The following is a 56526-nucleotide window of genomic DNA, read 5'->3' on the forward strand; positions in this document are numbered from 1 at the left end:
ACAGTCGGATACCACGAGCACATAGCGTTCCCACGCGAGCACATAACCGGCTACTTCTTCGAGCTTGCTGACTGCGCCGATGACGCGCTCGACCGGCATGGAAAGGTCGATCAGCTTGCTTTCTTGCAGGAATTGCATGGCCTTGCGTGCATCAAAATCCGGATCTGGTCTGGTTGCCATATCGCTCACCTCGCTTCACGTATCACCACCGGTCATCACCGTACTGCGCCGGATCGTCGACCGGTTCACGACGACCTGGCAATACGTGGCGGGTGCGAGCGTTATTGGCTGGAACGCTTTCTTTCTGCTTATGAAATGAAAAGCTAGGCTTGTCGCAGAGTTGCAGCAAGCCACTTGGCCGGGGGCTCGACGAGTGGCATGTGAACGGCATCAGCTGCGTGCAGCCAGCTGCATAGGAACATCGCAAATCCCGACTTCAACTGTCATTGTCTGTTGTTGTCTCCTTGGCTGAATGTCATTGAGGCGACAGCAGGCTTGGGTTGGCGCGAGGCAGTGCAGTTGCTCTCACGGCTACCTGGATTGTTTGCTGACAAGAAATGAAATAATTGGCCAAAAACAGCCTGACGAGCGGCCGTGCTCGGCACGGCGGTGTCTACGCTTTGCAATCGGGTGTGCAGCGGCATCCGGTTTCATGCCGCTCGCGGCATGGAGGGTATCAGGGTAATATTCATCCAATCATTGGATGAATTGGTGACGCATGCCGATACAGAAACCTTCCCTGGTCGAGCTGACTGTGACGGCGCTACGCGGGCGTATCGCGGCAGGCGAGTGGCCGCTGGGCGTACGCATTCCCATCGAGCCCGAACTCGCCCAACTGCTGGGCGTGAGCCGTAACACCGTGCGCGAGGCGGTACGGGTACTGGCATTTTGCGGCGTGCTGTCGGTGCGTCAGGGCGATGGCACCTACGTGGTAAGCCGGCTCGATCCGGCGCAGGCCTTGCAGGCGCTGGCGCAGGCCGGGCTCGCCGAGCAACTGGAAACCCGCGCCATGCTGGAGGTGGAAGCCGCCCGGCTCGCCGCGCTGCGCCGTAGCGACGCCGACCTGGCCGCATTGCGACTGGCATTGGTGGCGCGGGGAGAGCGGCTGCCGGGCGAGGCGCTCGATGGCTTTATCGCGCGCAACATGGCATTCCATCGTGCGGTGACGGCGGCGGCGCACAACGCATCGCTGGCGGCGCTCTATGATTTCTGCGCCGAATCGATCCGCCAGGCGCTGCGCTCGACGCTCGACGACACCAGCTTGCCCGAACCCGATCACGCTAAGCACGCCGCCATCGTCGATGCGATCGCCGCGGGCGACCCCGACGCGGCGGCCCGCGCCGCGCGTGCAGTGATCGCACCGACGCTGGCGCGGTTGGAGGTGAGCCGGTGAAGCCGCTTGCCACGCCGCTGATCGACGCCGAAATTGATGACGCTGGCGTTGCGTCGCCCCGCGGTTTCAACCCGGTCTGGCTCTTGATCGGCATGTTCATGGTCGGGCTCAACTTGCGCCCGGCGCTGTCCAGTGTCGCGCCGGTGCTAGGCAGCCTGGGGCTGCCGGCCGCGGCGGCCGGTGTGCTCACCACGCTGCCGGTGCTATGCCTGGGCCTGTTCGCACCGCTGGCGCCCCGGCTGGCGCGGCGCTGGGGCGCGGAGCGGGTCATCCTCGGCGCCTTGCTGGCGCTGGCCATGGCGCTGCTGCTGCGCGCGGCGGGCCACATCACCGCGCTTTACGCCGGCACCGTGCTGGCGGGCGCGGCCATCGGCATCGCCGGCGTGCTGTTGCCGGGCATCGTCAAGCGCGATTTCCCGCAACAGGCCGGCACCATGACCGGGCTTTATACAATGGCGCTGTGCCTGGGGGCCGCAGTGGCCGCAGGCGTGACGGAGCCGCTGCGCCTTGCCAGCGGCCACTGGCAGACCGCGCTGGCATTCTGGGCGTTGCCAGCGGTGATCGCGGCCGTGTTCTGGGCGCCGCAGCTGCGGCGCGCCGACCGCGGTGGGCACCGGCAGGCGTTTCGCGTCAGCAGCCTGTGGCGCGATCGCCTGGCGTGGCAGGTGACCGGCTATATGGGGCTGCAATCGTCACTCGCATACGCGGTGTTCGGCTGGCTGCCGACCTTGCTGATCGATCGCGGGCTGACCGCGTTGCAGGCGGGCTGGATGATGTCATTGTCGGTACTGGTGCAGCTCGTCACCGCGCTGACGGGGCCGTGGCTCGCCACCCGTGGGCGCGACCAGTGCTTGGCCATCGCCTGGATGCTGGCACTGACGCTGGCCGGTCTGCTCGGCTGCCTGTATGCGCCGCTGTCGCAGCTGTGGTGGTGGGCCGTGCTGCTGGGCCTGGGGCAGGGCGGCACGTTCAGCGTGGCGCTGACGCTCTTGGTGCTGCGCTCGCGCGATCCGCACGTGGCTGCGCAGCTCTCCGGCATGGCGCAGGGCGTCGGCTATGCACTGGCGTCGCTCGGGCCCTTGCTAGTGGGGGTCTTGCACGACGTGGCGCGCCATCCGGCCGTGCTCGGCGTGTTCTTCACGCTGGTGGTGCTGGCGGCGCTGGTCTGTGGCTGGGCGGCAGGGCGCGACCGGCTGGTCGGCGCGCGCACGATCGCGCTCGATCAGGATCGATCGGCGAGCAGCTCGTAGACTTCGTTGCACATCGGCACATGCTCGGTGAGATAGTCGAGCAGTGCGCGCACTGCCGGCACCAGGCCGCGCCGTGACGGGAACACGGCGTGGAACAGGCCGGGCGGCAACGACCAATCCGGCAGCACCGGCACCAGCCGGCCATCGCGCAGTTCGGTCTCGCACATGTATTGCGGCAGGTAGCCCGCACCGATGCCAGCAAGTACCGCGAGCTGCAGCGTGAGCAGATCGTCGGCGATGTAGCGTGGGTAATGCTGGAAGGTGAACTGGGCGCCGCCTGGCCCGAGCAATTGCAGCGTGGCCCGACCATCGACCGCCGACATCGCCACCGTGTCGAGCCAGGACAGCTCCTGCGGTCGCGTGGGTTGGCCCTGGCGCAGCAATTGGCCGGGGCTGGCGACCAGCACCGTGGGCGTGCGGCCAAACTGTTTTACCACCAGGCTGCCGCTATCGGCCAGCGTGTGGCGCACCCGCAGCGCCACGTCCACGCCTTCCTCGACCAGGTCGACCACGCGGTTGCTTACTTGCATATCTACCTTCACCTGCGGGTAGGCGGCGAGAAAACCTGGCAGCAGGTGGCCGATCACCGTTTGTGCCAGCGTCACCGGGCAGACCAGGCGGATCGTGCCGCGTGGCTCCGCCTGCACGTGCGCCACCGCCTCACCGGCACGTTCCGCCTCATCGCGGATCGCCGCGCAATGGCGATAGTAGAGCTCGCCGGTGTCGGTGAGTGACAGCTTGCGTGTGGTGCGCTGCATCAGCCGCACGCCGAGGCGCGCCTCCAGTTCGGCCACGCGCCGTGACAGCCGCGATTTGGGGATGCCGAGCGCCCGGCTTGCCGCGGCGAAGCCACCGCGATCGACCACCTCGGCGAAATACAGCATGTCGTTCAGATCCTGCATGGCACGGCTCAATTGTTCTACTGGTGGGACAATCTATCGCATTTTTGCCGGCTTATCACAGAATCGACGCAGTAGCAGAATGCACTCCAACACCACGACGCGTGGTGACGACCCGACAGGAGAAACCATCATGAAGCTGCTGCACATCGATTCTAGTGTCCTTGCTGCCAACTCCGTTTCGCGCCAGCTGACCGCGCGCATCGCCGCCGAATGGCAAGCCACCCACCCGGGCACCCAGGTCGACTACCTGGACCTGGCGACCGACACCCCGGCCCACCTCTCCGGTGAAATCCTCGGCGCGCGCTTCACGCCGGCCGATGCGCACAACGCCGTGCAGAAGGCGGAAACCGAGCTCACCGAGGCGCTGTTGGCGCAATTCCTGGCGGCGGATGTGATCGTGGTTGGTGCGCCGATGTACAACTTCTCGATCCCCAGCCAGCTCAAGGCGTGGATCGACCGCATCGCCCAGGCCGGTCGTACCTTCAAGTACACCGAGACTGGCCCGGTGGGTCTGGCCACCGGCAAGACGGTGATCGTGGCCTCCAGTCGCGGTGGTGTGTACTCGGCAAGCGAGGCGCTGCGCGCGCTCGATCACCAGGAGGCGTATCTCAAGACGGTGTTCGGCTTCCTCGGCATCACCGACGTGCGCTTCGTGCGGGCCGAGGGCGTGAACATGGGCGAGGCCAAGAAGGCCGAGGCGCTGGCGCTGGCCGAGAAGGAAATCGTCGCCCTCGCCGCCTGATTGCAGCGGGATGTCGCCAAGGCCCGGCATCGCCGGGCCTTTTTACTTGGAGCCGTACCATGAAAACCGGAGGACTGGTCTGCGTGTTCGAAGACGCAAAAAAGCCGCTGGTGTTGGGGCTGCACGAAAGGCTGGAGCCGGGTGATTTGGCCTTGCTCGATACCGAACCGGCATTGGGCGAGGGCGCGTTCTGGTTGCCGGGGTACGCTGGCGCCTTTGCCACGCGCAGCAAGTGCCAGATGCCGGTGGTGCATGCCCCAGGCCTGCGGATACGCGTGCTCGCAGGCGTTTATGCTGGTGTAATCGGCGCCTTGCCCTGGCCCCGACTTTGCCTCGACGCCTACATGGCCACCTGTGCGGCGCTGCCGCTGCAGGCCGATGAACATTGGCAGGTGCTGCACGGCGAGGTGGTCAAAGAGCAAGGCCAACTGCGTGCCTTGCGGCCCAGCCATGTGCTGGTCTGGTCCGGTATCGCGGAAAACACCAACGCTGACCGGATGCTCGACAGTATTAGTTGCTGCTAAAGTACTCACATGTCGTACTCCGCCAAATCCCTGTCCGCGCTGACCGTGCGCATAGCCGCTGCCGGCGATTTTGTCGGCATCTGGCCCATCTTCCACGCCGTGGTTTCGCGGGGCGATAGCTACGTCTACGCGCCCGATACCGACGAGGCCGAGGCGGAGCGGATCTGGATGCAGCAGCCGCTGCGCACCTACGTCGCAGAGCTGGCGGGCGTCATCGTCGGCACCTACTACCTGAAGCCCAACCAACCAGGCCTGGGCGACCATGTGGCCAACGCGGCTTACATGGTCGCCGATGCCGCACGCGGTAAGGGCGTGGCCTCTGCCATGTGCGTGCATTCGCTCGATACCGCGCGTGCGCTGGGTTTCAGGGCCATGCAGTTCAATTTCGTCGTCAGCAGCAACCTAGGGGCAATCCGGTTGTGGGAGCGCCACGGCTTTTCCGTGGTCGGCCGCTTGCCCGGCGTGTTCCGCCATCCCGAGCTGGGCATGATCCCGGCGCTGGTGATGCATCGCTTTCTCTGAGCCCGGTTGCTAGCCCAAACTGCGGTACCGAGTCGATCCCGGCACGTGGTAATAGAGGGGACTGATAAGCCGGACACGCCACCGCTGGCGATCCCTTGCCGCTGGAAGAGCAGCTCGCCACCATCGTGCAGGGCCTGTGGCAGGTCTGAATACGCAGCAAAAAGCCCCGCAGAGCGGGGCTTTATCCGGGCGCTGGCGCTTACTTCAGGCCAGCTTCCACCTGGATGGTCAGCTTCACTTCGTCGCCCACGGCCGGGACATAGGCACCCATGCCGTAGTCGCTGCGCTTGAAGCTGGCGGTGGCTTCGGCGCCACACCATTGCTTCTTGACCATCGGGTGCTGGCCACACTTGAAGTTGGCGACCGTCAGCGTCAACGGCTTGGCGACGCCCAGCAGCGTGAAGGTGCCATCGATGCTCACCAACTTGTCGCCGTCGAAATTGAGCTTGTCCGATTTGAAGTTGGCGGTCGGAAATTTGGCGACGTTGAAGAATTCCTCGCTCTTGAGGTGGTCGTCGCGCTTGGCAAGGCCGGTATCAAGGCTGGTGGTGTCGACCGTGATGTCAAGGCTGCCGGACTTCTTGGCGCTGTCGATCACGATGGTGCCGCTGGTCTTGTCGAACACGCCATGCTGCACCGAGAAGCCCAGGTGGTTGAGCGCGAAGCGCGGGTAGGTGTGGGTCGAGTCGATTTCATAGGTTTGCGGGGCGGCGACGGCTGCGGTGGCAGCGACGGCGAACAAGGATGCGATCAGCAGTTTCATGGTGGTGTTCTCCAGTGTTTATTGGCCGGGCTTGCCGGCGAGGGTGAAGCGGAACTTGACTTGCACATCATCGGCGACGGTTTCGGTGTCGGCCCAGGCACCGTCGCCGAGCTTGTACTGCAGGCGCTTGAGCGCGAAGCCGCCGTCGAGCTGCAGATCGTTGCCGACGCTCTTGGCGGTGAACGGGGCGACGATATCGCGGCTGATGCCCTTGATCGTCAGCGGGCCACGCGCCTCGAACTTGCCGCCACCCAGCGCCTTTACGCTCTTGGCGGTGAACGTGGCCTTGGGATGGGTGGCGACGTCGAACCAGGCTTTCTTCTTGGCCTCGGCATTGCCGTCCGGGCCACCGACATCGATGCTGACCAGATCGACCGTGAAGGTGGCCTGCGTCGCCTCGGGCTTGGCCGGGTCGAACGCGAGCTGAGCGGCGAAGGTCTTGAAGCTGCCGTCGACACCCACGCCCATCTGCTTGAAGGCAAAGCCGATCTGGCTCTTGGCGGGGACCAGCGTCTGCGCGGCAAAGGCCGGGGCGGCAAGGGAAAGCGCGACAAGCGCGCCAGCTAGCATGCGTTTCATGGTTACTCCTGGGTATTGTGCTTACAGGGCAGCATGCGCTTGAGCGTAGTGTCCCGATCAATGAAATGGTGTTTGAGCGCGGCGGCCACATGCAGTCCGATCAGCACCAGCATCGTATAGGCGACGATCTCGTGCGCCTGCTCCAGCACTTCGCCCAGCACTTCGCTCTTGGGTACGAAATCGGGCAGCGGCAACACGCCGAACAGCACCACCGGAAAGCCCTTGGCCGAGCTCATGGCCCAGCCCAGCAGTGGCACGGTGGCCATCAGCAGATAGAGCAGGTGGTGCGCGCCGTCGGCGGCCTTGGCCTGCCAGGCCGGCTGGCCCGGCAGCGCGCCGGGGGTGCCATGCCGGACGCGCCAGATCAGCCGCGCTGTGAACAGGATCAGTACGCTGATGCCGATCCACTTGTGATACGAGTACAGCTTGAATTTGAGCGGCGACAGCGGCAGTGAGTTGATGTACCAGATCAGGCCGAAGGCACAGAAGATCAGCAGCGCGATCAGCCAGTGCAGGCTCTTCTGTACGCCATCGTAACGTTCTGCGGCCATGTGATTTTTCCTAGGGGCTGGGCGGGTAACGCCCGGTTCGCAAGCAGTGACGCTGCATCATAGACGCAATGTTTCCGCCGAAAATCGTGAGGATGCGAGATTAATTATTCAGCTTTTCGCAACAATCGCCGAAGCCTTGCTCCATGACCGAACGCAGCTGCTTAAGGCTGGCCTCGATGGTGGATAGTTCCGTGGCGGAAAGCTGGGCGAAGGCCGGTTCAAGATAGGCGACATGCGGCGAAAATACGTCCTCGAACACCGAGCGGCCGGCGTCGGTGAGCGTAACGGTGAGGCTGCGTCGGTCGCCCGGCGTGGTCTCGCGGCGAATGAGGCCACGCTCGACCAGGCGATCGAGCACGCCGGTCAACGTGCCCTTGGTGATCAGCGTGCGCTCGCCCAGTTCGCGGCAGCTCATGCCGCAGGTGTTGCCCAGCGTGGCGATCACGTCGAACTGGCCCGGCGTGAGGCCGACCTGGCGGATATGGTGGCCCGACAGGCGTTCAAACGCCTGGTAGCAACAGGCCAACTCGCGCAGTACCGGCAGGAACGGGGCTTGCGACACGATAACCTCCTGATTATCCTAGTTAGAACTGTTTATGTAACGTAATCAACGTCAGGCCGCAAGCGGGTTTGCCTGTACAATCGCCGCCGACCAGTTAGCTAGCCGCACATCGCGGCGTGGATCAGGGAGTGAACGTATGTCCGATGTCGACAAGCTGATAGGCGGCTTCCGCCGCTTCCAGAACAAGTATTTCGCCGGCGAAGGCCAGCTCTTCGAAACGCTGAAGCGCGGTCAGAACCCCAGTACCCTGTTTATTGCCTGCTCCGACTCACGAGTCGATCCCGCACTTGTCACCGACTGCGATCCAGGCGATATCTTCGTAGTGCGCAATGTCGCCAATCTGGTGCCGCCGTACGAAGTCGATGGCACCTATCACGGTGTGTCCTCGGCGATCGAATACGCCGTGTGCGTGCTCAAGGTGAAGCAGATCATGGTGCTGGGGCACTACGGCTGCGGCGGCATCCGCGCGCTGGTCGAAGGCTACGAGCCGCAGACCGATGCCGATTTCGTCGGCCGCTGGATGCGCATCGCCGAGCGCGCGCGCTACCAGGTGCTGGCGCCGGGTGATAACCCTTCCGTGCGGCTGCGCCGCTGCGAGATGGCCGCCATCGTCGTTTCGCTCGACAACCTGTTGAGCTTCCCGTTTATCGCTGAGCGCGTCGCCAATGGCGAACTCGAACTCGCCGGCTGGTATTTCGATCTGGAGCAGGGCGCGCTCTATCAGTACAACCGGGACGCCGGTGCCTTCGACGTGCTGGTCGGCTCGCTCTCGACTTAAGTGCGCCACGCCCCAACGACAACAGGCCCCACGGGGCCTGTTGTCGTATCCATCACTCAGTGGTGCGCCGCGTGCCACTGGGCAATGGCGGCCTTGAGATCCTGGTACTGCTCGCATTCGCCGCATAGCTTGGCGAGCTGGGCGAGATCGGCCTCGGCCGCTTCAGGCTGGTTCGCCATCAGCCAGGCTTCACCACGATACTCATAGGCACCCAGGTGCTTGGGGTCGAGCGCCAAGGCCTTGTCGTAGGCGGCAAGCGCCTCGGTCACCTGTCCCTGCTTGCGGTGGACATAACCGGTCCAGTTCCAGGCATCGGCGCTATTCGGATCATCGGCACGCGCGCTGTCGAGCTTGCTCTTGGCAGCTTGCCAGTCCTGTCGTTCGATATCGCGCTCAGCCTCTTGCAGCGCGGTGGGCGAGCCAGGTTTTGCTACAGCTTCACCCTTGCCGCCACCGGAACCGCCACCTCCGCCACCACCGGCGGCGAACAGCAACGCGGACACGCTCATGGCGAGCAGGGCAAGTAGGGGTTTCACAGTCGTTTGCATGATGGCGACACTCCGCGAGGGGGACTCCCTGTTCCTAGCACAACCGAGGCGCAGTGGCACTGCGCGGGGCGCCGATCAGATGCCAAAGAGTTCGTGCAGCTTGAGGGCTACGCCGGCTTCGGCATTGCTGGCGATGCGCGGCAGATGGGGCAGGGCTTCGACCAGGCGCGGATTGGCATTGCCCATGATGAAGGGGTGGCCGGCAGTCTGCAGCATTTCCTTGTCGTTCAGATTGTCACCGAAGGCCGCGCAGTGTTCGGCATCGATGCCAAGCTCGCCCAGCACCACGGTCAACGCGTGCCCTTTGGAGACGGTGGGTGCCATCACTTCCAGGCAGTCCAGCGCCGAGAAGGTCACGTACAGCTCGTCGGCAAAGCGCTCGCGGATTCTGGTTTCCAGCTCGAGCAGGTGGGCGTGCTCGCCGATGTAGAGGATCTTGCCCACGTCCTCGCCGTCGTAGTTCGGCACGTCGGCCACGCGATAGAAGAAGCCGGAATCCTGGTGGTACTTCATCAGGTCCTCGTTCGGTGCGGCAATCAGCCACTCGTTGCTCAGGTAGAGGCTGAGCGACGTGCCGGCGGAGAACTCGGGCTGGGTCAGCTCGCGCACGAGTTCGGGCTCGATGTTTTCGGCGTGGATCTGCACGTCGTCCGGATCGTGCACGCGCGCGCCGTTGGAGGTGATCAGGTAGGCGCGGATGCCGAGCACGCTGCGGATGGCCTTCACGTCGCAATAGTGACGGCCGGTGGCGATGGCGAACTTCACGCCCATGGCTTCCAGCTTTTGCAGCGTGGCGGCCGTATCCGGGTTCACGGTGTGGTCGGGGGCGAGCAGGGTGCCGTCGAGGTCGGTGGCGATCAGCTGGAGCATGGCGATTCCGCAAGTCTATGAGCGAATACCGATTTTATCGGAGCTGACGCCATCCGCCGATGGGGAATTATGCCTACGCGGTATCAATATTCAGCCTTATGCCCCGGCGTTGGCCGGCGCGGCGCCTGGCCGGTATTACGCACAGCCGCACCCGATCATTTCAGCGCGCCGGGCCACGCTCGTTGCAGGGCTTGCTCGCCGGGCCGATCGCGGCGTCGAAGACGGCCTGGCCGCGTGCCGGCGGCGCCTTGCGCGTGGCCCGTCGATTGAACTTCCGACTAGTGGCTTAGCTGGTCGGCTGCAAATTGCACCGGGTAGTGCCGATCCGGCTAGAACTCGCCGCGTTCGGCCAGCCAGGCCGCCTCGCGCTCGGTGGTGGCGCGGCCCAGCACCGCGTTGCGGTGGGCAAAGTGGCCAAAGCGCCGGATCACCTCGCGATGGCTTAAGGCGTAGTCGTGGAAGGGGGCGAGTGCCATATCGCTGCGCCAGGGCGCAGTCAGCGCCACCATGCGATCCTGGTCGGCCAGGGTTTCCGCGTGTTCGAACGGCAGATAGAGGAACACTTGCTGCAGCGGCGGCAGACCCCGCTGCCAGCCCAGCTCCAGCGCATGCAGTGCGTGGCCGCGGGCTGCTGCATCACCCGCGAAGGCACGCGCCGAGCCGCGAAACAGGTTGCGCGGGAACTGGTCGAGCACGATGACGAGCGCCAGCGTGCCATCCGCATCGCAAGCCCAATGATCGAGTGCCCCGGCAAGCGCCGTTTCGACCGTGGCGAGAAAGCGGTCGCGGATTGCCATATCGAATTCGTCGTCACGCTGGAACCATTGCTGCCGCAACGCTGGTGTCTCGCCGGGCGGCCCGAACCAGAAGGCCAGCACGTCCTGCGGCTGTACGGCGTTGATGTTGCGACCGCTTTTGACACGGCCTTCGGGGCTGCTGCGACGGATCAGTGAGGTCATGGTTGGTCTGACCACTATGGTTGCATGCGAGCGGTGCTATTTCCGCTGTGCCGTTGCGGGCGTGGAGGACTGCCTTGAGATGGCATCACGTTCGATGCATCGAATACGGGGCTTCGGCGTCGCATGAGTAACAATGCTGCGCCGCCCAGGCTGGCCACGGAGAGCCCCCCAAAACCACAGACAGCGATCAGCCAAAGTCGGGCATGCAGGGCGGTGAGGTAAGCCTCTCCCCCTTCAAGCCGTTTCAAGTTGCGCTGCAAGCGCCGTTGCTGCGTCGACGTGAGGCGAGAGGCATCGATGAATTCGCGCTCCAATACCTCGATGGATGCGGATGCCGTGCTTTCGAGGAATGACTTCTGCCACGCTGTGGCGACACACAGTATGGCTGCAGCAAACCCAAGCCACAGCAGAACCAGAATCACGCTGCGAAACGGATGAACCAGACGAAGTGACGGGGGAGGCAACGTAGGATGAGCCAGTTTATTGACGGTGCCTGTTTCACGGCCGGAAGAGGACTCCCGAAGGTTGTCCGCCCTTTTCAGGTCAGCCACGCGAGTCGGGTAGCTTGCTTTGATAACCTGCCCGCAGAACAGGATGTGCCAGTCCGGATCGAATTCATTGCGCGGATAGATTTGCAAGCCCGTATCCGAGTAGGCGATCGAGACGGGGAGTAGGCCAGTGGTGGGTCTGGCCAATAGCTGAATTTCGTGTCCGGGCGAAAGATAAACCTCCTCGCACGCGCATTCGAGAAACATACGAATGTCATGGTCGCTATCGTTGCGGAACGAGCCGATCACGACGAGTTCTACAGTTTTCATCATTGCGCCTAGCGCTCCGAATATGGCACCACTTCCACCTCGGCGCCCCGTTGCGGCGCCATCGGCAGGTTGAGTGCGACGAGGTGGGCCGAGAGCCGGGCGAGTTCGGTGTTGCGCGGCTGGCGGCGGACCATCTCGGCCAGCGTGGCCTGCAGGCCCAGGCCGTCGCGGGCGGCGAGCTGCACGTCGAGCAGGTAAAGCTCCGGGGCGACATCGTCGCGGGCGAACTGCTTGCGCCATTGCAGGTATTGCTGCTGCGCGCGCTTGAGTCTGGCGCTGATCACGCGGCTGGGCAGATCGTCGCCCAGTGTGGCTACCTTGGCGAGGTTGTCCGGCGCACGCTCCAGCGCCTGGCGCAGCGCGGCGGGCAGGGCGGTACGCTCGCGGGCGTCGGCGCCATCGCTGCGGCGCGGTCCGCTGGCGGCGAGTTGTAGCGTGGCGGGTCCGGTCCAGAGCCCGCTGCGTGCCCGGGCCGTATCGGCGATGCGCAACGTCGCCCCGGCAGCAAGCTGTATCGCTTCGGCGCCGTCGAGCGTCCGCAGTGCCGTCACGGAGGTGTTGCCCTGGCGCACATCGCCTTCGACGGCGGTGACGATCAGCGCGGCGTGGGCGAGCGGGGCAAGGCAGAGCAGGGGCAGCAGGCGCAGACGCATGGCGGTCTCGGTCGGGTGGAATCGGCAGTGTACGGGACACGCGGGTGCATGTTCCATCGCCGCCTCGCTTACAATCGCGGCCTGGCGAGGATAGACAGATGACGATGCAGACTACCGACGTGGTGGTGATCGGGGCCGGGGCCGCCGGCATGATGTGCGCGGCCACGGCGGGCGCGCGCGGTCGGCTTGTGACGCTGATCGACCACAGCGAGAAGCTGGCGGAGAAGATCCGTATTTCCGGCGGCGGGCGCTGCAACTTCACCAATCTCGATGCGCGGCCGGAATGCTATCTGTCGCAGAACCCGCACTACTGCAAGTCGGCGCTGGCGCAATACACGCAGCATGACTTCATCAAGCTGGTGCAAAAGCACGGCCTGGGCTTCCATGAAAAAACGCTGGGCCAGTTGTTCTGTGACGACGGCTCGCAGGCCATCATCGATATGCTGAAAGCCGAGGTCGACGCTGCTGGTGTCGTCTGGCGCATGGGCACCGGCGTGTTCGGCATCGAGCGCAGCGCATCCGGTTTCGTGGTGCGTACCGCTGCGGAAACCTGGCAGTGCGAGGCCCTGGTGATCGCGAGTGGCGGGCTGTCAATTCCGCAGATCGGTGCCACCGCCTTCGGCTACGAGGTGGCCAAGCAGTTCGGCCTTGCCATCGTGCCGACCACGCCGGCATTGGTGCCGCTCACCTTCCAACCGCACGACCTGTGGGAGGAGCTCGCCGGCGTTGCCATCGAGGATGCCGTGGTGTCCTGCGGCAAGACCCGCTTTCGCGAGGCCATCCTGCTCACGCACCGCGGCGTGTCAGGGCCCGCCATCCTGCAGATTTCGTCGTACTGGCTGCCGGGCCAGCCGATCAGCGTCGATTTCATGCCGGAGGTGGACGCTGCCGAGTTTCTGGCTACCGCCAGTCGTGATGCGCTGCTCTCCACCGTGCTCGCCGAGGTGCTGCCACGCCGGTTGGCGCAGGCGATTGCCGCCGAGTTCGGCGAGGTAAAGCCGCTCAAGCAATATGGCGCCAAGCAACTGGCGCAACTGACGGAGCGGCTCAAGCGCTGGCAGGTGATCCCGTCCGGCACCGTGGGCTACAAAAAAGCCGAAGTGACGCGCGGTGGCGTCGATACGCGGGGCCTTGATTCCAGGACCATGATGGCCAAGTCGGTGCAAGGCCTTTTCTTCATTGGCGAGGTGGTCGACGTGACGGGTTGGCTGGGCGGCTACAACTTCCAGTGGGCGTGGTCATCCGGCTTTGTCGCCGGCGGCCATGCCTAGCCGTATCGCAGCGACTTTTGACTCGTAATAACCCGCAAGGTTCGACGCGTCGTTTCTGTATTTGATGCGCATCAGGGGCAGGGTGACCGTTCGTGAAATTAGTGTTGAAAACCACGTGTCACGGGCGTAGGTTGATATTGTCTTCGGGGCCACGAGTCGGCCTGATGGCGATGAATCGGAAGATCGTTCTTTAGCATCCACCTTGGCAAAAGGCGTGGCCGCAATGGTGCGGGCACGATGTAGGACAGGTCCGCACGCGGCATGCAGCGTGCACATGAGCCCGTACCCGGGCGCAGGCCAAGCACTCGATTTGATCCGGACTCGAAGACCCGCGGGGCGCCAGATGGCGCCCCGTTTCTTTTGGGGCGCGCCATTGCGGCGGGCCAACACCGTGCTTGTCCAAAACAGTGGGGCGCCGTAGTGCCCCATCGTCTGTTGCCTAGCCTCAGTTGAGGCCCAGCACGTCCTGCATACTGAAGTGGCCGGATGTACGGCCGGCGAGGAAACGCGCCGCGCGCAGGCTGCCCTGCGCGTAGATCGTGCGGTTGCTTGCCTTGTGCGTGACTTCGATGCGCTCGCCGGGGCCTGCGAACACGGCGGTGTGATCGCCGATCACGTCGCCGCCGCGCAACGCGGCAAAGCCGATGCGGCCATCCTCGCGCTCGCCGGTGATGCCCTCGCGCGACCAGGTGGCGATGTTTTTCAGCTCCTGATCCCAGGCGCGGGCCACGGCTTCGCCCATGGCGATGGCGGTGCCCGATGGCGCGTCGACCTTGTGTTTGTGGTGCATCTCGACGATTTCGACGTCGTAACCCTGGTTCAGCACCTTGGCGGCCACCTCCAGGAGCTTGAACACCAGGTTCACGCCCACGCTCATGTTGTAGGCCGAGACGATGGCGATGTCGCCGCTGGCGGCCTTGATTGCTTCGCGTCCCGCTTCGTCGAAGCCGGTGGTGCCGATGATCATGTTCACGCCATGCTCGCGGCAGAGCGCGAGGTGCGCCAGCGTGCCCTCGGGACGGGTGAAGTCGATCAGCACATCGGCGCCCTTGAGCGCGGCCAGGTCGGCGCTGATGACCACGCCGCTTTGCTTGCCGAGAAAGGCGGAGGCGTCCGTGCCGATGCTGTCACCGCCTGCCCGATCGAGCGCGGCGTGGAGTTCGCAGTCGGGCGCGGCGAGCGTCGCCTCGATCAGCATGCGGCCCATGCGCCCGGAGGCGCCGGCAATCGCGATCTTGATCGCCATGCTCAGAATTCCTTGTCGAGCAGCGGTTTGACCTCGACGTCCTTGCCGGTGCCCGCGGCACCCGGGTTGAGTTCCGAGCTGATGGTGTCGTCCTTCTTCTGCTCGGGCGCGAGCTTGATCGCGCGCTGGTCTGTGAGTGCAGGCAGTGTGTCACCTTCCCAGCGGGCCAGGCTGTCACCGTCAAAGAAGATGGCGAGGGTCTTCTTCTGCTTCAGCTTGCCACCCTTGGCGTCGCTGTAGACATAGTCCCAGCGGTCGGCATGGAAGGGATCGGTCAACAGTGGCGTGCCGAGCAGGAAGCGGACCTGGCTGCGGGTCATGCCAACCTTGAGCTGAGCGGCCTTGTCGGCCGTGATCTCGTTGCCTTGCGGTATGTCGAGCTTGTAATGGGGGACGGCGTTCAGGGCGCCGCAGCCCGCGAGCAGCGCTACAAGCGCCAGCGAGAGCAGAGTCGGTTTGATGGTGTGCATGCCTGGGTTCACGAGGAAAGCGGGGGCTCTGCGCGCAGCGCCCGACGATGGTTACGGGCCGCGCGGCGGTTTGGTCGTACGGATCAAAGGCTATATCATACCGAGGTTGAACACTTGCCGCAGCCGAGGAAGACCATGAGCAACGCCGCCGACCTGAAAGAAGCCGGATTGAAGGCCACCGGACCGCGTCTGAAGATCCTCAATCTGTTCGAGCACAGCGAACAGCGTCACATGACGGCGGAAGACGTCTACCGCTTGCTGCTGAACGATCACACCGATGTCGGACTTGCCACCGTCTATCGCGTGCTGACCCAGTTCGAGCAGGCCGGCATCCTGGTACGCCACCACTTCGAATCGGGCAAAGCGGTTTTCGAACTCAACCAGGGCGGCCACCACGATCACCTGGTCTGCGTGAAATGCGGCAAGGTCGAAGAGTTCTACGATCCCGAAATCGAAAAGCGCCAGGATGCGATTGCCGATAAGCACGGTTTCGAAATTCAGGACCACGAGCTTTATCTCTACGGCGTGTGTGCGGAGTGCCAGCAAAAACGCCCCAAGCGGGGCTGATCGCCCGTAGCCGCATGGCAATGATTTCCTGGCTGGGTGAGGCGCCGCTGTTTCCGCCGCTGTCGCGCGCGCTGGTCGAACCCAACGGCCTTCTGGCCGCCGGCGGCGATCTCGCTCCGGATCGCCTGCTCGCGGCCTATCGCGCCGGCATCTTCCCCTGGTTCATGCCGGGCGAGCCCATCCTGTGGTGGAGCCCGGACCCACGCACCGTGCTCTATCCGGCCGAGCTGCACGTGCCGCGCTCGCTGGCCAAGGTGATCCGCCATCGCAGCTACACGGTGCGCTTCGATACCGCATTCGACGAAGTACTGGCCGGTTGCGCCGGCCCGCGCACCGGCGTGCGTGGCACCTGGATCACCGACGAGATGCGCGCCGCTTATGGCGAGCTGCACCGGCTGGGCCATGCGCATTCGGCCGAATGCTGGATGGACGGCGAGCTCGTGGGCGGCCTGTATGGCGTCGCTATCGGCCAGATGTTCTACGGCGAATCGATGTTTGCGCGCGCCGCCGACGCTTCCAAGATTGCCTTCGTCCACCTGGTGCGCTGGCTGGACGCGGAGGGCTTTGGCCTGATCGACTGCCAGATGCGCACCGACCACCTGGTCCGCTTTGGCGCGCGCGAGATTGCTCGTGACGATTTTATTGCTACGCTGGCTGTATTGACCGGGCGAACGGTAACACCCCAGCGCTGGTCCTATCTGCATCACAACCCCGGAGTCCTGACATGAATCCGCGCGGCCACGCGATTCAATTGCAGTTCTACGCCACCGCTCCCTACCCGTGCAGCTATCTGCCCGACGAGATGGCGCGCTCGCAGGTGGCCGTGCCGTCCGAGCTGATCGACACGCGCACCTACAGCCAGCTGGTGCAGCACGGTTTCCGCCGCAGCGGCCAGTTCGTCTATCGCCCGCATTGCGATACCTGCCAAGCCTGCGTGCCGGTGCGGCTGCCTGTGGCCGATTTCGAGCCCAATCGCAGCCAGCGCCGGGCCAGCAGGCTGCACGCCAATCTCAAGAGCCGCATCCTCGGTCTCGAGTATTCGGAGGCGCATTTCCGGCTGTACCAGCGTTACCAGGCGGCGCGCCATAGCGGCGGCGGCATGGATGAAGATGGCCGCGAGCAGTACGAAAGTTTCATCCTCAAGAGCAATGTCGCAAGCTTTCTCGCCGAGTTCCGCGATGGCGGAACGGTGCGCATGGTCAGCCTGATCGACCAGTTGGAAGATGGCCTGTCGTCGGTCTACACCTTTTACGACCCGGAGATCGAACACGCGAGCTTTGGCGTGTTCAACGTGCTGTGGCAGGTGGGCCTCGCCCGCCAGCTCGGCCTGCCCTACGTCTATCTCGGCTACTGGATCGGCGAGTGCCGCAAGATGGCGTACAAGACGCAATACCAGCCCATCGAAGGCCTGATCGCCGGTGAATGGCAGCCCATGGCCTGAACCGCCGCGCTAGCCGTCAACGTGCCTCATGCCGCCGGCACGTTGACGATGACGCGATGTTCCTGACCGTCGTTCACCAGCGCAATCTCGGCATGGGGCAGAACCTGGCCATCCAGCGTCAGCTGTAGCGCGGCGACGTCGGCGTTACGCGCAACCTCGATCCGATAGCGGGTCTGGTGGAAGCGATATTGCAACGCGTAGCCGCGCCAGCTGGCGGGCAGCTGCGGCGCCAGATGCAGCGTTTCGCGCTCGCGCGTCAGGCCCAGCAGCGATTCCACCATCAGGCGGTACATCCAGCCAGCCGATCCCGTATACCAGCTCCAGCCGCCGCGGCCGGTGTCATGCGGCAAGGCATAGACGTCGGCGGCGACCACATAGGGCTCGACCCGGTAACGTTCCATGGCCTCGGGCGTGTTGGCATGATTGACCGGATTGATCAGTGCCAAGAGCTCCCAGGCGCGCTCGGCTTCACCCAGGGCGGCGAAGGCCATCACGGTCCAGATCGCGCCGTGCGTGTACTGGCCGCCGTTCTCGCGCACGCCGGGCACATAACCGCGGATATAGCCGGGATTGAGGCGGGTGTGATCGAAAGGCGGGGTGAACAGGTTGATCAGCCCATGTTCGCGCCGTACCAGGCGCTCGTCGACGGCCTGCATCGCCTGCCGTGCCCGCTGCGGATCGCCGGCGCCGGACAAGACGGACCAGCTTTGCGAAATCGAATCGATCTGGCATTCGCTGTTGCTCGATGAGCCCAGCGGCGTGCCGTCGTCGAAGTAGGCGCGACGATACCAGGCGCCATCCCAGCCGTGGGTCTCGATGTTGTGGCGCAGCTGCTCCCCCTGGTCGTTGCAGAACCCCGCGAAGGCCTCGTCGCCGCGCTGGCGGGCGATGGGTTCGAAACGGCGCAACACGTCATGCAGGAAGAAGGCGAGCCAGATGCTCTCGCCCTTGCCCTCGCGCCCCACCAGATCCATGCCATCGTTCCAGTCGCCCGATCCCATCAAGGGCAGGCCGTGTTCGCCCATGCGCAAGCCGTGCTGGATGGCGCGCATGCAGTGCTCGTACAGTGTGGCCACTTCGCTCGCCTGGCCGGGCAGGTCGTAGTAGGACTCGGCCTCCGCCGGCACCGGTCGGCCTTCGAGGAAGCCCGTGCTCTCGTCAAGCACGCCGGTGTCGCCGGTCACTTCCACGTAGCGGGCCGTCGCCAGCGGCAGCCACAGGTAGTCGTCCGAGCAATGCGTGCGCACGCCACGCCCGGCCGGCGGGTGCCACCAGTGCTGCACGTCGCCCTCGCGGAACTGGCGGCTGGCGCACAGCAACAGATGCTCGCGCACCAGCGCCGGCTGCGCGTGGACCAGCGCCATCACATCTTGCAACTGGTCGCGGAAGCCAAAGGCGCCGCCAGACTGGTAGAAGCCGCTGCGCGCCCAGATCCGGCAGGCCAGTGTCTGGTAGACCAGCCAGCCGTTGGCGAGCACGTTGACTGCCGCATCCGGTGTCTCGACCTGGATGGTGCCCAGCGTATCGTTCCAGTGCGTCCACACCGCATCGAGTGCGGCCTGTGCGGCGGCCGTGCCGCGAAAACGCTGCACCAGCTGCTCGGCCTCCTCGCTGTTGTGGCCCAGGCCCAGACGGAACACCAGCTCGCGGCTCTGGCCTGTGGGCAGCTCGAACGGCACCTGCAGTGCTGCACACGGGTCGAGCCCGGCGCCGACGCGGCCGGACAGATGCTGGCGGCCCAGTGCCGCCGGCTGCTGTACCGTGCCATTGCGGCCCAGGAACTCCGCCCGATCGCCGGTCACGCTGCGGCTGACGCCGTCGACATCGAAAAACGCCACTTGCTCGGAGAACTCGGTGTTGTAGGGGTTGCGGGCGAAGAGGGCACCGCTGCGCGCGAGTTCGATGCTGATATGCATGGCCGACTTCGCCCGCAACTCGCCCAGCACCCATTCGACGTAGCCGGTCGCCGAGAGCTTGCGGCTGCGCCCCGATTCGTTGCGGATCTTCAGCACCGAGAACTTCACCGCCGCATCGGTCGCGACATAGATCCACAGCTCGCTGACGATGCCGTCGACGCGCGTCTCGAACACGCTGTAGCCGAAGCCGTGCCGCACGCGATAGTGGACGGGCAGGTGCACCGGCAGCGGCGTGGGTGACCAGACGAGGCCGCTTTCCTCGTCGCGCAGGTAGATGGCCTCGCTCGGTGGATCGCTGACGGCGTCGTTGTGCCACGGCGTCAGTCGATATTCGTGCGCATTGCCGGCCCAGGTGTAGGCGCTGCCGCTCTCGGAAACGATGGTGCCAAAGGCCGGATTGGCCAGCACGTTGACCCAGGGCGCGGGTGTCACATCGTCCGGACCGAGCTCGATCACGTATTCGCGGCCATCGCGGGTAAAGCCGCCGAGCCCGTTGTCCTGGATCAGGTCGGTGCGCCGTGGCGAGGCTGCTTGCGCATGCAGGCGTGGCGCAATGATGGGAACCAGGCGCGGCACCTTGACCTGGGTCTGTGTGATCTGGTCGAGCTGCTCGGCGAGCGTGCCGCGCTGGTCCGAGATGATGGCGCGGGCCACCGCCTGCAGCAGTACGCGATCCTCGGCGGGGATCTGCTCGGCCGGGCGCACGAAGATGCCGCCAGGCTTGTCGAGCGAGGCCGCCTCGGTGCCCGAGGCGATCAGGCCGATGATCTGTTCCTGCAGGCTCTGCCGATAGCCGGAGTAGCCCTCGTTCCAGATCACGAGATCGACCAGCAGGCCCTTCAGCCGCCAATAGGCGTGGGCCTTGACCAGCTGGCGGACCAGATCGAGGCTGGTGGTGTCGCCCACCTGCAGCAGCACGATGGGCAGATCGCCCGAGATGGCGTAGCCCCATAGGCCGGACTGGCCGCGCCGGTTGGCCTGCAGGATGGCCGAATTGGCGCGCAGCCCGCAGTGCTGGTACAGCACGGCGCTTGCGAGCCGGGCATAGAGCTGCACGTCCGATTCGTTGGCGTTGATCTGCATCAGCGCCACCTGGGCATGGGTCCACGCCAGATCGAACACGCGATCGGCCAGCCGGCGATCCTGGTATTTCTCGATCAGCTCGTGCGCCTGCTCCCGGGTGCCGGCCATGCCGGTGACGATATCGACGGTGATCGCTTCGTCCGGCTGCAGCACCACGCGTTGGCGTATGGCCACGATGGGGTCGAGCACCGAACCCTCGCTGTCGTCCAGCGCGTCCTGTCGCAGCGCCTGCGGCGCGATGGTGCTGTGGCCGCGACCGATGAAACGCATGCGATCGGTTGCGAACGAGGTCGAGCCACGGGTTTCGCCGTGCACCGACATCAGGTGCAGTAGCCATGGCGCGTTTTCGTCGAGCGAGCGCGGCCGGCGGGTGGCGAGGATGGCGTTGCGTGCTCGCACGATCTCGGTCTGCACGAAGAGGTTGCTGAACGCCGGGTGGGCGGCGTCTGCCGCCGCCATCGCAATCACTACCTCGGCATAGCTGGTGAGATCGATCTCGCGCCGCTCGTCCGACAGGTTGGTGATACGCACGCGCCGCAGCTCGATATCGTCCTCGGGCGAGACCACGACGTCGGTATGGGTCTCGATCTCTGCTTTGTCCTCGCCCACGATGTCGCGCCGGCGGAATTCCGCCCGGCCTTCCGAGAACACCACGTCGTAGCTCGCGGGGAGGGTCAGCGTGGGCTGGTAGGCGCTGGACCAGCAGGTATCGCTCTGGACGTCGCGCAGGTAGATGAAGGCGCCCCAGTTGTCGCGCGTGGTGTCCTCGCGCCAGCGGGTGACCGACAGGTCGTGCCAGCGGCTGTAACCACCGCCGGCATTGCTCACCATCACGTGGTAGCGGCCATTGGACAGCAACTGCACCGCGGGAGTCTGGGTGTCGGCGTGGCTATAGGTGCGCAGCGGTATCTCGCTGGCGGTGGATGCGTTGCTGTCGTCGATGCGCTGCGCCGTTTCGAGGAACAGCGGCATGGTCTTGGGGATGCGTTCCTGCAGCAACAGGATATTGGCCTGGAACTGGCGGTTGGCCTCGAATCGGCGCTGCATGGGCTGACCGAGCAGCGCGTGGGAGAGCGACAACAGGCTCATGCCCTGATGATGCGACATGAAGGCGTGGACGATGGCGCTGGTCTGGCCGCGGCGCTGGCGCACCGGTGTGTAGTCGACGGCCTCATAGAAACCGAAATGGCCGGTGTAGCCGCTGGCCGCCATCTTCTGCAGATTGTGGCAGGCGGCATCGGGCGCCACCATCAGCGCCATCACCGAGGCGTACGGCGCGATCACCAGATCCTCGGCCAGGCCGCGCTTGAGCCCCAGACCCGGTACGCCAAAGGCGTGGTACTGATAGTTGAGGTGCTGGTCGACCGTGTTGTAGCCCGATTCGGAAATCCCCCAGGGCACGCCGCGCAGCTTGCCATATTCGATCTGGCGCGCGACGGCTGCGCGGCAGGTCTGGTCGAGCAGCGTGTGCGCGTAGCTGGGCATCACCAGCATGGGCATCAGGTACTCGAACATCGAACCGCTCCACGAGAGCAGCGCCGGCTCGCCGCTGGTATTCACCAACAGCCGGCCGAGCGCGAACCAGCTCTCCTGCGGTACGCGGCCCTGGGCTATCGTCACGAAACACGCCAGCCGCGCCTCGGAGGCGAGCAGATCGTAATAGCCGGCGTCGGCACGGTGCTCGCTGACGTTGTAGCCGATTATGAACAAGTGACGACGCGCGTCGTAGAGGAAATCGTGCTCCATCTCGGCCATCTGGCCGGCTTCCTGCGCCAGTGTCTCAAGCTCGGCGATACGACGGCGCGCGAGCTCGCTGCCGACGATCACCTGCTGCTGCAACACGGCCAGCCAGTCGCGCTGCGGCTCGCCCAGCACCGCTTCGAGCTGGGCGCGGATGCGCGGCAGCACGCGCGTCTCGAGCTCGGCGAGCTCCCGCAGCGTGGGAATGCCGGTGACGGCGGTGAAAGGCTCGACGCCGGAGGGCGCGGGGGGCAGCGACAGCCAGGGCGCGAGCCGCATCAGATCGTCGAGCGCGTCGTGACACTGGCGGGCCAGCGCGGCGGCCCAGTCGCGGGCTTCGCGGGTGGGCGAGTCCTTGTCTTGCGAGGTATCCGGTATCTGCGCGACGAGCTCGGTGGCGGCGCCAGCGAGTTCCACCAGCCGCAGGCATACGTTGGCGAGGTTGGTCGGTGGGGCCGCCGTGATCGCGGCCAGCATGTTGCGGAAACGGCGCAGCGCGTTGGCGGCCAGGCCGTTGCTAGCTTCGGTCAGCACGGCCAGGGTGTCGGCAAGGCCGGCGAACAGCTGCTCGGACAGGATGCGGCGCTCGGCCAGCTCCTGCAAGCCGGTCTGCAGGATCATCAGGTGCCCGGCGAGGTTGCCGCTATCCACCGTCGACACATAGCGCGGATAAAGCGGCTCCAGCGTGCGTGTGTCGTACCAGTTGTACCAGTGGCCGCGATAGCGTTCCATCCGCCGCAGCGTATGCAGCGTGTTGGCAGTACGGAACACCAGCTGCCCGGTGGAAATGTAGCCGAAGTCGTAGGCGGTGAGGTTGGCGAGCAGGCCCAGGCCGATATTGGTGGGCGAGGTGCGATGCGCCACCATCACCTGGCGGTATTGCTGGTAGTTGTCCGGCGGCAGCCAGTGATCGGTCGGCCCGGCCAGATGTTCGAAAAAGGCCCAGGTGCGCCGTGTCACGCCGCGCAGGAATCGGATCTGGCTGGCGGACAGCGTCGTTTCGCGAAGTTCGATCGGCTGGCTGAACCAGCTGGCGATCGCCGGAGAGAACAGCCACAGCAGCAGTATCGGCGCCGCGGCCAGCATGGGCGCCGCTCCCAGCTGGGCGACGGCAGCGCCGGTCGCGATGGCCGTGACGGGGGCCACCCACATCCGGCGCAGCATCATGCCCAGCGTTGGCGGGCCACGCCGGCTGGCGGCGCGTTCCACCTCGCTCGAGGCGTTCCATTCCAGCAGGTGGCGACGGATCACCAGCATGCGCCAGCCGGTACGCACGATCGCATCGAGCGTGTACCACGCCTCGTAGGGCAGGCAGGCAAGGTGGAACAGCACCTGGCTCACGCTGCGCCCGAGCGCGTGGGCCCGGCTCACCGCATGCTGGCGCCACAACAGCTGTGACGGCTTGCGTACGAAATCGAACAGCGCCCCGCACAGCACGGGCAGCAGCAGGAAGGTGAACAGCAGCAGCGTCCACTGCCAGGGTGCGGCCACCAGCAGCCAGCCGGCGATCCACAGCGGCAGCAGGGCGATGGGGACGAGGCTGCGTCGCAAGTTATCGAACAGCTTCCATTGCGACAGCACCGACAGCGGGTTACGACGCTCGCCGCGCTGGCCGGGCACGCGTGGCAGCAGCCAGCCGGCCAGTTGCCAGTCGCCGCGTATCCAGCGGTAGCGCCGTATCACGTCGTTGTCGTAGCGGGTGGGTTGATCCTCGTAGACCTGCACGTCGCTGAGCAGGCCGGAGCGCGCGTAGCAGCCTTCCAGCAGATCGTGGCTCAGCACGTGGTTGCACGGCAGGCGTTCGCCCAGCGCCTGCTCGAAGGCGTCGAGGTCGTAAATGCCCTTGCCGATGAAAGAGCCTTCGCAGAACACGTCCTGGTACACGTCCGACACCGCGCGCGTGTACGGGTCGATGCCGGCATCGCTGCCGTAGAGCGCGGCGTAGTGCGAACGCTGCGCGTTGGCGAGCGTGGTGGCGACGCGCGGCTGCAGGATGCCGTAGCCGCTGACCACCCGCTGGCGCGCCGGATCGTACAGCGGGCAGTTGAGCGGATGGCTCATCGCGCCGACCATCTGCCGCGCCGCGTCGCGCGGCAACAGCGTGTCGGTGTCGAGCGTGATCACGTATTTCACGCCATAAAGTGGCTCGATCTGGCCCTCGATCAACGAAAAGCCGGTGCCGGCCGGATCGCGGTGGCCATGCCGCAACAGCGCGTTGAGTTCGGCGAGCTTGCCGCGCTTGCGCTCCAGCCCCATCCATACGCGCTCCTGCGGGTTCCAGCGGCGCGGGCGGTGGAACAGGAAGAAACGGTCCGGCTGCGTGATGCCGCCGTCGCAATCGTATTTGCCATTGAGCGCGGCCACGCCAGCCTGTGCCTGCGCGAGCAGGGCAGAATCGATGGGCAGGGTTTCGTCGTCGGCATCGCAAAAATCGGTCAGGAGGCCAAAGAACAGCTGCTCGTCCCGGTTGGCAAGAAAGCGCACTTCCAGCGCTTCCAGCAGCGACTCCACTCCCTCGGCGCTCGACAGCATGGTCGGCACGACCACCAGCGTACGGGCCTGGACCGGAATGCCGTGCTCGAAATCGAGCCGTGGCAGCAGTTGCGGCGCCGCCAGGAGCGTCGCCATCCAGTTCACCAGCGAAACCGCCAGCTGGCTCGCCACGATGATCACCGGCAGCGCGAGCAGCGCCTGGGCCCAGAGCGGCAGTACCGCACCGAGCTGGCTGGCCTGAGCCAGCGCCAACAAGCCCCAGCTCAGCAGCGCGGTGAGCAACGCGATGCCGCCCAGATAGAGCGACAACGGCCAGCGCTCCGCCGCCTGGCGCAAGCGTTGCCACAGCGGCAGGTGAGCCGATACGGCGTGCTCCAGCGCCGGCATCCCGGCATCGACGAGGTAGAAACCGACGTGGCGGCGGCGATCATCGGCATGTTCATGCCCGGCGCCCGCGAGGGTCGCGAGCGTAACCGCGTGCCGCGCGATCTCGCCCTCCGACAGCGGGCTGTACTTGCCCAGCGATTCGATCACATGGCGATAGCGATCGCGCGTGGCGAAATCCATGCGCGGGTAGGTCGCGGCGGGGTCGTCGCGCAGGATCTGCTCGACCACGCTCTGCGATTCGACGAACTCGCGCCACTCGATCGCGGAGAGCGCCCGCAGGCTGCCTATGCTGTTGCTGATCGAAACCTGGTCCGCCGCCTGTTTCTGGTTTTCCTGATGGACGAGTTGCTCCACCGTGAGGCCGACTTCGGCCAGCCATTGTTCGACCCAGGTGAGCGGTAGCGCCAGGCTGGGGCCGCGCCCCTGCAACCGTCGGGTCAGCTCGGAGACGAAGCTGCTCGTCATCGGCAGGTCGGAGCGCGCCATGTCCGCGACTTCGAGGATCAGGTTCTTCGGGTTTTCCTCGGCGATCTGCAGCATGCGCTCGGCCCAGTCGTCCGCGACCATACGATCGGTCCAGCTCCTGGAGATCTGTACTGCCACGCGGCGCAGGTTCTCGATCAGCGCCAGGCGCAGCATGATGGGCACCGCCCACAATTCGCCCAGCTTGAGCGGACTGATGCTCTGGTAGGCTGCGATAAAGCGCCCCAGGCTTTCCGCGTCCACCCGGCCGTCGCCATGCGACACCGCTTCGAGTGCGATGTCGTAGACGCGCGGCAGGCCGGCCACGGGTTCGCCCGCCAGGCGCGGCAGCTCCACGCTATAGCCTTTGGGCAGGTGGCGCTTGGCGGTGCCGATCTGCGTTTCGATCAGATAGAAGTTGTCGAGCAGCCAGGTTCCGGCCGGGGTGATGCTGCGCTTGGCATCCCCCTGGGTGAGCAGGCGACAAGCCTCGATCAGGCAGGACTCGTTGTCGGCCAGGCGCGCGAGCAGGCGATCCGGGACGCGCGCACTGGAGAGTGTGTGCGAGGCCGCCAACGCGCGGCCATGCTGCGCCAATTGGTCGGCACTGAAGAGTTCCGCCCGCAAGGGCAGGTCGCTGGCGGGCAGTTGGCTGGACATGCTGTCTGGAAGCCACATCCGCCGCGCAGAGGGAAGGAAGTTGATGCCGAGGGTCACACCGTATCCTTTGCCCGCCGCGTGGCGAGGCCGAAAATTATTTTTGCTTACAGGTGCATCGTACTTGGCAATTTTGCTCTTTCGATGTGCGTAATTACATAGATGGACGGTGTGAGCGACGAACGTAACCCAGCGCCAATTAAAAAAGCCCGGCCAGAGGCCGGGCTCGCAGGTAATACAGTGCTTACTTTTGTTTCCAGAGGGCGGGCACTACCTCCGGCGTCCAGCCACCGCCCACCGGAGCAGTATGGGCGATCAGGCAGCTGTATTGCCTGCCGTTGTAACTGACGCACTCACCGATCGAGTAGGCGCGGCCTTCCTGCCAGGCGCTGCAGCCGGCGACCGGCGTGGGTGTCGGTCGCGGCGTGGGTTGCGCGGTGGGCACCATGGTCGGCGCCGGTGTCGGCGCCTTGGTCGGTTGCGGGGTAGGCGCGGTGGTCGGCGTGCTTGCGTTGCCGCAAACGCCTACATCCTTCCATACGCCCCAGGCACCCGATTGCGCCGGGTTGTCGCCCTGAGTCCACCAGCGGGCTTCGTAGAGCCGCCCGCCGTAGCTGGCACGCTGGCCACCGGTATAGACGGCGCTGGCGCTCCAAGCCGCAACGGCGCAACCGGCTACCGGCGTCGGCGTGGCCACCACGGGCGTCGGGTTGGTGGTCGGCACCACTGTGGGCTTGGGCGTGGGCAAGGAGGTCGGTTTGGGCGTGGGCAGCGGCGTCGGGGTCGGCCCGTTGCCGTAGGGCTGGTAGCTAAAGCCCGTGAGCACCACTTCGGCTTCCTGGCCGTTGGCCGGGGCCTTGCCCTCGAACTGCCAGAAATTGATCAGGAATTGCTGCTGCTTCTGCGACACGCAGCGACTGGCATCGTTGTTCGGGCACTTGTAGCGGCGCAGCCAGTTGTTCGGGTCTTCCGCCTTGGGGAACTGCCAGCGCAGGAACTCGCCGCCGTTGTCGCTCACGCCGACATGACCGTTCAGCGCCTGGTAGGTGATGCCGGACGACAGCCAGGTGAAGCGATGGGTGGTGCGATCGGTGCTCAAAGCATCGTTGGAGCCGGCCCAGCTCGCTTCGATGCCGACTTCGTTCGGGTAGACCGTGTAGTTGAGCCAGGGGTAGGTATCGTTGCCCCAGCGAGCGAATTCGATGTCGATCTCGTGCGTGGCGTTGGGGCCGACGTCGGCGCTGGGATAAGTGAAGAAGCCGAACACCGTGTTGCGATCGAGCTGATCCGGGCGGCCCAGCATCTGGAACTGGTAGGTGCCGAAACCGACCCGCGCCGGGTTCAGCAACTGCACCTCGGCCGAGCTCCAGCTGCCGTTGCGATTGGCGATCTTCAGGTGCAGGTAGCCGCTGGCGTCGACCCAGGCGTTGTTTTCATCCCAGTTGTTGGGGCCAGGGCCGCCGCCGCCGGCGCGCACGTTCCAGTCGTAGCCGGCCCAGCGCAGTGTCTTGGCTTCGACACTGATCAGCATTAGTGCCAGAGGCAATGCCGCCAGCGCTGCGATCCTTGTTGCGTGTTTCATTCCATCCTCCGGTTCTCTGTTATTTGGCTGTGCGGGCTACCCGCCCGCCGGGCCACCAGGGCCTTGCTGCGCCTGTTTGGGGGGTGGGCCCGAAACGGCGACGCCCCGACCGGAGTCGGGGCGATGTGCGATGTGCGTGGTTAGCGCAGATTGCTGGTCAATGTGTGCAGCAGCGAGTGCTCGGCATCATCCTGCGTCAGCTCCCAGATCATCACGCCACCGAGTTGCTGCGCCTTGACGAAGTCCGCCTTGACCTTGAGCGATTGCGGATCGTCATAGCTGAGGAATTCCTTGCGCTCGGCGCTGTAGAGGTAGGGCGCGTCGCCGTGTTCCTTGCTGCGGAACGATTTCCAGCCCGGCTTGCCGAGAATCTGCGCCTTCATGTCGGCGTAGGTGATGGTGCCCGGATCGGGCTGGTCCTTGAGGCCCGGCCCCTTGGATGATTGGCCAAGGCCATCGCCATTGGGGCCAGGTGGCACCTCGGCCTGAGCGCGGGCGTAGAACGGTACGCCCAGCACCAGCTGCGACGGCTTGAAGCCCTGGTTCAGGAAGTACTGCACGCCGGCTGCGCCGTTGAGTATGCCGCTGTCCGGATCGGACTTGATCGGGTAGAGCGTGGCGTGCAGGCCGGCCACCTTGCTCCAGGCGCCGTAGATGTCGTAGCTCATCAGGTAGACGCGATCGAGCAGCGGCACCGCGCCCTTGAGCTGGTAGCCCGACAGCACCCAGCCGCCGTTCAGGTTGGGAATGGCGGCAGTCAGCATGTAGCGCTGGCCATCCTTGGCGCCCTGGGCGTCGAGCGCCGTGCGCAGTGCCTGCAGCAGCTTCACCCAGTTGTCGCGGTCGGCTTCGGAGGCATCGGCCGCGTAGTCGCCGCCGGTGACCGGGTGTTCCCAGTCCAGATCCAATCCCTGGCAATCGTATTCGCGCATGATGGCGACCGAGGTGCTGGCGAGCTTGGCGCGGCCGGCTTCGGTCTGCGCCACCTTGGCGATGTTGCGTGAGCCGGTCCAGCCACCGATCGCCCACTGGCAGGCCAGCTTGGGATTGGCCTTGCGCGCCTTGGCAAAGGCCTGCTTCCAGGTCTGTGCCACGGGCTTGCTGGCATCGGCGACGAAGCCCGTGCCATCGGGCTTTACCTCGATGAAGGAGTACACGCCGACGCTGAGCTCGTGCAGCACGTCGGCGGCGCGGGCGCGCGCCTCGTCCGATTGCCAGTTGGGCAGGTAAGACACGAGCTGGTAGCTGTTGGCGGGGGCGGGTGCCTGCTGGGCGGTGCTGGCGCAGGCGGCGACGAAGGGCAGCAACAACAATGAAAGGCGACGCGACATCGGTGACTCCTCGTTATGGGACTTGTTCGAGGCAGACAGTAAGCGATTGAGCATTCCGCTGGAATGTCGCAATCTGATGGTCATTTTTGTCCAAATCCAGCACGAGGGCGTCATGTCGACGATCTATCAGGAAATGTTCGATGTCGGCGAGCAAGCCTGGCAAAAATCGGTGGGCTCGCGCATCTTCCACCACCCGCATCTGCGCGCGCTGGTGGACCATGACCTGCTGTTGGTCGGGCATTCCGACGCACGGGGCAAATTGCAGGTCGAGCGTATCGGCGCCCCGTTTCATGTGGTGCTGGTCGGGGTGGAAGGCGAGGGCGAGGTGATCGACGGCGACAAGCGCCTGCCGGTCTCCCCTGGCCAGATGGCGGTGCTGCCGGCATTGGGGCATCGTGGTTTTCGCCTCACTGGCGCGCATTGGCGCATGGCCTGGTTCCTGGTCAACGACACGCCGCGCTGGTCCATGCTGGCGGGCAGCCAGGCCAGCGTGCGACCCATACTGCACGGCGACAGCCTGTATCACGCGGTGGCGCTGCTGTGCGAGGAAGTGAAAATCGCGCACGGCAGCCACGCAGGTCCCGCGCTATTGCTGGTGGTCGATCTGCTCAATCGCATGCTGGCCAGCACCGAGGCGGGCGATGCGGTGAAGGCGCGGCTGGAAGCGCTATTCGATCAGGTCAGGCGCGATCCGGCGGCCGAATGGCGGGTGGAGACGCTGGCTGCCGAATATGGCGTGAGCCCGGCGCATCTGCAGCGGCTGTGCGTGCGCCATCTGGGCGCCGCGCCACAACAGTTGATCATCGCCCGCCGCATGGCGCGGGCGCGCGAGTTGTTGCTGGCGGGTGCGGGCAATGTCGGTGAAGTGGCGAGCAGCGTGGGTTACCTGGAAATCGCCAGTTTTTCGCGGCGGTTTCGCCAGCACTTCGACATCAATCCCGGCCAGGTCTTGCAGGAGCTCAAGCGGGCGCCGCGCGAGATCGGCGAGCCAAGCTGAGCCGCGAGTTCGCGCTGACCCGCGAATCTGACGATAATCGAACCTTACCTTCCCCGCGCGACACCATGATTCCAACTCCCGCAATCTGCTGTGCCCTGCTCGCGCTTGTGCTCACGACGGTCCATGCCAGTGAAACCGTGTTCCTGCCCGGCCCCAAGGGGGCGGCGCAGGTCGACGTGCTGTACGTGAACCGCAGCGACGTCCCCGAGGTGGTGACGCCGACCGCCACGCTGACCTGCCCGGGGTCGCGCGCCTGCCAGTTGCAGGGGGATGCCGAGCCGTTTGAGCTGGCGCCGGCCTCGGCGCGCTTGCTGCGTTATGCGGTGCCGGAGACACCCGCCGAGGTAGCAGCCGTCGCCACGGCGCCTGCCGCGATCGATCCCGAGCACGAAACAGTGCAAGCTGCGGAATCGCAGATCCAGAACACTGCGCTTCAAAACTTTGCCGGGGCGCGTTTCGCGCCGCACGAGCCGATGTATTTCCTGTTCAACGGCAATGGCGAGGACGCGCGGTTCCAGTTCAGCTTCCGTTACCAGATCTTCGATCCCGACAGTGTCATCGCCCAGCGCTACCCCTGGCTTGGGGGACTGCGCTTTGCCTATACCCAGACGTCGCTGTGGGATCTGAGCGCGGATTCCACGCCGTTCTACGATACAAGCTACAAGCCTGAGCTGTTTTACGAGCGCGCCAACTTCATCCGGCTGCCTTTTGCCGACCGCTTCGATCTGGCCTTGGGTTTTCGCCATGAGTCCAACGGCAAGGGCGGTGACGAATCGCGCGACCTGAACCAGCTGTTCCTGACGCCGACGCTGACCTGGGGGGATGTCAATGGCCACCACCTGGTGTTCTCGCCGGTCTTTGCCGCTTATGTGACCGATATGGACAACAACAAGGACATCGCCGATTACCGCGGTCACGTCGACTGGCGCTTCCGGGCGGGCGACGGCCAGGGGCTGACCGTGGGCTCGCTGGCCCGCATCGGCAACAGCGGCAAGGCGGGCGCGCAGGTCGATATCGCCTATCCGCTCAAGGCGCTGACCGGCCTCGACCTGTTTGCCTACCTGCAGTACTGGAAGGGCTACAGTGAAACGCTGCGCACCTACAACCAGAAGACCGAGGGGTTACGCATCGGCGTGGGGCTGGTGCGTTGATGGCCCGCGACATCGAGCTCATCCATCGTCCGCCCACCGGCGTGCCGCGGCGCGCGCCGCCGCTTCTGTTCGTGCATGGCGCCTATGTCGGCGCCTGGTGCTGGGCCGAGACCTTCATGCCTTATTTCTCGGGGCTGGGCTACGACTGCCACGCCCTGAGCTTGTCCGGTCACGCCGGCAGCGCGGGCAGGGAACGGCTCGACTGGCTGGGATTGTCCGATTACCAGGCCGACCTGGCACAGGCCTGCGCTGGCCTCGCCCAGCCGCCGATCCTGATCGCGCATTCGCTGGGTGGCCATATCGCCCAGCGCTACGCCCGCGAGGCGCCGTTGGCTGGACTCGCGCTCCTGGCCAGCGTTGCGCCATATGGGCTGGCCGCGTCGTTCGCGTTCATGGGGTGGTCCGCGCCGCATTTGCTGCTGGGCCTCAATCGTTTCCAGTGGCACCTGGGGCTGGAAACGCTGGACATGGCGCTGCTGCGCGAGTTGCTATTCAGCCCGGAACTGGGGCGAGAGCAGCTCGCGTCCTTTGCCGCGCGGGCGCAACCCGAATCCTCGCTGGCGCTGGCCGAACTGATGATGCCGCACCCGTTGCTGATGGTGCGCAACCCTGCCGACCTGCCTTGCCTGGTGTTGGGGGTGGAACATGACCGCATCATTCCCCACATCGATGTCCGCAGCACCGCACACGCCTGGCACGTCGAACCGCAATGGGTGAACGGTGTAGGGCACGCCTTGATGATGGATGCCGGCTGGGAAACGGCGGCAAGCCGTGTGGCCAACTGGTTGATCACCGGCTGGGGTTAGGCATGGCGACTGAAGCGCAGGCGCTCGAGGCCGGTATCGCCGCTTGCCGTGCCGGGGATTTCGGCAAGGCTCGCCATTTGCTCGAAGCCGCGCTTGCCGTTGCGCCACAGGCGGTGGCGGGCTGGGCGGCGCTCGGTCAGGCGTGCGCGCGGCAGGGCGATCACGCCGCCGCCAGCCGGGCCTTGCAGCGCGCGATCGCCATCGATCCGCAATCGAGCGCGCTGCGGCTGAACTGGGCCTTTGTGTTGCGCGTGCAAGGGGACGCGCCGGCTGCGCGGCGCGAACTGCTGGCGATATTGCAGCGCGAGCCGGGCAACGCACTGGCCCACTACAACCTGGGCAACCTGCTGCTCGAGCTGCGCGAGGCGGACGCTGCGGAACAGCACTATCAGGCCGCGCTGGCGCACGCGCCTGGCAACACCGAAGCCCGTTACAACCTGGCTTGCCTGTGGCGCGACCGCGGCGACGTGAGCGCCGCACTGGCGCTCTTGCGCGAGGTACTGGCGCAGGCGCCGCGCCATGCCGGCGCCTGGCACAACCTTGCCGGTTGCCATCGCGCCCTGGGCGACTGGCCAGCGGCCCGCGACGGCTATCGGCAGGCATTGACCATCGAGGACAGCGCCCTCAGCCGCTACGCGCTGGCCACGCTGGACCTGCTCGAAGCGCGCTGGCAATCAGGCTGGGCCGGCTACGAAGCGCGCTGGCAGGCATGCGGCATTGCCGAGCCGGCGATTGCGCTGGAACGCTGGCAAGGCGCCGCCGTTGCGCCGACGGCCCGCCTGTTGATCATTGCCGAACAGGGTTTTGGCGATGTGCTGCAGTTCGTGCGCTTCGTGCCTGCGCTGCGTACCCGCTTTGCCCATGTCACTCTGGTTTGCCCCACGCCGCTATGGCGCTTGCTCGCAGCCAGCCTTGGCGACACGGTCACCGTGCTCGATGCCATTCCAGCGCAGGATGGCTATACGCACTGGTTGCCACTGATGTCGCTGGCGCGCGCGCTAAAGATCGATGAGGCAGCGCTGGCGGCTTATGCCACACCCTATCTGCGCAGCACGCAGCCGCCAACGCGCTTTGAGACCGGCAGGCGACGGATCGGCCTGTGCTGGACCGGTAGCACCACCCAGGCGGACAACGCGCGGCGTTCCGTGCCACTGGGCCTCTTGCGCCAGCTTGCCACCGTGCCTGGGGTGTGCTGGCACAACCTGCAACAGGGCAAGGGGCAGGAAGCGAGCGCCGCCGGCTTCGAGTTGGTCGATGACAGTGGCAGCTGGCGGGATTTCGACGATACCGCGGCTTATATGGCCGGCCTCGATCTGATCCTGACTTCGTGCACCTCGGTGGCGCACCTGGCTGGTGCGCTGGGCAAGCCGGTGTGGCTGATGAGCCGCTTCGACGCCGATTGGCGCTGGCTGCTGGATCGCGATGACAGCCCGTGGTATCCCAGCCTGCGGCTCTTTCGCCAGCCGCGTCCCGGTGACTGGCCGGCGGTGGTGGCCGCCGTGGCACAGGCGATAAATGCGCCCTGATTTGGTGCGCATTCGATAGAATGCGGCATCCCGTTTCGCCCCATTGCCATGTTTTCTGCCTCCAGCCGCTGGCCGCGCCGCTTTGCACGCTTTTTCCCGCCACCCGCCCAGGTCGGGCACATGGAACGCTGGCGCGCCGGCGTGTTTGCCGTATTGGGCATCTTCATCACCGGTTGGGTGACCCATGGCGTGGTGGGCGGCGACGCGGCACCCTGGCTGGTGGCCTCGATGGGCGCCTCCTCGGTGATCGTGTTCGGCCTGCCGCATAGCCCCTTGGGTCAACCCTGGCCCTTGGTGGGCGGGCAGGTGATCTCCGCCTTGGTCGGGGTGGCCTGCGCCCGTTACCTGCCTGCAACGTGGCCGGTGGCCGGCATCGCTGTCGGCGCGGCCATCGTCGCCATGCATTACACACGCAGCCTGCATCCGCCAGGTGGTGCCGCTGCATTGACCGCAGTGATCGGCGGCGCCAGCGTGCACCAGCTCGGCTTCGGCTTTGCCTTGCTGCCCGTGGGCCTGAATGCCTTGCTGCTGCTGGCCGTTGCCTTGCTCGCCAACAATGCGGTGCGCGGTCGGCGTTACCCGGCGCAACGCGATACCGAGCGGGCCACCTCGACTGTCACGCGGCTGGCAGAAGAAGACCTGGTTGCCGCGCTGGCCGAGGCGGGCGAAGTGGTCGATATCACGCCGGAAACGCTGGCCGAGCTCATGGCCGGTGTGCAGCGCCATGCGCTGGGTCGGCGCCCCGGAGCGCCCCGTTGCGGCGATCTGGCGGTGCCGGTGCCGGCTGTAGTCGGCCCGCAAGCTGCAGTGAGCGACGTCTGGCCGCTGCTATTGAGCCACGGCGACGTTGCGGTCGCGGATGATCAGCACCGCTTGCTAGGGCGCGTAGGCTGGCGCGAGCTGTGCGATGCGGGACCTGCCAGCACGCAGGTGGTGGCGGTCGCCGAGGCCATGCTGCGGCGCGCCTCGGGTGAGCATGTGGTCGTGGTGATGCGGGAAGCCGCTTCGGTGCAGGCACACTTGCCGTGGACCGTGCTGATCCCCATGTTGCAAGAGCATGCGCTGGTTTACGTGATCGACGATGCGCATAGACTGGTGGGGCAGGTCCGGGCCGCGCAGTTGCTGGAGCCGTCGCTGCGCCGGATGTGATAAGGAGTGCAAATCGATGAGCGACAAGATCGTGAAGAGCGATGCCGAGTGGCGGCAACAGCTGTCGGCTGAGCAATATCGGGTGACCCGCCAGGCGGGTACCGAGCGGCCCTACACGGGCGAGCACTATCGGCGCAGCGAGACGGGTGACTATCGCTGCATCTGTTGCGGCACGCTGCTCTTTCATTCGGATACCAAGTTCGACGCGGGTTGTGGCTGGCCCAGCTTCTGGCAGCAGGCCGATGCTGAAGCCATCGTCCGCATTGCCGACTACAGCCACGGCATGGCGCGCGTGGAGGTGCGCTGCGCCCATTGCGATGCTCATCTGGGCCATGTCTTCCCCGATGGTCCCGAGCCGACGGGCGAGCGCTATTGCATCAATTCGGTTGCGCTGAATTTCGATCCGGCACGTTGACGGTGGATATGCATGTTTGTGGCGACGTTGACCACCGATTTTGATGTGATCGATACCACAAGCCGAATGTGGGTGTTATTCTCTGGCCCTGCAGATGTGAAGCAAACCTAGGGGGACCACCATGCAGAAGAAAACGACGAGACTGGCCGTGGTTGTTGTGCTGGCCGCACTGGGCCTGGCCGCTTGTGGCAAATCGGGCGAAGAGCAGAAATCCACTGCCGTTGACCAGCAAGAGCTGGTGAATTCGATCAACAGCTTTCTCAGCACCGCTGAAAAGACCTGCATTCCGATGCCGGTCCGCTTTGGCGAGCCGGTCGACGAGAAATACGAAGCGCTGACCGCGCCCAATGGCGCCCAGCTTGCCGCCCTGGTGAAGGCCGGCCTCGTCCAGGTGGGCCCGGTGGAAGGCGAAGCTGGCAAGGTGCAGTTCACCGTCACTGAAGACGGCACCAATTTCTACACTGGCCTGACCGAACCCGCAGGCCCGGGTTTCTGCAGCGGTACCTTGGAAGTCGACAAGGTGGCCGAAGACAAGGTGGCCGAGGAAACCTCGAACTACAGCCGTCATTCGCTCAGCTATACCTACAAGATCGCCAACCCGGCGCCTTGGCAGACCAACGCCGATGTCCTGGCACAGTTCCCCAAGTTCGCCGAATTGGTGAATGGCGCGGGTACCGCCAAGCTGAGTTCGGACGTGGAAAATCGTGGCAAGGGCTGGAATGTGGTCGAAGCGAGCGCGTTCTCCAATTGAGCGCGGCCTTCCCGATAAAAAACCCCGCCAGTGCGGGGTTTTTTATCGCCGGAGTTCTGCCGGTTTCGGGGTGGTCGGTGTTCTAGACACCGAGTTCCTCGACCCAGGACAAGGCTTGCACATGAGCCCGGTTGAGCATTTCCGGGGTGATCTGCAGCTGTTCGGTCAGGCGCGGTACCTCGCTCATGCCCGGGTCTTCGCACGCTTCCGCGAGTTCGAGGAAGGGGCCGTACATGCCGGAGCGGCTGATCAGGGCATCGGTGATCGATTCGGGCAGGATCAGCGTTTCCAGGATGCGATCGAGCGGCATGTCGAGCAGTACGTCGAGCAGCGAGAACATGCCGACGATGAACAGGTTGTCGCGGTCCTGCCCGTCGAGCAGATGGCTACCCAGCAGTTCGACCAGGCGGCCACGGGTGACGGCGGTCTTGAGAAGGGCTGGCGGCGCGCCGGTTTCGGCGCCGGCAGTCACCAGGAGCAGCGTCAGCCAGCGATACAGCTTCTGGTAACCCAAGATGGTGACGGCGTGGCGGAACGACTGGATCTCGCACGACAGGCCGAAACCGACCGAGTTGATGTAGCGCAAGAGCTTGAACGACAGCGCCACGTCGCGCTTCAACGCATTCTCGATGTCGCGGATCTCGGCGTTGTTCCGCAGCATGTTCAAGAGATTGAGGATGTTGGCGTAGCTGGGGTTGATCACCTTGGCCGACAGAGTTTCCGGGTGGGCGAAGTAATAGCCCTGGAAGCAGTCGAGCCCGATATCGAGGCACTGCTTGAACTCGTCCTTGGTCTCGACCTTCTCGGCCACTTGCAGCACCGGGAACTTGCGCAGCTCCTTCGACAGTGCCGGCACCTGCGGCAGGCCGAGCTGCTGGATGTCGAGCTTGATGTAGTTGGCGTACTCCATGAACGGCGCGGTCTGCGGCGTCAGCACGAAGTCGTCGAGCGCAACGCCGAAACCCTGATTGCGCAGCTCCTTGAGGCGGGCCAGCAGCTCTGGCGTCGCATGCGTGGTCTCTACGATTTCGAGCACCACGCGCTGCGGGTTCAGCAGTTCCAGGAAATTGCTTTCCAGCATCGATTCGGCGACGTTGATGAAGGCAAGCTTGCTGCCTACCAGCCAATCGGTGCCCATGTTGGAAATCGTGTTGGCCAACACGTTGGTGCCAGCCTGCATATCGCTGGAGAATTCAGCGCTGACGGCTTCCTTGTTCAGGCGGAACAGCAGCTCGTAACCGATGATCTGCTGTTGCCGGTTCAGAATGGGTTGGCGGCCTATAAATGCGTGTTCTTGCGTCATCGTCTCGAATCCTGGGGGGCGGGGGCTGCTTGAATATCAGAGTCGGCTAATTCTATCGTCGGCCTTTCTAGTCTGCCATTCAAGTCGCATTTTCAACCAGTCGTGAAATTTTCACCGCCGAACTATCGGCATTAGTCGACGAAAGCAGGTCTTCCATATCGAGCACCAGTACCACCGAGCCGTCGCCGGTCAGCGTGGCACCGGCAACACCGCGTGGCCGGATGTTCTGCAGTGGCTTGATCACCACGTCGTCGCGACCGACAAAGCTGTCGACGGCGAGAATGAAGGAGTGTTCCGCCGATTGCATCAGCACGCCGAACTGCGGGACCTGGGTTTCCTCCCAGCCAATCAGCGCAGCCAGCGATTTCACCGGCAGGATCTCGTCGCGCACCACGATGGTGGCGCGACCGGAAACTTCCTGAACCTGATCGCCCCGGATCGGGATGATCTCGCGCACCATCGCGAGTGGCACGGCAAACGCCTGCTCGCAGACCTTGACCACCAGCACCGGCAGGATGGCGAGCGTGAGCGGTAGCGAGATCGCGAAGCGCGAACCTTCGCCGACGACCGACTGGATATCGATACGGCCGTTCAGCCGCTGGATGTTGGTCTTGACCACATCCATGCCAACCCCGCGGCCGGACACGCTGGAAATCTGGTCCTTGGTCGAAAAGCCGGGCAGGAAGATCAGTTGCAGGCTCTGCTTGTCATCGAGGCTGTTGGCGGTTTCGGCGTCGATCAGACCCTTTTCGACCGCTTTCCTGCGGATGGCGTCCGGTCGTATGCCGCGGCCATCATCGGTGATTTCGATCAGGATATGGTCGCCGACCTGGGTGGCCGACAGCTCGACCACCGCCTTGGACGATTTTCCCGCGGCAATCCGCTCTTCGATCGTTTCGACACCATGATCGACCGCGTTGCGCACCAAGTGCACCAGCGGGTCGTTCAGATCCTCGATCATGGTCTTGTCGAGCTCGGTCTCCTCGCCGATGATGACGAGCTCGACGTCCTTGCCCAGCTGACGGGCGAGATCGCGCGCCAGGCGCGGGTATTTCTGGAACAGCCGGCCGATGGGCTGCATCCGCGTCTTCATTACCGCGTTCTGCAGATCGCTGACCAAGAGGTCGAGCTGGCTGATGGCCTCGTCCAGCGCCTTCAGCGTGGTGGTATCCATGCGTCCGGCCATGATGTCGCTGCGCAGCGTGGTCAGCCGGTTCTTGGTGAGGCCGATTTCGCCCGACAGGTTGAGCACCTGATCCAGGCGGACGGTATCGATGCGGATCGACGTTTCCTGCGTGGCTGCAGACAGTTGCTGGCTCGGCGCCGGCGCGGCCTTGACCGCTGGCGCAGGCTTGAGCGCCTGCATCGGTTCCTGGATGGCCGCTGCCACGGGAGCCGCCGCCACAGGGGCTGCCACCACGGGCTTGGGCGCGGCAGGGGCCGGCACCGGCGCAGCTTGGGCAACGACCTCGACACCGAGCAGGGCGTTATAGAGCCCACCCCAATCCGGGCCATCGCCGGCAGGCGCTGCGGCGGGGGCCTGCGCGGGCGCCGCCACCGGCGTGGGAGTGGCTACGGGTTCGGGCGCCGGCGCAGCGGCTTGGCCACTCAGAACGGCGTCAAGCTCGGCGATCAGTTCGGGCGATGCGCCTTGTGGCGCACGCCCTTGTGAGAGCGAGCCGAACATGTCGCGCACCACGCCGGTGGCGGCGAGGATGCTGTCCATGATCTCGGGGTTGAGCTTGAGCTCGTCGTTGCGCAGTTTGTCGAACAGGTTTTCGGTGCGGTGGCACAGGCTGACCATGACGTCGACGTTCAAAAAGCCTGCGCCACCCTTGATCGTATGGAAGCCGCGGAAAATATCGTTCAGCAGGTGCTTGTCGTCCGGCCGCTTTTCCAGCTCGACGAGCTTGTTGTCGACCTCGGATAGTAAATCCGACGCTTCGGTCAGGAAATCCTGCAGCAAGTCTTCCATGCCGGCAAAGTCACTCATGTGGACCTCCGATCTCTATCCGTTGTCCGCGCTTAGAAGCCCAGGCTTTCGAGCAGGTCATCCACCTGCTCCTGGTTGGTGACCACGTCGGTCCGGCCTTCGCTGCTGACCACGGGCCCGGCCAGTAGGCCTTCCTCGTGCTTGGCCGGCGAGAACGCCACCAGGAATTCGAGCAGCTGGCCTTCCATGTCCTTGACCATGGTGAGCACTTTCTTGATCACCTGCCCAGTCAGATCCTGGAAATCCTGCGCCATCATGATTTCCAGCATCTGCGCGTTGATCCGGTCGGTTTCACTGCCAGTGGCCTTGAGATGGGCGCGGGTCTTTTCGACCAGTGCCTTGAACTCGTCGACCGACAACTGGTTGGCATAGAGCTTGTCCCAATCGGCAGTCAGCGACTGCGAACGTTCCGCAATGCCATCTTGCAGCGGGCGGGCGGTATCGAGCGCGTTGAGTGTACGCTCGGCGGCCTTCTCGGTCATGGTGGCGATGTAGCTCAGCCGGTCGCGCGCATCCGGAATCTGCGAGGCAGCTTTCTCCAGCGACTTGTCGAGGCCCAGCTCGCGCAAGGTGTCGTGCAGCTTGCGGGTAAGGTGGCCGATCTGCGCGAACATCGAGCGTGCAGGCTCGGCCAGATCCTCCAGGTTGGCGGGCTTGCCACCGCTTGCGCCGGCGTCGCTTGCACTTGCGGGGGTATCTTCCTGCTGCGAATGCACAATGCTGTCGAACAGTGCTTCGAGTTCGGCGGAATCGCCGCTATTGAGGGCTTGATCACTCACGTCCTGCCTCCTGTCTGAGCCTGTTCTTACTTGTTCATATTGGCGAAGATTTTCTTCAGCTTCTCGTCGAGAGTCGCCGCGGTAAACGGCTTGACGATGTAGCCGGAGGCTCCCGCAGTGGCGGCTTCAATGATGTTTTCTTTCTTCGCCTCGGCGGTGACCATCAGCACCGGCAGATGCTTGAGCTGGGCGTCGGCCCGGATGGCGCGCAATAGCTCGATACCCGTCATATTGGGCATGTTCCAGTCGGTCACGACGAACTCGTACGTGGTGTTCTTCAACTTGTGTAGCGCCACCTGGCCATCCTCCGCCTCTTCGACGTTGGAAAATCCCAGTTCCTTCAACAGGTTGCGTACGATGCGTCGCATGGTGGAAAAATCGTCCACCACAAGGAAACGCATATTGTTGTCTGCCATCTTTCAAGCTCCATGCGCCAGCCTGCGGGCGGGCGTTTCATATCGTTTATTCGTGTTTAACCGGAAATGAATGGCGTGATCGTGTCGGCCAGCACCACAGGATCGAATTTTGCCACATAAGCATCAACACCTACTGATGCACCCATGGCGCGGTTGGCATTGGACGACAGTGAGGAATGCATGACGACGGGAATGCCGGAGAAACGATGGTCGGACTTGATGTACTTGGTCAGCACGTAGCCATCCATTTCCGGCATCTCGGCATCGACCAGGATCATTTTGAGCTTTTCCCGCAACAGCTCGCCATCGTGCGATGCGCGGTTGGCGAGGTTCTGCAGCTTTTCCCACGCTTCCTTGCCGTTGTTGGCCTGGTGGTATTTGATGCCGATCTTGTCGAGTACCCCGACGATTTCCTTGCGCGCGACCACGGAGTCGTCGACGAAGAACATGAAGGCGTCCGAGCTGATATGCGCGGTCTGCAGATCAGGGATGACCGGTTCGCCAATCACGCTGGAGAGGATCTGTTCGACATCGAGTATCGAGACGAGCTTGCCGTCCGGCAGCTCGGTCAGCGCCGTGATCAGCGCCTGATTGCCCGCCAGCATCGATTCAGGGGCGCGCACCTTGTCCCAGTCGACGCGGATGATGCGGTCCACCTCGTGTACCAGGAAGGCCTGGGTGTGTTTGGAGAACTCGGTGACGATCATCGTACTGTTGGCGTTCGGCGGGCGATCTTGCGTGGCAACGAACTTGGACAGCGAGATCACCGGAATGATGTTGCCGCGCAGCGAGATCACCCCTTCCACGCCCAGTGGCATATTGGGGGTCTTGGTGATCTTGGGCGTTTGCGAGACTTCACGCACCTTGAACACGTTGATGCCGAAGATTTCACGCGTGCCAAGCGTGAACAGCAGGATTTCCATCTTGTTCGAGCCGGCCAGCTTGGTGCGGGCGTCGATGCTTTCGAGAAGATTGGCTTGGGCGGCGATCAGGCTCATGAAGTCGCTCCGGGATTACGGGGTCAGGGGCGGCGCCGCTCAGGCGTCCTTGAGCAGGAAGCCTGCGATCATTTCCGACAGTTTGTGCGGTTCGAACTTCGAGACATAGCCATCCACCCCGACCGACTGGCCGAGCTTCTGGTTGGATACGCCGGAGAGGGACGAGTGCATCAGCACCGGGATGCCAGCGAAGCGCGCATCGCTCTTGATCAGCTTGGTCAACATATAGCCGTCCATTTCCGGCATCTCGACGTCGGTGAGCACGAGTTGCACCATCTCGCGCACCGTCTTGCCGTGAACATCCGCCGATTGCGCGATGCGCTGCAGCTCGTCCCAGGCCCGCTTGCCATTGATGGCATGCTGGTGGTGCACGTTCATTGCATCGAGCGTCAGCGTGATCTGGCGGCGTGCCACGATGGAGTCGTCGGCGAAGAACACCGTCTTGTCGGCGAGTTCGTGATCCTGCACAACGAGGCTGGTGTCGATGGTCTGGTCGGTTTGCGTGGTTTCGGCCAGGACCTTTTCCACGTCCAACATCATCACCAGCTTGTTACTGTCGAGCTCGGTCACCGCGGTGACGAGGCCACCCATCTGGGTGACCAGCATATCGGGCGGCACGCGCATCGACGACCAGTCGAGCCGCAGGATGGTATCGACCGCTTCGACCAGAAAGCCTTGCGTGTGGCCGTTGTACTCGGTCACGATCATGATTTCGGGCCGGGATCCGGTGGCGATACCGGCGTAGCGCGCCAGATCGATCACCGGCACCAGCGTGCCGCGCAAGCTGACCATGCCTTCGACCGAGTTAGGCATTTCTGGCGCCTGGGTGATTTCCGGCGTACGCATGACCTCGCGTACCTTGAATACATTGATGCCGAAGTTCTCCCTTCTGCCGGAGCGTTGGTCCACGCCCAGCGTAAAGAGCAGAATTTCCAGCTTGTTGGTGCCGGCGAGCTTGGTTCTGGCATCGATGGTTTTCAACAGGTCGGACACGATGCGACTCCAAAGCACAAGGCCAGGAACTGGCCAGTAAGAATAATGATGAAGCGGACCCAATTGCCAGTGCGATCATGGCTCGCTTGTCAGAATGGCGATACCCGCTTGGCGAGTCAATCGGTTTTAACCCTAGAATTGGCGCAAATCAAGGCAGGGTGCGGATTTACGGTCTTTATAATGCAAAAGCCTAAAAGCAACAAGGAGCGTTCTGTTGGCTGATCCTGCGGCGGGGATGGACCCCAAAGAGCTGGAAACGGCGTTTTCGCTATTTGCTGTTGCTTCCGAGCAGCTTACTGAGGCTTACTCTGAGCTGCAGAGGCAGGTCGAATCGCTCACGCGCCAACTCGAAATTGCCAATGGCAATTTGCGACGGGAATTGGAGCAGAAAGCTGCGCTATCACGACGCTTGTCGCTACTGTTGGCGCATTTGCCGGCGGGCGTGGTCGAAATAGACGGCGAAGGCCGGGTGATTGCGCTTAATCCGGCCGCACGCCGGATGTTGACGCCGTTGAAAGAGGGCGAGCTGTTTCAACAGTTTGCCGCGACCCATTTGCAGCGTGATGAGGCTTCGGACTCCTGGCTCAACCCGTGCGAGACCGGGCAGCTGCGCCTGGGGGTGCTCTACAGCGACATGCCGGAGGAAACACATCGCATCGTGCTGGTGCAGGATCTGACCGAAAGCTGGAACCTGCAGCAGGATCTCGACCGGCACAAGCGACTGGCGGCGATGGGTGAAATGGCGGCGGGGCTTGCGCATCAGCTGCGCACGCCGCTGGCAACGGCACTGTTATATAGCGCTCACCTCACCAAGCCGGAGCTGGGCGACGTGGACAGGCGACGCTTCGCGGAGAAGACGCTGGCGCGCCTCAGGCACCTGGAGTCCCTGATCCAGAACATGTTGCGTTTCGTACGCGGCCAGACGCTGGAGCAGGAGGGGTTCGATTTGGTGGCCTGTGTGCGCGATGCGCTACAGACGATGCAGCCTTTGCTGGAGGGGGCTGGTTTGAAACTGGTAACCTTGCTTCCCGCTGATGCAATCGAAGTTGTGGCCAATCGAAAGGAACTGCAGGGCGTGGTTCTCAACTTGCTTGACAACGCCATGCATGCAACCCCGAGCGGTGGCACAATCACGGTGTCGGTCGCCGTCCTCGAGAGCGAGGCCAGGGTGGTGGTTGCCGATACCGGTGCGGGGATGTCGGACGCGGTTCAGGAGCGATTGTTCGAACCGTTCTTTACCACGCGCAAGGAAGGCACCGGGCTTGGGCTTGCCATCGTGCAAAACCTGATGTTGCAGTTCGGCGGGCAGGTTGCCATGGTGTCGGCGCCAGGTCAGGGGAGTGAATTCACGCTGCGGTTGCCTCTGGCAAGCGCGGCATCTAAGGTGTGAAGCGCCGCATCGCTGAATGGTGATGTCAGGCGAAGCATGAATCCAGTCGCAAGTAGAGAGAGGTTGCCGCGTTATGACGCCTACCGTTGAGATCGAAGGTGATGTTGGCCGTGTCGTGCTGTCGGGCCAATTCGACTTCAGTGCCCACCGCGAATTTCGTCAGGTGTGCGAGACACTGATTGCCGATCCGTCGGTAAAGGAAGTTCTGGTCGATTTCCAGAATGTGAACTACCTGGATAGCTCGGCACTGGGCATGTTGTTGTTGCTGAAGGAAAAAATCGGTGTGGCGAACAAGGCCTTGGCCCTCGTCAATTGTCGCGACACCGTGAAGCAGGTGCTCGAAATTGCCTGCTTCGGCAAAATTTTCACCATTCGCTAAATTGCCGCCCAGCGCATGAAAATACTGGTCGTCGACGATACCGAAGCAGTTCTGCTGTTGATTTCGCGGTTCGTCGAGGCCCTGGGGCACGTTGCCATCGTCGCACGCGATGGGGCCGAGGCGCTGGCAACGTGGCGGCGAGATCGCCCGGACCTCGTGTTGATGGACATGATGATGCCGGTGATGAGTGGCCCGGAGGCCGCCATCGCGATCAAGGAAGAGGCCGGCGAAAGCTGGGTGCCCGTGGTCTTCGTCACGGGCATCGGCGAGGAAAACCGGTTGGCCGAAGCCATCGAGCGGGGTGGCGACGGCTATATCAACAAGCCGGTCAATTTCCGCGTGCTGGAGGCCAAGCTCAAGGCCTTCGATCGCACCTTGGAACTGAATCGCAAGGTGCGTGAGCAGTCGGCCAAGCTCGCCGATTACTATGACCGCGCCGAAGAAGAAAAGCGCGTGGTGCGCCATCTGATGGAACAGATGGTGAACGCCGAGCGCCTGTATGACCCCCAACTCGACTATTGGCTCACGCCGGCGGAAAGCCTGTCTGGAGACTTGATCGCCGCAGCACGCACGCCAGGGCAATCGCTGTATGTGCTGCTGGCCGACGGCATCGGCCATGGCCTGACCGCGGCGCTCAATGTGCTGCCGCTGACACAGCCGTTCTACAGCATGACGGAGAAGGGCTATGCCATCTCGGATATCCTGACCGAGATGAACAACAAGGTGCGCCAGGTCTTGCCGGTGGGCCGCTTTGTCTGCGTGGTGCTGATCGCGATCGACGAGGCCAACGGGTGTGTCGATGTCTGGAATGGCGGCATGCCGGCCGTGCAGCTGATCGATGCCGATGGCACGGCGCGGCATCTGTGGAAGTCATCGCACCTGCCGCTCGGGATCGTGCCGACCGAAGCGATGGACGTGATCCCGGAGCGTTACTACCTCGATGGCCCAGGCACCGTGCTAGCCTATTCGGATGGCTTGATCGAGGCGCGCAGCCCCGTGGGTGAGGCGTTTGGCGCCCAGCGCTTGCTGGACCTGATTGCCCGCGCGCAACCCAAATCGTGGATGGGTGATGTGCAGCAGGCGCTGGCGGAGCATCTGGACGGTGAGCTGCACCACGATGATATTTCGCTGATCATGGCGCATTGCGGCCTGCCACGGCCGACGCCGGTGCGTGGTGCCATGCGTGACGGAGCCATGGTGCCGATACGGCTTCCCAGCCAGATCGAACCCGAGTGGCGTTACAGCATGCAGCTCGGTGCCAGCGAGCTGCGGCACATCAATACCGTGCCCTTCATGATGAGTTTCATCAACAAGGTGCTCGGACAGCACGAGAGCCAATCCGACGTTTTTCTGATCCTGACCGAGCTGTTCGTCAATGCGCTCGACCATGGCGTGCTGGGCCTTGATTCATCGATCAAGCGCGAGCCTGACGGCATCGAGCAATATCTGGTCGAGCGTTCACACCGTCTTGCCGCGTTGAACTCGGGCTTCGTCGAAATCGACCTCTCCGGCTTGCACATCGAGGGCGAGAGCTACCTGCATGTCGTGGTGAAGGACAGCGGAACCGGTTTTGACGCCAGCACGTGGCTCGAGACCGATCTTGCCACGGCGGGCGGCCTCTGTGGCCGCGGCATCGCGCTGGTGCGCTCGCTCTGCGCCACGGTGTTTTACCGCGGGTCGGGCAACGAAGTACACGCCTACTACCGCGTACGGGAATAGAAGCTTGCGGACGGCGGCTTTCGTCGCCCAGAATGACAGCAGGCGGCCGCCGGCCGTTTCCTCTCTTGTTCATCCATGGCTGACGAGCTCGAACATCTCCGATCTACGCTGCGTGCCGCGCGCGAGCAGATGCCCACCCCAGTTGTGCCGCCCAGTCATAGCGCCGACGTGGTGTTGCCCTTGCAACCGCGGCTTCCGGCGTGCAGCGAGCGCGTGATCGTGGTGGGGGCCTCCACCGGAGGAACCGAAGCACTCAAGTTGCTGCTTTTGCCTTTGCCTGCCCATACGCCACCCATTCTGATCGCGCAGCACATGCCCGAGCTTTTCACCAAATCCTTTGCCGAGCGGCTCGACGCCATCTGCAAATTGCAGGTGAAGGAGGCGGAGCACGGCGAGCGGTTGCGGCCGGGGTGTGCCTATGTCGCACCGGGGCATTCGCATCTATTGCTGGCGCTGGGGCCGGCAGGCTATACCTGTGTGCTATCGCAGGCACCAGCGGTAAACCGACACCGTCCCGCGGTCGACGTGCTGTTCCGTTCCGCGGCCAATGTGGGTGGGGGCAATGTCGTGGGGGTGATCCTGACCGGCATGGGGCGCGATGGGGCCGTCGGCATGCGCGAGATGCACGATGCAGGCGCGTACACGCTGGCGCAGGACGAAGCCACCAGCGTGGTGTACGGCATGCCCAAAGAAGCGATTGCCATGGGCGGGGTGGACGAGGTCCTGCCGCTCAAGGATATTGCGCCCAGATTGCTGGCGCTGTGCGCCCGCCGCGATTGAAGCGCGGCTGAAACCGAATACGGAGAACACATTGCCGCTGCCCATCCTCATCGTCGAAGACGACGACGACCTGCGCGAGGCGCTGACCGACACGCTGGAACTGGGCGGGCACGCGGTGGTGAGCGCGACCGACGGCGAGGCCGCGCTGGCCTTGCTGGAGCGTGAGCGCGTCGCGCTGGTGCTGTCCGATGTGCAGATGAAGCCCATGGATGGCGAGACGCTGCTGCTGGAGGTGAAGCAGCGCTATCCCGGCTTGCCAGTCATGCTGATGACGGCGTATGGCATGGTCGAACGTGCGGTGGCCGCGCTGCACGCGGGAGCCTGCCATTACCTGCCCAAGCCGTTCGAGCCGGACCAGTTGCTGCAGGAAGTGGCCAAGTACATGTTGCCAGGCAGCGAGGACGAAAGCGTCATCGCTGAAGACCCGGCCATGCGCGGCCTGCTCGACATCGCGCGCCGCGTGGCCGCCTCCGATGCCTCGATACTGATTTCCGGCGAATCGGGCTCCGGCAAGGAGGTGCTGGCTCGTTTCATCCATCGCGCCAGCAACCGCGCGGACCAGCCCTTTGTGGCCATCAACTGCGCGGCGGTCCCCGAGCAACTGCTCGAATCCACTTTCTTTGGCCACGAGCGTGGCGCGTTCACGGGCGCCGCTACCCAGCATATTGGCAAGTTTGAACAGGCCAATGGCGGCACGCTGCTGCTCGATGAGGTCACCGAGATGCCGCTTGCGTTGCAGGCCAAGCTGCTGCGGGTGCTGCAGGAGCGCGAGGTCGAGCGGGTCGGTGGCAGCAAGGCGCTCAAGGTGGATGTGCGTGTCATCGCCACCAGCAACCGCGACGTGGCACAAGCCGTGGCGGCAGGGCAGTTCCGCGAGGATCTCTATTACCGGCTCAATGTGTTTCCGCTTGCCATTCCCGCGCTGCGCGAGCGAGCGGGCGACATCCTGCCGCTGGCGCGAGCCATGCTGGCCCGGCATGCTGCACGGATGGGCCGTCGCACGCCAACGCTGGATGCCGCGGCGCAGCGCCAGCTCGAAGTGCACGCGTGGGAGGGCAATATCCGCGAACTCGACAACGTGGTGCAGCGTGCGCTGATCCTGGCGCCGGGCGATCGGATCGAGTTGTCACACCTGTATTTGCCGCAGCAGGCGGCAAAGCCTGCCGCCGTGCCGGCAGTGCGCTCGCCCACACAGGCTGAGGAAAGCGCTGCGCCGACCGATATCAAGGGACTGGAGAAGCACCATATTCTGGAAACGTTGAAGGCGTGCGCGGGGGTGCGCAAGCTTGCCGCAGAGCGGCTTGGCATGAGCGAGCGCACGCTGCGGTATAAGCTGCAGCAATACCGTGAGGAAGATGGCGATCTGTCTGTTTGAGTGCCGCTTGTGCAACGTTGCTTGAGCTGGCGCAGGATTTGCTTGCTAGAGGCAGGTTACCAACCCTAGAATTCGCTGATAGGAAGGCGAGCCAATGAGCGTGCAAGGAATCGACCAACTGCTGGGTGAACTCAAGGCCATGTCCTCGCTGGCGGCAGGCCAGCAGCCGGCTGCCGCGCCAGCGGCCGATACCCCCGACTTTGCCGATCTGCTCAAGAGTTCGCTCGATCAGGTCAACCAGATGCAGCAGGAATCGCAGGCCCAGCAGGCCGCGTTCCAGGCCGGCGACCCGCAGGCCGACCTGCAGGAAGTGATGGTCTCGTTGCAAAAGGCATCGCTCTCCTTCCAGACCATGGTACAGGTGCGCAACAAGCTCGTCAGTGCCTATCAGGAAATCATGAACATGCAGGTCTGACCTGCGGTTCTGCTCGGGGTAATCACGGTAATCTATGGCAGAGGCAGGCGTAGCGGCTGAGGGCAATCTCATTACTGCAGCAAGGCCCAATGCACTGCGCGAGCGCTTCGCCGCGCTGTCCGGGCCTCGCCGCATCGCCATCATGGTCGGCGTCGCGGCTGTCGTTGCGCTGATCATCGGTTTTTCGCTCTGGTCGCGCGAGCCGCAGTACCGCATCCTCTTCACCAATGTCCCCGATGCCGAAGGCGGCGCCATCGTCCAGGCGCTGCAACAGGCCAATGTGCCCTACAAGCTCGAAGGGGGTGGCACGATTTCGGTGCCTGCCGAGAAGGTTTACGACACCCGGCTGCAACTGGCGGCGCAAGGCCTACCCAAGTCCGGCAATGTCGGCTTCGAGCTGATGGATAATCAGCGATTCGGTATTTCGCAGTTCGCCGAACAGGTGAACTACCAGCGCGCGATCGAGGGTGAACTCGCGCGCTCGATCGAAACCGTTGCTGCCGTCGAGAAGGCGCGCGTGCATCTGGCCACCCCCAAGCAGACCGTGTTCCTGCGCGACCAGCAAAAACCCACCGCTTCGGTGATGCTGACTCTGCGCCCGGGGCGCGTACTCGACGACGCGCAGGTGGCGGGGATCGTCCATCTGGTCTCGTCCAGCGTGCCGTCCTTACCGGTCAAGAACGTCACTGTGGTCGACCAGGATGGCAACCTGCTGTCGCGCTCGCCCGAATTCAACAATTCTAGCCTGGACGCACGCCAGCTGATGTATGTGCAGCACGTCGAGAAGAATTACGTCGAGCGGGTACAGGCCATTCTCGAGCCCATCGTCGGCAAGGGCAATGTCCGCGCCGAGGTCACCGCCCAGCTCGATTTTGCCGAAGTCGAGCAGACCTCCGAGACCTTCAAGCCCAACAATGCCTCCGAAGCCGCCATCCGCAGCCAGCAATCGCTGAGCATGAATGGCAGCAATAACGAGCAAGCGCCGGCCGGTGTTCCCGGGGCCTTGTCCAACCAGCCCCCCGGGGCGGCCGCCGCGCCGATCACCGCGCCGGTGGCGGGTGCTGCATCGGCCGCTGCGGCGAGCAGCCGCAACAGTCGGCGCGAGTCGACCACCAACTACGAAGTCGACAAGACGGTGCAGCACGTCAAGCAGCCGGTCGGCTCGGTCAAGCGCCTTTCCGCTGCGGTCGTGGTCAACTACAAGCCCGGGGTCGACAAGATGGGCAAATCGACCTACGTGCCGTATAGCCCGCAGGAAGTGACGCAACTGACCAATCTCGTGCGCGAGGCCATTGGCTACAACGACCGGCGTGGCGACTCGGTCAACCTCGTCAATGCAGCGTTTGCCGATTCGATGCCGCTCGAGGACAGGCCGCTGCAGGACAAGGCGCTCGATTACGTGAAGGCCAACTACGCCGAGCTGATCAAGCTCGCGCTGATCGGCCTCGTGGTGCTCTACCTGCTGTTCTTCGTGGTGCGTCCGTTGATGAAGGACATGGCACGGCCGCGCGAAGAGCCGGGTACCTTTGTGGTCGATCTGGGCGAGGGCGAGCCCGAAGACGAAGCCGCAGTCTTGGCGCGCGAGGCCGATGAAGAGCAGGATGCCGCCCGCTCCGCCGCCTTTGCCGATTTGCTGCAGCAGAGCAAGGAAATCGCCAAGACCGATCCACGCATGGTCGCGACCATCCTGCGCGAATGGATGAGCCAGGAAGAAGAATCCACCAACCCCAACAGGGTCGGCTAAAGGGCCTCTGGGAGCAGCAGCATGGCAGCCAATATGAACGAGGAGGGCGTGCGCCGCAGTGCCATCCTCTTGATGACGCTGGGCGAGGAAGCCGCGGTCGATGTGTTCAAGTACCTCGGCCCCAAGGAAGTGCAGAAACTCGGCTTCGCCATGGCCAATATGAACGCGGTCAAGCGCGAGGAAGTCGATACCGTGCTCGGCGACTTTATCTCCTCGACCCAGAACCGGGCCAACCTGGGCGCAGCCGACGAATACATCCGCTCGGTGCTGACCAAGGCGCTGGGCTCGGACAAGGCTGCCAACCTGCTCGATCGCATCTTGCAGGGAAACGACAACAACGGCATCGAATCGCTCAAGTGGATGGATTCGGCCGCGGTGGCCGAACTGATCAAGAACGAACACCCGCAGATCATCGCCACCATCCTCGTCCACCTGGAACCCGATCAATCGTCCGAAATCATGGCCGAGTTCACCGAGCGGCTACGCAACGACGTGCTGCTGCGTATTGCCACGCTCGAAGGCGTGCAGCCGGCGGCGCTCAAGGAACTGAACGACGTGCTCACCCAGCTGTTGTCGGGCTCGGACAAGCTCAAGAAGAGCGCGATGGGTGGCGTGCAGATGGCCGCCGAAATCCTCAACTTCATGGGCGGGGTGGTCGAAGCCGCCGCGATTTCCAGCATCCGCGAATACGATCCGGAGCTGGCGCAGCGCATCCAGGACAAGATGTTCACCTTCGACAATGTGCTCGACATCGACGATCGCGGCATCCAGCTGCTGCTGCGCGAGATCCAGTCCGATTCGCTGGTGATCGCGCTCAAGGGCACCAGCCAGGCGCTGCGCGACAAGGTGTTCAAGAACATGTCGCAACGCGCCGCTGAAATGTTGCGCGACGACCTGGAGGCCAAGGGCCCGGTCAAGCTTTCCGAAGTCGAATCGGAGCAGAAGGAAATCCTCAAGATCGTGCGTCGCCTCGCCGACGAAGGCCAGATCGTGCTATCCGGCAAGGGTGACGAGGGCCTCGTCGAATAGCGGGCTCCCTCGCTGCGGGCTCGCCATATCCACCGACTCGATTTATCCTTGTCTCACAGGGCCGCATCGCAAGCGGCCCTGTTGCTTGCCACCCACTGCCCTTTGAGATTCCAGCCATGCCCACGCCGCCGCGCCGCGTGATTCCCCGAGAAGACCTGACCGCCTGGGAGCGGTGGGAACTGGGTGCGCTGAACGAAGAGGCAGCTGAGCGCGACCGCGCCGAACAGGTCGCGCGTGAAGCGGCGCTGGCGGCCGAGCAGGCCGAAGCCGCAGCCCACGCTGCCGCGGCTGCTGCGGTGGCCGCAGTGCCGCCCGTGGTGGTTGAAGCCGAGCCGGTACCCGAAGCTGAGCCCGCGGTACAGTGGCCGACCGCGGAGGAAATCGACGCCATCCAGCAGCAGGCGCAGCGCGAAGGCTTCGAAGCAGGACTCGAAGCCGGGCGTCTGGCGGCAGAAGCGGAAACTGCGCGGCTCAAGGCGGTGTTGACGACCTTGGAAGGCATGGCCACGCGCTTCGAGACCGAGCTCGCCGACCAGACGCTGGATCTGGCACTGGTGATCGCGCGCCAGCTGGCGCGCGAGGCGGTCAGCGCCGATCGCGCGCTGCTGCTGCCCTTGGTGCGCGAGGCGCTGGCCGGCCTGCCGCCCGCCAAGGCGCCGGCCAGGCTGCTGCTCAATCCCGATGATCTGGCCGCACTGGAAGTCCAGTTGACGGTGGAGCTGCCGCCCGAAGTGTGGCGATTGGTGCCTGATCCCACGATGGAATCCGGCGGCTGCAGGATCGATACCGCCAATACCCGGATCGAGTTGACCCTGGCCGAACGCTGGGCCCACCTGACCCGCGTGCTGGGCCGCCAGCAACACCCCGATCTGGCGTGGCACGCCCCAGCTGCCGAACATGAACCGCCCGTAGCGCCACTGGCTGCCGAGGCCAGCCCGGCGCAGGTTGAGCCGGATGCGACTGATGAGTGACGCATTTGCAGCTGCCCAGCAGTATTTGCGCGATGCCCGCGATGCGGTGAACTGGGTGCGGCCGTGGACGCCACGCGGACGGCTGACGCGCGTGTCCGGCCTGGTGCTGGAAGCGGTTGGGCTCAAGTTGCCGATCGGCGCCTCATGCGACGTGATGACGCCGTCGGGTCATCCGGTCGAGGCCGTGGTGGTCGGGTTTCAGGAGGACAAGCTGTTTTTGATGCCGATCGCCGAGTTGTACGGCGTCGAGCCCGGTGCTGAAGTGACGCCGCACGAGGATATCGCCGCCTGGGTACCGGAATACGGCAAGTCGCGACCGCCGCAGCGCCGGCTGGAGGACCACGGTCGTCAGGTGCCGGTGGGCTGGGGCCTGCTCGGGCGCATCCTCGACGGGCTGGGGCGCCCGCTCGACAACAAGGGCAAGCTGGTGCAGGAAGGCTATATGCCGCTGTTTGCCCGGCCGTACAACCCGATGGATCGCGAGCCGGTGCGCCACGTGATGGATGTGGGCGTGCGCGCGATCAATGCCATGCTCACCGTCGGCCGCGGCCAGCGGCTGGGCCTCTTTGCCGGCTCCGGTGTTGGCAAGTCGGTGCTGCTGGGGATGATGGCGCGTTACACTACGGCCGATGTGGTGGTGGTCGGGCTGATCGGCGAACGTGGTCGTGAAGTGAAGGATTTCATCGAGAACATCCTCGGCGACGAGGGCCTGGCCCGCTCGGTGGTGGTGGCCGCACCGGCCGACACGCCGCCGCTGCTGCGGCTTTATGGCGCGGCCTACGCCACCAGCATTGCCGAATTCTTCCGCAACGAGGGCAAGCACGTTCTGCTGATCATGGATTCGCTGACGCGTTACGCGATGGCGCAGCGCGAGATCGCGCTCGCTGTCGGCGAGCCGCCGGCGACCAAGGGTTATCCGGCCTCGGTGTTCGCCCGCTTGCCGCAGCTCGTTGAGCGGGCCGGCAACGGCCGCGAGGGCGGTGGCTCGATCACGGCGTTTTACACTGTGCTGTCCGAAGGTGACGATCAGCAGGACCCGATCGCCGACAATGCCCGCGCCATCCTGGATGGCCACTTCGTGCTGTCGCGCCAGCTTGCCGAGGCGGCGCATTACCCGGCCATCGATATCGAGGCGTCGATCTCGCGGGTGATGCACGATATCGTGCCGCACGAGGAGTTGGAGGTGGTGCGCAAGTTCAAGTATCTCTGGTCGCGCTACCAGCGCTCGCGTGACCTGATCGCGGTCGGTGCCTACGCGCCGGGTTCCGATCCCATACTCGACGATGCCATCCGCCGCCATCCGTCGTTCGAGCGCTTCTTGCAGCAGGCGGTGCATGAACGCGAATCCTACGCCGGCGCTAGAATGAAGCTCGCCCAGTTGTTCAGCAGTTGATCCCATTTGCTTTCGGATACTGAGCCGTGGCCAAGTTTCGCTTCGCCTTCTTGCTTGAACTCGCGATCGACGAGCGCGAAGAGGCTGCGCGGTCCATGCAGGCTGCGCAGGCGGCCATCGTGTCGGCCACGCAGAAGCTGGAGCAGGTGGAAGTGTTTCGCGGCGAGTATCGCAACCGCCTGATGGCGAGTGGGCAGGGTGGCATGACGGTGACCCAATACCGCGATTTCCAGCAATTTCTTGGCAAACTCGATGGCGCTGCAACGGCGCAGCAGGGTGAGATCGTCCGGCTGGAGCAGGTCTACACGCAGCAAAAGCAGGCGTGGCTGGAGTGCGAGAAGAAGGTGAAGGCGTTCGAAGCGCTCAAGGTGCGGCACGATCAGGATGAGCTCAAGCGCGAATCGCAGCGCGAGCAGAAGCTGATCGACGAATTCAACTCGCGGCCACGCGAGCGCTAGCCTTGAGCCTGATGCGTCTGGCATGGGTACTGCTGTTCATGCCCGGAATCGCGCATGCCCACGGCGATGGCTTGTTCCTGGCGTTCGTCGGCATGCCGTTCCTGGCCTTGCTGTTCGTGGCGTTCTTGGCCTGGCAGACCGCTCGCGCCGGACGGGGAGGCCGCTTGTGGGCATTCTGTAAGAACCTGCTGCTCGCTCCGCTCTGGCTGTTCGTCTTCATTGCCCCGTGGTTTAACCGCAGTCTGGAGCGCGTGCTCAGCCCCTATGAGGTCGCCTGGACTTTCTTGATGCCGGTCGCGTTGTTCCTGGCCTCGCTTTGGCTCAGTGCCCGGCGGCGGCGGCGGGCAGGTTCGTAGCCGGGCGGCTTCGGGCGGGCCACTGCCGTCAGTCGAGCTGCTTCTGCAGATACACCAGCTCCACCGCGGGCGACAGCACCGCTGTATGGCTACGGACATAGCCATGGCGTTGGTAGAGCCGCAGATTGCCCTCGCTGCGGCTGCCGGTGAACAGCACCAAGCGTTCGGTGCCGCAGGCGGACTCGATGGCTCGCAGCAGTGCCGAGCCTATGCCTTGGCGCTGCCGCTCCGGGTGCACGATCAACCGGCCGATCCGGCCTTCCCCTTGGACCCGCAAGGCGCGTACCGAGCCGACCAACTCGCTGCCGTACTCGGCTTTCAGCACGATGCCGGATGCGAATTCTGCCTGTAGGGCCGCCAAAGTCTGGGTCAGCGGCGGCAGGGTCCAGTCATCGTACAGCTCGGCTTCGCTGCGATAGGCCAGCCGCTGCAGCGCCAGGATGGCCGGTGCATCTGCCAGCGTTGCGGGGCCTATCATCCACTCGATCGGCCCCGACTCGCTCACTGCTGCAGCGCCTTGCTCACGATCTCGAAGGTGTCGGGTGACAGGCCGGCGGTGGCGGCGATGCGTTCGAGTTCGCCCTTCATCAGCGCGCGACGTGCCGGTTCGAGCTTGGTCCAGCGGTTGAAGCAGGCTGCCAGCCGTGCGGCGATCTGCGGGTTGATGCGATCGAGTTCGATGATGCGGTCGGCGGCGAAGGCGTAGCCATAACCGTCGCTGGCATGAAAGTGCAGCAGGTTCTGGTGGCAGAAGGCGCTGATCAGCGCGCGCACCTTGTTCGGGTTCTTCAGCGAGAACGCCGGGTGGCTCATCAGCGCTTCGACGCGCGAGCGCGCGCCCTCGCGCCGGCTGATCGCCTGCAGCGTGAACCACTTGTCCATCACCAGCGCGTCGTCCTGCCACATCTGCGCGAAGTCCTCGACGAACTCCTCGGGATGCTCGCGATTGGCCAGCGCCTTCAGCGCGGCTAGGCGATCGGTCATGTTGTCGGCGCGGCGATACTGGTTGGTCAAGAGTTCCGCGACCATGGGGCCTTCGCGCTCGGCCAGGATGGTCAGGCACACGTTCTTCAGGCTGCGGCAGGCGATGGCTTCGCCGTCGAAGCGATAGGGCATTCCGTCATTCAGCCGCTGGTAGGTGGCGAGCAGGGGGCCGCGCAGCTCCCGCGCCAGCGTTTCCAGCACGCTGGTGCGCACCTGGATCAGCAGGCCGGGGTCGACTTCGTTCAGCGCTTCGAACAGGAACTGCTCGCTTGGCAGCTCCAGCATCAGCGCAACGAGGGCAGGGTCGAGCCTGTCGTTGGCGAGCAGCTTGCCCAGCGCATCGATGTAGCCTGCGGGCACCGTGACTACCTCGCCACGCTGCGCCGCCGCGTAGCCATCGAGCAGCAGGCGCGTGCCATAGCTGTTGGCGGCTTCCCAACGGGCGAAGGCGTCGTCGTCGTGGGCGATCAGGAAGGTGAGTTCCTCGTCGGTGTACGGGTAGTTCAGACGCACCGGCGCGGAAAAGTCGCGCAGCAGCGAAGGGATGGGGCGCTCGGCAATGCCCACGAATACGAAGCGCTCTTGCGCCTGACGTAGCTGCAGCACCCGGCTCGTCGCCTCGCTTTGCACTTCGCCATCCAGCATCAGCGCCAGCGGCTGACCACGGCTGCCGAACAGCGCGACCGAGAGCGGAATGTGGAACGGCAGCTTGTCGGGCTGGCCCGGCGTGGCAGGGCACGATTGGCGCACCGTCAGCGTGTAGCTCTGCGCGGCTGCGTCGTAGACGCCTTCGACATCGAGCACCGGCGTGCCGGCCTGGCTGTACCAGCGGGCAAACTGGTCGAGGTCGGCGCTGTTGGCATCCGCCATCGCGGCGCGGAAGTCGTCGCAGGTTACGGCCTGGCCGTCGTGGCGCTTGAAGTAGAGGTCCATGCCCCGGCGAAAGCCCTCGCGGCCGAGCAGCGTGGCGTACATGCGCACCACTTCGGAACCCTTCTCATACACGGTCCAGGTATAGAAGTTGTTGATTTCGAGGTAGCTGTCGGGCCGTACCGGATGCGCCTGCGGGCCCGCGTCCTCGGCGAACTGGTATTCGCGCAGGCTGCGCACGTTCTGGATGCGTTGCACCGCGCGGCTGCCGACGTCGCTGGAGAATTCCTGGTCGCGATAGACGGTGAGGCCTTCCTTGAGCGAGA

At 64.4% G+C, this 56526-nt stretch carries 53 protein-coding genes (1 of these 53 only partly in view); 30 read left to right on the forward strand and 23 right to left on the reverse strand.

What is annotated here, in order from left to right; genetic code table 11:
- Positions 1-136 precede the first annotated feature (136 nt).
- The 3 genes from NLI84_RS09910 to NLI84_RS09920 all read left to right on the forward strand — a co-directional run bounded on the left by NLI84_RS09910 (position 137) and on the right by NLI84_RS09920 (position 2643).
- Entirely contained in the window at positions 137-319 is a 183-nt protein-coding gene (locus tag NLI84_RS09910) for a hypothetical protein (RefSeq protein ID WP_255989932.1), read from the forward strand.
- Positions 320-718: 399 nt separating this feature from the next.
- Positions 719-1393: a FadR/GntR family transcriptional regulator gene (locus NLI84_RS09915; protein WP_255989933.1), complete on the forward strand. Its 675-nt coding sequence runs from the start codon at positions 719-721 to the stop codon at positions 1391-1393.
- Positions 1390-2643 (forward strand): CynX/NimT family MFS transporter, encoded by a 1254-nt coding sequence (locus tag NLI84_RS09920; protein WP_255989934.1) that lies wholly within the window; start codon positions 1390-1392, stop codon positions 2641-2643. The genes NLI84_RS09915 and NLI84_RS09920 overlap by 4 nt, the downstream gene beginning before the upstream one ends.
- On the opposite strand, the gene NLI84_RS09925 is transcribed toward NLI84_RS09920, so the two are convergent.
- Positions 2616-3545: a LysR substrate-binding domain-containing protein gene (locus NLI84_RS09925; RefSeq protein WP_255989935.1), complete on the reverse strand. Its 930-nt coding sequence runs from the start codon at positions 3543-3545 to the stop codon at positions 2616-2618. The two genes, NLI84_RS09920 and NLI84_RS09925, sit on opposite strands and share 28 nt — an antisense overlap.
- Before the next feature lie 130 nt (positions 3546-3675).
- On the opposite strand from NLI84_RS09925, the gene NLI84_RS09930 reads away from it, so the two are divergent.
- The 3 genes from NLI84_RS09930 to NLI84_RS09940 are packed head-to-tail and all read left to right on the forward strand — an operon-like array spanning position 3676 to position 5333.
- Positions 3676-4287: an FMN-dependent NADH-azoreductase gene (locus NLI84_RS09930; protein ID WP_255989936.1), complete on the forward strand. Its 612-nt coding sequence runs from the start codon at positions 3676-3678 to the stop codon at positions 4285-4287.
- A 59-nt stretch (positions 4288-4346) separates the two neighbouring features.
- Complete coding sequence (locus NLI84_RS09935; RefSeq protein ID WP_255989937.1) at positions 4347-4811, forward strand: hypothetical protein; 465 nt, start codon at positions 4347-4349, stop codon at positions 4809-4811.
- A 9-nt stretch (positions 4812-4820) separates the two neighbouring features.
- Entirely contained in the window at positions 4821-5333 is a 513-nt protein-coding gene (locus NLI84_RS09940) for a GNAT family N-acetyltransferase (RefSeq protein WP_255989938.1), read from the forward strand.
- Positions 5334-5532: 199 nt separating this feature from the next.
- Here the strand turns inward: NLI84_RS09940 and NLI84_RS09945 are convergent, their stop codons facing one another.
- The 4 genes from NLI84_RS09945 to NLI84_RS09960 all read right to left on the reverse strand — a co-directional run bounded on the left by NLI84_RS09945 (position 5533) and on the right by NLI84_RS09960 (position 7788).
- Positions 5533-6096: a YceI family protein gene (locus NLI84_RS09945; protein WP_255989939.1), complete on the reverse strand. Its 564-nt coding sequence runs from the start codon at positions 6094-6096 to the stop codon at positions 5533-5535.
- Between the two features lie 18 nt (positions 6097-6114).
- Positions 6115-6675, reverse strand: coding sequence for a YceI family protein (locus tag NLI84_RS09950; RefSeq protein ID WP_255989940.1), 561 nt, complete (start codon positions 6673-6675; stop codon positions 6115-6117).
- Positions 6676-6677: 2 nt separating this feature from the next.
- Complete coding sequence (locus tag NLI84_RS09955; RefSeq protein WP_255989941.1) at positions 6678-7226, reverse strand: cytochrome b; 549 nt, start codon at positions 7224-7226, stop codon at positions 6678-6680.
- 100 nt (positions 7227-7326) lie between these two features.
- A complete protein-coding gene (locus tag NLI84_RS09960; RefSeq protein ID WP_255989942.1) occupies positions 7327-7788 on the reverse strand; it encodes a MarR family winged helix-turn-helix transcriptional regulator in 462 nt (153 codons plus the stop codon).
- Between the two features lie 136 nt (positions 7789-7924).
- On the opposite strand from NLI84_RS09960, the gene NLI84_RS09965 reads away from it, so the two are divergent.
- Entirely contained in the window at positions 7925-8566 is a 642-nt protein-coding gene (locus NLI84_RS09965) for a carbonic anhydrase (RefSeq protein ID WP_255989943.1), read from the forward strand.
- Between the two features lie 56 nt (positions 8567-8622).
- On the opposite strand, the gene NLI84_RS09970 is transcribed toward NLI84_RS09965, so the two are convergent.
- The 5 genes from NLI84_RS09970 to NLI84_RS09990 form a co-directional block, all read right to left on the reverse strand.
- A complete protein-coding gene (locus tag NLI84_RS09970; protein ID WP_255989944.1) occupies positions 8623-9075 on the reverse strand; it encodes a tetratricopeptide repeat protein in 453 nt (150 codons plus the stop codon).
- Between the two features lie 114 nt (positions 9076-9189).
- A complete protein-coding gene (locus NLI84_RS09975) occupies positions 9190-9984 on the reverse strand; it encodes a Cof-type HAD-IIB family hydrolase (RefSeq protein WP_255989945.1) in 795 nt (264 codons plus the stop codon).
- A gap of 329 nt (positions 9985-10313) precedes the next feature.
- Positions 10314-10943, reverse strand: a complete 630-nt coding sequence (locus tag NLI84_RS09980) for a DUF924 family protein (protein WP_255989946.1) — start codon at positions 10941-10943, stop codon at positions 10314-10316.
- A gap of 14 nt (positions 10944-10957) precedes the next feature.
- Positions 10958-11761 (reverse strand): hypothetical protein, encoded by an 804-nt coding sequence (locus NLI84_RS09985; protein WP_255989947.1) that lies wholly within the window; start codon positions 11759-11761, stop codon positions 10958-10960.
- A gap of 8 nt (positions 11762-11769) precedes the next feature.
- Positions 11770-12414, reverse strand: a complete 645-nt coding sequence (locus tag NLI84_RS09990; protein ID WP_255989948.1) for a hypothetical protein — start codon at positions 12412-12414, stop codon at positions 11770-11772.
- A 104-nt stretch (positions 12415-12518) separates the two neighbouring features.
- Here NLI84_RS09990 and NLI84_RS09995 point away from each other — a divergent pair, with 104 nt between their 5' ends.
- A complete protein-coding gene (locus NLI84_RS09995) occupies positions 12519-13685 on the forward strand; it encodes a BaiN/RdsA family NAD(P)/FAD-dependent oxidoreductase (RefSeq protein ID WP_255989949.1) in 1167 nt (388 codons plus the stop codon).
- A 445-nt stretch (positions 13686-14130) separates the two neighbouring features.
- On the opposite strand, the gene dapB is transcribed toward NLI84_RS09995, so the two are convergent.
- Complete coding sequence (gene dapB / locus NLI84_RS10000; protein WP_255989950.1) at positions 14131-14931, reverse strand: 4-hydroxy-tetrahydrodipicolinate reductase; 801 nt, start codon at positions 14929-14931, stop codon at positions 14131-14133.
- Between the two features lie 2 nt (positions 14932-14933).
- Positions 14934-15401 carry an outer membrane protein assembly factor BamE gene (locus NLI84_RS10005; protein ID WP_255989951.1) on the reverse strand — a complete coding sequence of 156 codons (468 nt, stop codon included), beginning with the start codon at positions 15399-15401 and terminating at the stop codon, positions 14934-14936.
- Between the two features lie 135 nt (positions 15402-15536).
- Between NLI84_RS10005 and fur the strand changes: the two genes are divergently transcribed.
- From fur to NLI84_RS10020, 3 genes are read left to right on the forward strand one after another with little or no spacing between them, the layout of a single operon-like run.
- Complete coding sequence (fur, locus tag NLI84_RS10010; RefSeq protein WP_255989952.1) at positions 15537-15968, forward strand: ferric iron uptake transcriptional regulator; 432 nt, start codon at positions 15537-15539, stop codon at positions 15966-15968.
- 14 nt (positions 15969-15982) lie between these two features.
- Entirely contained in the window at positions 15983-16696 is a 714-nt protein-coding gene (gene aat, locus NLI84_RS10015) for a leucyl/phenylalanyl-tRNA--protein transferase (RefSeq protein WP_255989953.1), read from the forward strand.
- Positions 16693-17409 carry an arginyltransferase gene (locus NLI84_RS10020; protein ID WP_255989954.1) on the forward strand — a complete coding sequence of 239 codons (717 nt, stop codon included), beginning with the start codon at positions 16693-16695 and terminating at the stop codon, positions 17407-17409. Before aat ends, NLI84_RS10020 begins: the two co-directional genes overlap by 4 nt.
- Before the next feature lie 26 nt (positions 17410-17435).
- On the opposite strand, the gene NLI84_RS10025 is transcribed toward NLI84_RS10020, so the two are convergent.
- From NLI84_RS10025 to NLI84_RS10035, 3 genes are all read right to left on the reverse strand, one after another.
- Positions 17436-26150, reverse strand: a complete 8715-nt coding sequence (locus NLI84_RS10025; protein ID WP_255989955.1) for a glycoside hydrolase family 94 protein — start codon at positions 26148-26150, stop codon at positions 17436-17438.
- A gap of 241 nt (positions 26151-26391) precedes the next feature.
- Positions 26392-27729 carry a carbohydrate-binding protein gene (locus NLI84_RS18995; RefSeq protein WP_284699888.1) on the reverse strand — a complete coding sequence of 446 codons (1338 nt, stop codon included), beginning with the start codon at positions 27727-27729 and terminating at the stop codon, positions 26392-26394.
- 140 nt (positions 27730-27869) lie between these two features.
- Positions 27870-29060, reverse strand: a complete 1191-nt coding sequence (locus tag NLI84_RS10035) for a glycoside hydrolase family 18 protein (RefSeq protein ID WP_255989956.1) — start codon at positions 29058-29060, stop codon at positions 27870-27872.
- Positions 29061-29172: 112 nt separating this feature from the next.
- Between NLI84_RS10035 and NLI84_RS10040 the strand changes: the two genes are divergently transcribed.
- The 7 genes from NLI84_RS10040 to NLI84_RS10070 all read left to right on the forward strand — a co-directional run bounded on the left by NLI84_RS10040 (position 29173) and on the right by NLI84_RS10070 (position 35855).
- Entirely contained in the window at positions 29173-30057 is an 885-nt protein-coding gene (locus tag NLI84_RS10040; protein ID WP_255989957.1) for a helix-turn-helix transcriptional regulator, read from the forward strand.
- A 65-nt stretch (positions 30058-30122) separates the two neighbouring features.
- Positions 30123-31208, forward strand: a complete 1086-nt coding sequence (locus NLI84_RS10045; protein ID WP_255989958.1) for a phospholipase A — start codon at positions 30123-30125, stop codon at positions 31206-31208.
- Positions 31208-32014, forward strand: coding sequence for an alpha/beta hydrolase (locus tag NLI84_RS10050; RefSeq protein ID WP_255989959.1), 807 nt, complete (start codon positions 31208-31210; stop codon positions 32012-32014). The genes NLI84_RS10045 and NLI84_RS10050 overlap by 1 nt, the downstream gene beginning before the upstream one ends.
- 2 nt (positions 32015-32016) lie before the next feature.
- The gene (locus NLI84_RS10055; protein WP_255989960.1) at positions 32017-33540 is read left to right on the forward strand and encodes a tetratricopeptide repeat protein; all 1524 of its coding nucleotides are present in this window, start codon (positions 32017-32019) and stop codon (positions 33538-33540) included.
- A gap of 48 nt (positions 33541-33588) precedes the next feature.
- Positions 33589-34689: an HPP family protein gene (locus tag NLI84_RS10060; protein WP_255989961.1), complete on the forward strand. Its 1101-nt coding sequence runs from the start codon at positions 33589-33591 to the stop codon at positions 34687-34689.
- Between the two features lie 16 nt (positions 34690-34705).
- Positions 34706-35104: a peptide-methionine (R)-S-oxide reductase MsrB gene (gene msrB / locus NLI84_RS10065; RefSeq protein ID WP_255989962.1), complete on the forward strand. Its 399-nt coding sequence runs from the start codon at positions 34706-34708 to the stop codon at positions 35102-35104.
- A gap of 121 nt (positions 35105-35225) precedes the next feature.
- A complete protein-coding gene (locus NLI84_RS10070; protein WP_255989963.1) occupies positions 35226-35855 on the forward strand; it encodes an SEN1982 family lipoprotein in 630 nt (209 codons plus the stop codon).
- 82 nt (positions 35856-35937) lie between these two features.
- Here the strand turns inward: NLI84_RS10070 and NLI84_RS10075 are convergent, their stop codons facing one another.
- The 6 genes from NLI84_RS10075 to NLI84_RS10100 form a co-directional block, all read right to left on the reverse strand.
- On the reverse strand, positions 35938-37158 hold the full coding sequence (locus tag NLI84_RS10075; RefSeq protein ID WP_255989964.1) for an EAL and HDOD domain-containing protein: 1221 nt from the start codon (positions 37156-37158) through the stop codon (positions 35938-35940).
- 79 nt (positions 37159-37237) lie between these two features.
- Positions 37238-39151: a chemotaxis protein CheA gene (locus NLI84_RS10080; RefSeq protein WP_255989965.1), complete on the reverse strand. Its 1914-nt coding sequence runs from the start codon at positions 39149-39151 to the stop codon at positions 37238-37240.
- A 32-nt stretch (positions 39152-39183) separates the two neighbouring features.
- Complete coding sequence (gene cheZ / locus NLI84_RS10085) at positions 39184-39930, reverse strand: protein phosphatase CheZ (protein ID WP_255989966.1); 747 nt, start codon at positions 39928-39930, stop codon at positions 39184-39186.
- A gap of 26 nt (positions 39931-39956) precedes the next feature.
- Entirely contained in the window at positions 39957-40346 is a 390-nt protein-coding gene (cheY, locus tag NLI84_RS10090; protein WP_148716219.1) for a chemotaxis response regulator CheY, read from the reverse strand.
- Positions 40347-40402: 56 nt separating this feature from the next.
- Positions 40403-41344 carry a chemotaxis protein gene (locus NLI84_RS10095; protein ID WP_255989967.1) on the reverse strand — a complete coding sequence of 314 codons (942 nt, stop codon included), beginning with the start codon at positions 41342-41344 and terminating at the stop codon, positions 40403-40405.
- A 39-nt stretch (positions 41345-41383) separates the two neighbouring features.
- Entirely contained in the window at positions 41384-42337 is a 954-nt protein-coding gene (locus NLI84_RS10100) for a chemotaxis protein (protein ID WP_255989968.1), read from the reverse strand.
- Between the two features lie 214 nt (positions 42338-42551).
- On the opposite strand from NLI84_RS10100, the gene NLI84_RS10105 reads away from it, so the two are divergent.
- The 12 genes from NLI84_RS10105 to NLI84_RS10160 all read left to right on the forward strand — a co-directional run bounded on the left by NLI84_RS10105 (position 42552) and on the right by NLI84_RS10160 (position 54346).
- Positions 42552-43727, forward strand: coding sequence for a sensor histidine kinase (locus tag NLI84_RS10105; RefSeq protein ID WP_255989969.1), 1176 nt, complete (start codon positions 42552-42554; stop codon positions 43725-43727).
- Positions 43728-43800: 73 nt separating this feature from the next.
- Positions 43801-44106, forward strand: a complete 306-nt coding sequence (locus tag NLI84_RS10110) for an STAS domain-containing protein (protein WP_255989970.1) — start codon at positions 43801-43803, stop codon at positions 44104-44106.
- Between the two features lie 15 nt (positions 44107-44121).
- The gene (locus NLI84_RS10115) at positions 44122-45825 is read left to right on the forward strand and encodes an ATP-binding SpoIIE family protein phosphatase (RefSeq protein WP_255989971.1); all 1704 of its coding nucleotides are present in this window, start codon (positions 44122-44124) and stop codon (positions 45823-45825) included.
- A 129-nt stretch (positions 45826-45954) separates the two neighbouring features.
- Positions 45955-46605, forward strand: coding sequence for a chemotaxis protein CheB (locus NLI84_RS10120; RefSeq protein ID WP_255989972.1), 651 nt, complete (start codon positions 45955-45957; stop codon positions 46603-46605).
- A gap of 31 nt (positions 46606-46636) precedes the next feature.
- Positions 46637-47980 carry a sigma-54-dependent transcriptional regulator gene (locus NLI84_RS10125; RefSeq protein ID WP_255989973.1) on the forward strand — a complete coding sequence of 448 codons (1344 nt, stop codon included), beginning with the start codon at positions 46637-46639 and terminating at the stop codon, positions 47978-47980.
- Positions 47981-48074: 94 nt separating this feature from the next.
- Positions 48075-48395: a flagellar hook-basal body complex protein FliE gene (fliE, locus tag NLI84_RS10130; protein WP_255989974.1), complete on the forward strand. Its 321-nt coding sequence runs from the start codon at positions 48075-48077 to the stop codon at positions 48393-48395.
- 34 nt (positions 48396-48429) lie between these two features.
- Positions 48430-50139, forward strand: coding sequence for a flagellar basal-body MS-ring/collar protein FliF (fliF, locus tag NLI84_RS10135; RefSeq protein ID WP_255989975.1), 1710 nt, complete (start codon positions 48430-48432; stop codon positions 50137-50139).
- Between the two features lie 33 nt (positions 50140-50172).
- Positions 50173-51168, forward strand: coding sequence for a flagellar motor switch protein FliG (fliG, locus tag NLI84_RS10140; RefSeq protein ID WP_373316935.1), 996 nt, complete (start codon positions 50173-50175; stop codon positions 51166-51168).
- A gap of 116 nt (positions 51169-51284) precedes the next feature.
- Positions 51285-52139, forward strand: coding sequence for a FliH/SctL family protein (locus NLI84_RS10145; protein WP_255989977.1), 855 nt, complete (start codon positions 51285-51287; stop codon positions 52137-52139).
- Complete coding sequence (gene fliI / locus NLI84_RS10150) at positions 52132-53532, forward strand: flagellar protein export ATPase FliI (RefSeq protein ID WP_255989978.1); 1401 nt, start codon at positions 52132-52134, stop codon at positions 53530-53532. Before NLI84_RS10145 ends, fliI begins: the two co-directional genes overlap by 8 nt.
- A gap of 26 nt (positions 53533-53558) precedes the next feature.
- Positions 53559-53990 (forward strand): flagellar export protein FliJ, encoded by a 432-nt coding sequence (fliJ, locus tag NLI84_RS10155; protein ID WP_255989979.1) that lies wholly within the window; start codon positions 53559-53561, stop codon positions 53988-53990.
- Positions 53991-54001: 11 nt separating this feature from the next.
- Positions 54002-54346 carry a hypothetical protein gene (locus NLI84_RS10160; RefSeq protein ID WP_255989980.1) on the forward strand — a complete coding sequence of 115 codons (345 nt, stop codon included), beginning with the start codon at positions 54002-54004 and terminating at the stop codon, positions 54344-54346.
- A gap of 28 nt (positions 54347-54374) precedes the next feature.
- Here NLI84_RS10160 and NLI84_RS10165 read toward each other — a convergent pair whose 3' ends face one another.
- Positions 54375-54851: a GNAT family N-acetyltransferase gene (locus NLI84_RS10165; protein WP_255989981.1), complete on the reverse strand. Its 477-nt coding sequence runs from the start codon at positions 54849-54851 to the stop codon at positions 54375-54377.
- A protein-coding gene (gene pepN, locus NLI84_RS10170) for an aminopeptidase N (RefSeq protein WP_255989982.1) crosses the window boundary here: on the reverse strand, positions 54848-56526 show its 3' portion. Its footprint extends 961 nt past the window's final position; only the last 1679 of its 2640 coding nucleotides appear in the window; its start codon lies off the right edge, out of view — the gene reads right to left on this strand; its stop codon occupies positions 54848-54850. The genes NLI84_RS10165 and pepN overlap by 4 nt, the downstream gene beginning before the upstream one ends.

It is taken from the genome of Chitinolyticbacter albus (genome assembly GCF_024437655.1).
Lineage (GTDB): Bacteria > Pseudomonadota > Gammaproteobacteria > Burkholderiales > Chitinibacteraceae > Chitinolyticbacter > Chitinolyticbacter albus.

What these genes read in the sequence shown, in the direction of transcription:
- NLI84_RS09995 (WP_255989949.1), top strand. Translation starts at nt 12,519, where the DNA reads ATGCAGACTACCGACGTGGTGGTGATCGGGGCCGGGGCCGCCGGCATG.
- NLI84_RS09935 (WP_255989937.1), top strand. Translation starts at nt 4,347, where the DNA reads ATGAAAACCGGAGGACTGGTCTGCGTGTTCGAAGACGCAAAAAAGCCG.
- NLI84_RS10115 (WP_255989971.1), top strand. Translation starts at nt 44,122, where the DNA reads ATGAAAATACTGGTCGTCGACGATACCGAAGCAGTTCTGCTGTTGATT.
- fliF (WP_255989975.1), top strand. Translation starts at nt 48,430, where the DNA reads ATGGCAGAGGCAGGCGTAGCGGCTGAGGGCAATCTCATTACTGCAGCA.
- NLI84_RS09965 (WP_255989943.1), top strand. Translation starts at nt 7,925, where the DNA reads ATGTCCGATGTCGACAAGCTGATAGGCGGCTTCCGCCGCTTCCAGAAC.
- NLI84_RS18995 (WP_284699888.1), bottom strand. Translation starts at nt 27,729, where the DNA reads ATGAAACACGCAACAAGGATCGCAGCGCTGGCGGCATTGCCTCTGGCA.
- cheY (WP_148716219.1), bottom strand. Translation starts at nt 40,346, where the DNA reads ATGGCAGACAACAATATGCGTTTCCTTGTGGTGGACGATTTTTCCACC.
- fliE (WP_255989974.1), top strand. Translation starts at nt 48,075, where the DNA reads ATGAGCGTGCAAGGAATCGACCAACTGCTGGGTGAACTCAAGGCCATG.
- NLI84_RS10060 (WP_255989961.1), top strand. Translation starts at nt 33,589, where the DNA reads ATGTTTTCTGCCTCCAGCCGCTGGCCGCGCCGCTTTGCACGCTTTTTC.
- NLI84_RS09975 (WP_255989945.1), bottom strand. Translation starts at nt 9,984, where the DNA reads ATGCTCCAGCTGATCGCCACCGACCTCGACGGCACCCTGCTCGCCCCC.
- NLI84_RS09940 (WP_255989938.1), top strand. Translation starts at nt 4,821, where the DNA reads ATGTCGTACTCCGCCAAATCCCTGTCCGCGCTGACCGTGCGCATAGCC.
- NLI84_RS10080 (WP_255989965.1), bottom strand. Translation starts at nt 39,151, where the DNA reads ATGAGTGACTTTGCCGGCATGGAAGACTTGCTGCAGGATTTCCTGACC.
- NLI84_RS10110 (WP_255989970.1), top strand. Translation starts at nt 43,801, where the DNA reads ATGACGCCTACCGTTGAGATCGAAGGTGATGTTGGCCGTGTCGTGCTG.
- NLI84_RS10145 (WP_255989977.1), top strand. Translation starts at nt 51,285, where the DNA reads ATGCCCACGCCGCCGCGCCGCGTGATTCCCCGAGAAGACCTGACCGCC.
- NLI84_RS09980 (WP_255989946.1), bottom strand. Translation starts at nt 10,943, where the DNA reads ATGACCTCACTGATCCGTCGCAGCAGCCCCGAAGGCCGTGTCAAAAGC.
- NLI84_RS10095 (WP_255989967.1), bottom strand. Translation starts at nt 41,344, where the DNA reads ATGAGCCTGATCGCCGCCCAAGCCAATCTTCTCGAAAGCATCGACGCC.
- aat (WP_255989953.1), top strand. Translation starts at nt 15,983, where the DNA reads ATGGCAATGATTTCCTGGCTGGGTGAGGCGCCGCTGTTTCCGCCGCTG.
- msrB (WP_255989962.1), top strand. Translation starts at nt 34,706, where the DNA reads ATGAGCGACAAGATCGTGAAGAGCGATGCCGAGTGGCGGCAACAGCTG.
- dapB (WP_255989950.1), bottom strand. Translation starts at nt 14,931, where the DNA reads ATGGCGATCAAGATCGCGATTGCCGGCGCCTCCGGGCGCATGGGCCGC.
- NLI84_RS10070 (WP_255989963.1), top strand. Translation starts at nt 35,226, where the DNA reads ATGCAGAAGAAAACGACGAGACTGGCCGTGGTTGTTGTGCTGGCCGCA.
- NLI84_RS10020 (WP_255989954.1), top strand. Translation starts at nt 16,693, where the DNA reads ATGAATCCGCGCGGCCACGCGATTCAATTGCAGTTCTACGCCACCGCT.
- fliG (WP_373316935.1), top strand. Translation starts at nt 50,173, where the DNA reads ATGAACGAGGAGGGCGTGCGCCGCAGTGCCATCCTCTTGATGACGCTG.
- NLI84_RS10035 (WP_255989956.1), bottom strand. Translation starts at nt 29,060, where the DNA reads ATGTCGCGTCGCCTTTCATTGTTGTTGCTGCCCTTCGTCGCCGCCTGC.
- NLI84_RS10120 (WP_255989972.1), top strand. Translation starts at nt 45,955, where the DNA reads ATGCCCACCCCAGTTGTGCCGCCCAGTCATAGCGCCGACGTGGTGTTG.
- NLI84_RS09945 (WP_255989939.1), bottom strand. Translation starts at nt 6,096, where the DNA reads ATGAAACTGCTGATCGCATCCTTGTTCGCCGTCGCTGCCACCGCAGCC.
- NLI84_RS10025 (WP_255989955.1), bottom strand. Translation starts at nt 26,150, where the DNA reads ATGTCCAGCCAACTGCCCGCCAGCGACCTGCCCTTGCGGGCGGAACTC.
- NLI84_RS09915 (WP_255989933.1), top strand. Translation starts at nt 719, where the DNA reads ATGCCGATACAGAAACCTTCCCTGGTCGAGCTGACTGTGACGGCGCTA.
- fur (WP_255989952.1), top strand. Translation starts at nt 15,537, where the DNA reads ATGAGCAACGCCGCCGACCTGAAAGAAGCCGGATTGAAGGCCACCGGA.
- NLI84_RS10040 (WP_255989957.1), top strand. Translation starts at nt 29,173, where the DNA reads ATGTCGACGATCTATCAGGAAATGTTCGATGTCGGCGAGCAAGCCTGG.
- NLI84_RS09930 (WP_255989936.1), top strand. Translation starts at nt 3,676, where the DNA reads ATGAAGCTGCTGCACATCGATTCTAGTGTCCTTGCTGCCAACTCCGTT.
- NLI84_RS10160 (WP_255989980.1), top strand. Translation starts at nt 54,002, where the DNA reads ATGCGTCTGGCATGGGTACTGCTGTTCATGCCCGGAATCGCGCATGCC.
- NLI84_RS09970 (WP_255989944.1), bottom strand. Translation starts at nt 9,075, where the DNA reads ATGAGCGTGTCCGCGTTGCTGTTCGCCGCCGGTGGTGGCGGAGGTGGC.
- NLI84_RS10055 (WP_255989960.1), top strand. Translation starts at nt 32,017, where the DNA reads ATGGCGACTGAAGCGCAGGCGCTCGAGGCCGGTATCGCCGCTTGCCGT.
- NLI84_RS10005 (WP_255989951.1), bottom strand. Translation starts at nt 15,401, where the DNA reads ATGCACACCATCAAACCGACTCTGCTCTCGCTGGCGCTTGTAGCGCTG.
- NLI84_RS09985 (WP_255989947.1), bottom strand. Translation starts at nt 11,761, where the DNA reads ATGAAAACTGTAGAACTCGTCGTGATCGGCTCGTTCCGCAACGATAGC.
- NLI84_RS09910 (WP_255989932.1), top strand. Translation starts at nt 137, where the DNA reads ATGGCCTTGCGTGCATCAAAATCCGGATCTGGTCTGGTTGCCATATCG.
- NLI84_RS10075 (WP_255989964.1), bottom strand. Translation starts at nt 37,158, where the DNA reads ATGACGCAAGAACACGCATTTATAGGCCGCCAACCCATTCTGAACCGG.
- NLI84_RS09990 (WP_255989948.1), bottom strand. Translation starts at nt 12,414, where the DNA reads ATGCGTCTGCGCCTGCTGCCCCTGCTCTGCCTTGCCCCGCTCGCCCAC.
- NLI84_RS10050 (WP_255989959.1), top strand. Translation starts at nt 31,208, where the DNA reads ATGGCCCGCGACATCGAGCTCATCCATCGTCCGCCCACCGGCGTGCCG.
- NLI84_RS09925 (WP_255989935.1), bottom strand. Translation starts at nt 3,545, where the DNA reads ATGCAGGATCTGAACGACATGCTGTATTTCGCCGAGGTGGTCGATCGC.
- fliI (WP_255989978.1), top strand. Translation starts at nt 52,132, where the DNA reads ATGAGTGACGCATTTGCAGCTGCCCAGCAGTATTTGCGCGATGCCCGC.
- NLI84_RS09950 (WP_255989940.1), bottom strand. Translation starts at nt 6,675, where the DNA reads ATGAAACGCATGCTAGCTGGCGCGCTTGTCGCGCTTTCCCTTGCCGCC.
- NLI84_RS09955 (WP_255989941.1), bottom strand. Translation starts at nt 7,226, where the DNA reads ATGGCCGCAGAACGTTACGATGGCGTACAGAAGAGCCTGCACTGGCTG.
- NLI84_RS10045 (WP_255989958.1), top strand. Translation starts at nt 30,123, where the DNA reads ATGATTCCAACTCCCGCAATCTGCTGTGCCCTGCTCGCGCTTGTGCTC.